Origin of the sequence: Streptomyces sp. YIM 130001 (assembly GCF_003574445.1) — a bacterium.
Lineage (GTDB): Bacteria > Actinomycetota > Actinomycetes > Streptomycetales > Streptomycetaceae > Streptomyces.
The window spans coordinates 1-57,671 of record NZ_KZ984556.1 but is presented as its reverse complement, the minus strand read 5'-3'; the positions used below and the strand labels follow the sequence as shown (position 1 = coordinate 57,671).

Here is a 57,671-nt window from a genome sequence, read left to right as displayed (position 1 = left end):
TGTCAGACCCGGCCAGTAACGTCAGTGGTGTCAGGACGCTGTGGCGCAGGCTGGGGCTGGCTCCGGACTCCCTCGCGGAGTCGGTCGTCGTCACGCCGTCGTGCGGACTCGCGGGAGCCTCTCCCGGGTACGCCCGCGCGGCACTTGCCCAGTGCGTCCGGGCGGCGAGATCGCTCGCGGACAACCCTGAGTAACGGGAGGACGTAAAGACGTGGCCGGCGACAAGGACGCACAGCAATCATCGGTGCCCGCGCAGGTACGGGAGCAGCACGCGGAGCTCGCCGAGCAGATCGAGGAGCACCGCTTCCGGTACTACGTGAAGGACCAACCCGTCGTCAGCGACGGCGAGTTCGACCGGCTGCTGCGTTCCCTCGAGGCGCTCGAGGAGCAGTACGGCGAGCTCAGGACCCCCGATTCGCCCACCCAGAAGGTCGCGGGCGCCTACGCGACGGAGTTCACCTCCGTCGAGCACCGCGAGCGCATGCTCTCCCTGGACAACGCCTTCGACGACGAGGAACTCGCCTCCTGGGCCGACCGCGTGGCCAAGGACGTCGGCACCGGCGACCACCACTTCCTCTGCGAACTGAAGATCGACGGCCTCGCGGTCAATCTGACGTACGAGCACGGCCGGCTGACTCGCGGAGCCACCCGCGGCGACGGCCGCACGGGCGAGGACATCACGCCCAACGTCCGCACCATCGTGGACATCCCGGAGCGCCTCAAGGGCGAGCGCATCCCCGATCTGGTCGAGATCAGGGGCGAGGTCTTCTTCCCGATGGAGGCCTTCGAGGAGCTGAACGCCGGCCTGGTGGAGTCCGGCGACAAGCCCTTCGCCAACCCGCGTAACGCGGCGGCGGGTTCACTGCGCCAGAAGGACCCGCGCGTCACTGCCACCCGGCCGCTGCACATGGTCGTGCACGGCATCGGCGCCCGCGAGGGCTTCGACATCGACTGCCTCTCGCACGCCTACGACCTGCTGCGCGAGTGGGGCCTGCCCACCGCCAAGCACAACCGCGTGGTGGACGACCTCGCGGGCGTCAGGGACTTCATCACGTACTTCGGCGAGAACCGGCACTCGGTGGAGCACGAGATCGACGGCGTCGTCGTCAAGCTCGACGAGATCCCGCTGCAGGGCCGGCTCGGCAGCACCTCGCGGGCCCCGCGCTGGGCGATCGCCTGGAAGTACCCGCCCGAAGAGGTCAACACCAAGCTGGTCGACATCAAGGTCGGCGTCGGCCGCACCGGCCGCGTCACGCCGTACGCCCAGGTCGAGCCGGTGACCGTGGCCGGATCCGAGGTCGAGTTCGCCACCCTGCACAACCAGGACGTGGTCAAGGCCAAGGGCGTGTTCATCGGTGACACGGTGGTGCTCCGCAAGGCGGGCGACGTCATCCCGGAGATCCTCGGACCCGTCGCGGACCTGCGGGACGGCAGCGAGCGGGAGTTCGTGATGCCGGCCGAGTGCCCCGAGTGCGGTACCGCGCTGCGGCCGATGAAGGAGGGGGACATCGACCTGCGCTGCCCCAACTCCCGCTCCTGCCCAGCCCAGTTGCGCGAGCGCCTCTATTACCTGGCCGGCCGCAAGTGCCTCGACATCGAGAACTTCGGCTATGTAGCCGCCACCGCCCTGACCCAGCCGCTCGAGCCCGCCGAGCCGCCGCTGCGCGACGAGGGCGACCTCTTCGACCTCACGGTCGAGCAGCTCCTGCCCATCAAGTCGTACGTACTCGACCAGGACACCGGCCTGCCGAAGCGGGATCCGAAGACCGGCGAGGACAAGGTCGTCACCTTCTTCGCCAACCAGAAGGGCGAGGCCAAGACCAACACCCTCGCCATGCTGGAGAACATCGCGGCGGCCAAGGAAAGGCCCCTCGCACGCGTGCTCACCGGCCTGTCGATCCGCCATGTCGGTCCGGTCGCCGCCGAGGCGCTCGCCCGCGAGTTCCGCTCCCTGGAGCGGATCGAGCAGGCCGAGGAGGCCGAACTCGCGGCCGTCGAGGGTGTCGGGCCGACGATCGCGGCCTCCCTCAAGCAGTGGTTCGAGGAGGACTGGCACCGCGAGATCCTGCGCAAGTGGCGGGCCGCGGGCGTGCGGACGGAGGAGGAAGGCGCGGCCGACGAGGGGCCGCGGCCCCTCGCCGGGCTGACCGTCGTCGTGACAGGGACGCTTGTCGGCCATACCCGGGACGGCGCAAAGGAGGCACTGCAGACCCTCGGCGCCAAGGTCGCCGGATCCGTTTCGAAGAAGACCGGATTCGTCGTCGTCGGTGACAACCCGGGATCGAAGTACGACAAGGCCATGCAGCTCAAGGTGCCCGTACTCAACGAGGAGGGCTTCACCGTCCTGCTCGAACAGGGACCGGACGCGGCCCGTGAAGTGGCCCTGCCGGCCGAGGAGTAGCGGTTCAAGGCCACCCGTTCGGCGCATACCAGATGCATACGGGTGGCCGGGTCGCATTCGGGCAACCGTGGTGGACCGCTGCCCGTGGAGGCCTTCTGCGGCCTACTGTTGAGGGGTGCGCCAGTTGTGCCTCGCGGGCCCGTTGTTCGACGGGTCCGGGTCCCGCTCCACCGGAGCGTGGTGGCGGGGTGGTCGTGGACTGCGCACGGGTGACTTCCGGCTCGGCCCACCAGGCAGGGGCGGCCGGCCGTGAGAGGGACGGGAATGGGACCGACCGAGAGCGCCGACACGGGAGTTCGGCTGCGCCGCGTCGTGCTGCGCGCCCTGCCCGGCGCCGTCGTGGCCGCGGCCAGCGCCCTGCTCGCCGTGGGCGTCGTCCGGGCGTTCATCGGGGAGCACGCGCTGTTCCCCGGTTCGACGGTGGGCTGGTCGCTGGCCGCGCTGACCGGCGTCATCGTCGGTCACCTGGTCGCTCTGGGACGCGGCCGATGGTGGGGCGGCACCGGATCCGGCGCGGCCCTCACCCTCGCGGTCCTGCTGCTCTACGGCTGGGCGACCGCGGCCATGGTCAGTCTCACCGTCGTCGTCCTGGTCGCAGCAGCCCGGCGTAATCGCTGGTGGCAGGGCATCCTGCACGGATCCGTCGACATCGTCGGCATCGGTACGGGCGCGCTCGTACTCGCCGCCTTCGGTCAGACCCCCTCCGTCGAGAACCCGTGGCCGCCGGCCGACTGGACGCTCTGGAGCGCTCCCGAGATCGCCCTGGTCGCCGCCGCCTACCTGGTGACCACCCGGCTCCTGCTCTGGTACGCGCACGCTCCGCACCCGGTCGGCCTGCCCACCGCGGCCCGTACCGCGCTCGTCCGGCAGGCTCTCGTCTGCGCCGCGCTGCTCGGTATCGCTCCGCTGATCTGCGTGGTCGCGGTCGCGCTTCCGGTGCTGCTCCCGCTCTTCGCCGTACCGCTCATCGCACTCGACTCCACGCTCTGGATCGCCCGGGTGCGGGCCGAGGAGCAACTGCGCGACCCGCTCACCGGACTGCCCAACCGTCAGTGGCTCCTGGAGCGCGCCTGGACGGCCCTGGACGACGCCGAGCAGGCCGGGGCGCGTTCCGCACTCGTCCTGATCGACCTCGACCGGTTCCGTTCGGTGAACGACACACTCGGTCATCTCGCCGGTGACCGGCTCCTGTTGCAGATCGCCGACCGGCTGCGCCGGGCGCTGCCGAAGGGCGCGGAGGCAGCGCGGCTCGGCGGCGACGAGTTCGCGGTGCTGCTGCCCGCCTGCGACTCGGCCACCAGTGCCAAGCGCCTGGCCCGCACCCTCGCCGCCGAGCTCAGCTCCCCGCTCGACCTGGACGGCCTGACCCTGGTCCTGGAGGCCAGCGCCGGTCTCGCCGTCTATCCGGACCACGCGCTCGACGTCGAGGGACTGCTGCGCCGGGCCGACGTCGCGATGTACCAGGCCAAGCGGGACCGCACCGGCGTCGAGGTCTACGAGTCGAAGCGCGACTCCAACACCCCCGACCGGCTCGGGCTCCTCGGCGACCTGCGCCGTGCCCTCGACGCCGGAGAGGTCGAACTGCACTACCAGCCCAAGGTCCGCTTCGACGGCCAGGTGGCCGGGCTCGAGGCGCTGGTGCGCTGGGTGCATCCGGAGCGCGGCAAGGTCCCGCCGGACGAGTTCATCGCCATCGCCGAGTCCTCCGGCCTGATGCCGCACCTGACCGAGTACGTCCTGGAGACGGCCCTCGCCCAGGTCGCGATCTGGCAGGCCAAGGGGCTGAACGTGCCGGTCGCGGTGAACGTCTCACCGCGTGACGTCCACAGCCCCGGCTTCGCGGGCGCGGTCGCCGCGCGGCTCGCCCGGCACGGCGTACCGGCGGGCGCGCTCCAGCTGGAGATCACCGAGCACGTCCTGCTCGAGGACCCGCAGCGCGCCGCGGACACCCTCGCCGCGCTCACCGGCCACGGCGTCAAGATGTCTCTCGACGACTTCGGTACGGGGTACTCCTCGCTCGTTCACCTGCGACGGCTGCCGGTCAGCGAGCTCAAGATCGACCGTTCGTTCGTCGCCCGCCTCGCGGTGGACAACGAGGACGCGGAGATCGTCCGTTGCACCGTCGACCTCGCACATTCCCTCGGACTCCTGGTCGTGGCCGAGGGCGTCGAGGACGACGAGACCTGGGAGCGGCTGCGGGATCTCGGCTGCGACGCGGTGCAGGGCTGGCTGGTCGCCGCCGCGATGCCGCCGGACGAGACGACCGCGTGGCTCAGGGCGCGCGGATCGCGCGGCTGGCAGCGCCCGGCAGAACTGCTCGCCGCGGCTGCGGCGGCGGCCGCTGCGGGAGTGGAATCCACCTCCACGGCCCCGGCCGACACGGAGGAGGCCCCCGAGGAGCCCTCCTCCCCACAGCCGGCACCCGCGGACGCGAACGCGAACGCCCCAGAGCCCCACACCACAGACCTCCACGACACAGGGCTCCGCCCCGGTCCCCGCTCCTCAATCGCCGGAGGGGCTTGAACCACCGGGGGCTCGAAGCGTCGGAGCGCTTGAACTGTCGGAGGGCTTGAACTCAGGCTTGAACTCCCCGGTCGCCTGAGCAACTCGATTTTCCCGAGCCTGAGCAACCCGATTTTCCCCGGCAGGGGCAGTTTGTGTTCCTGAGCGGGACCAGCTTGTTGTTCCCGAGTCGGGGCAGTTTGTGTTCCTGAGCGGGACCAGCTTGTTGTTCCCGAGTCGGAGCAACTTGTGTTCCTGAGCCGGACCAACTTGTTGTTCCCCAGGCCGCACACACCGACCCGTCCGGCAAAACAAAGCCCGTCCGGCGATTGAGGACAAGGCCGCCAGGCCGTGGCCTGGACAGATCCAAGACCGGAGCCCGGACATATCACCCCCCGGCCCGAGGGACATGGCACGGGCCCAAGCCCCATAGGATTGGGGCAACCGAAACAAGCCCAGAAGTCACCCCAGTGAGGATCCGCATGCCTGGCATCACGCGTGAGGAGGTCGCCCACCTCGCCCACCTCGCACGTCTGGAGCTGAAGGACGAGGAGCTCGACCACTTCGCGGGACAGCTCGACGACATCATCGGCGCCGTCGCCCGCGTATCCGAGGTCGCCGACCAAGACGTACCGCCCACGTCCCACCCGCTGCCGCTGACGAACGTCATGCGCCCGGACGAGGTGCGGCCGTCGCTCAGCCCCGAGCAGGCGCTCTCCGGCGCTCCCGCCCAGGAGCAGCAGAAGTTCAAGGTCCCGCAGATCCTGGGGGAGGACTGATCACCATGACGGACAGCATCATCAAGCTCACCGCCGCCGAGATCGCCACGAAGATCGCGGCCGGCGAGCTCACCGCCGTCGAGGTCACCGAGGCGCACCTCGCCCGTATCGAGGCCGTCGACGAGAAGGTCCACGCCTTCCTGCACGTCGACCGCGAGGGCGCGCTCGCCCAGGCCCGTGCCGTCGACGCCAAGCGCGAGCGCGGCGAGGAACTCGGCCCGCTGGCCGGCGTCCCGCTCGCCCTGAAGGACATCTTCACCACCGAGGGCATCCCGACCACGGTCGGCTCCAAGATCCTTGAAGGCTGGATCCCGCCGTACGACGCCACCGTCACCCAGCGCCTCAAGGCCGCCGACGTGGTCATCCTCGGCAAGACCAACATGGACGAGTTCGCCATGGGGTCCTCGACCGAGAACAGCGCGTACGGACCGACCGGAAACCCCTGGGACCTCACCCGGATCCCCGGCGGCTCCGGCGGCGGCTCCAGCGCCTCGCTCGCCTCGTACCAGGCACCGCTCGCGATCGGCACCGACACCGGCGGCTCCATCCGGCAGCCCGCCGCCGTCACCGGCACGGTCGGCGTCAAGCCGACCTACGGCGGGGTCTCGCGCTACGGCATGGTCGCCTTCTCCAGCTCCCTCGACCAGGGCGGCCCCTGCGCCAGGACCGTGCTTGACGCGGCCCTCCTGCACGAGGCGATCGCCGGACACGACCCGCTCGACTCGACCTCGATCGACGCCCCGGTCCCGGCGGTCGTCGACGCCGCGCGCAACGGCTCGGTCGCGGGCATGCGCGTCGGCGTCGTCAAGGAGTTCGCCGGCGAGGGCTACCAGGCCGGCGTCGTGCAGCGCTTCAACGAGGCCGTGGCGGTACTCGAGGAGCTGGGCGCGGAGGTCGTCGAGATCTCCTGCCCGTCCTTCGACAAGGCGCTCGCCGCGTACTACCTGATCGCGCCCTCGGAGTGCTCCTCCAACCTGGCCCGGTTCGACGCCATGCGCTACGGCCTCCGGGTCGGCGACGACGGCACCCGCTCGGCCGAGGACGTCACCGCCCTCACCCGCGAGGACGGCTTCGGCGACGAGGTCAAGCGCCGCATCATGCTCGGCACCTACGCGCTGAGCTCCGGCTACTACGACGCGTACTACGGCAGCGCCCAGAAGGTGCGCACCCTGATCACGCAGGACTTCGAGAAGGCCTTCGAGCAGGTGGACGTACTCGTATCGCCCACCACGCCCACGACGGCCTTCCCGATCGGCGAGCGTGCCGACGACCCGATGGCCATGTACCTCGCCGACCTGTGCACCATCCCGACCAACCTGGCCGGCAACGCCGCCATGTCCCTGCCCTGCGGCCTCGCGCCGGAGGACGGACTGCCGGTCGGCCTGCAGATCATCGCCCCCGCCACGAAGGACGACCGTCTGTACAAGGTCGGCGCTGCCGTGGAGGCCGCGTTCGTGGAAAAGTGGGGACACCCGCTGCTCGAGGAGGCTCCGTCGCTGTGAGTGCCATGGCAAAGAAGGCCAAGAACTTCAAGAAGTCCAAGACCGGCGTCTACATCTCACTGGCCAGCACCGCGGCCGGCACCATGAGTGTCGTCAAGCAGGCCAGGATGGCCCGCCAGGACAACGACATGCTGCGGCTGGCCGACGCCGCCGTCTCCGCCGCCGCGATCGTGACCGGCCTGGCCATCCTCTACCGCGAGCTGAAGCGGCTCGGCGACGACGACGTACTGCTGGGCTGAGAGGGAAAGTTTTCACCGTGACTGTCATCGACCTGGTCTCGTACGAGGACGCCCTCGCGACGTACGACCCCGTCATGGGCCTAGAGGTCCATGTCGAGCTCGGCACCAAGACCAAGATGTTCTGCGGCTGTTCGACCGAGCTCGGCGCCGAGTCGAACTCGCAGACCTGCCCGACCTGCCTCGGCCTGCCCGGGGCGCTCCCCGTCGTCAACGCGATCGGCGTGGAGTCCGCCGTCAAGATCGGTCTCGCGCTCCACTGCGAGATCGCCGAGTGGTGCCGCTTCGCCCGGAAGAACTACTTCTATCCGGACATGCCGAAGAACTTCCAGACCTCCCAGTACGACGAGCCGATCGCCTTCAACGGCTATCTGGACGTCCAGCTGGAGGACGGCGAGGTCTTCCGCGTGGAGATCGAGCGCGCCCACATGGAGGAGGACACCGGTAAGTCGACGCACGTCGGCGGCGCCACCGGCCGAATCCACGGCGCATCCCACTCGCTGCTCGACTACAACCGCGCCGGAATCCCGCTCATCGAGATCGTCACCAAGCCGATCGAGGGCGCGGGCGAGCGTGCACCCGAGGTGGCCAAGGCGTACGTCGCCGAACTGCGCGAGCTCATCAAGGCGCTCGCGGTGTCCGAGGCGCGCATGGAGCAGGGCCAGATGCGCTGCGACGTGAACCTCTCGCTGCGGCCGCACGGCCAGGAGAAGTTCGGCACCCGCTCCGAGACGAAGAACGTCAACTCGCTGCGCTCCGTGGAGCGTGCGGCCCGGTTCGAGATCCAGCGGCACGCCGCGGTGCTCTCGTCCGGCGGCACGATCGTCCAGGAGACGCGGCACTTCCACGAGGAAGACGGCTCGACGACCTCGGGCCGTATCAAGGAGGAGGCCGAGGACTACCGGTACTTCCCCGAGCCCGACCTCGTCCCCGTCGCGCCGTCGCGTGCCTGGGTCGAGGAACTGCGGGCCGGCCTGCCGGAGTTGCCGCGGGTGCGCCGTAACCGGCTCCGTGAGGAGTGGGGCGTCTCCGAGCACGACATGCAGTCGATCCTCAACGCCGGCGCGGTCGACCCGATCGCCGCCACCATCGAGGCCGGTGCGGACGCCGCATCGGCGCGCAAGTGGTGGATGGGCGAATTGGCCCGCCGGGCCAACGAGGAGGGCAAGGACCTCGCGGCGCTGCCCATCACGCCGGTGCAGGTGGCCCGGATCACCGCGCTCGTCACGGGCGGTGAGCTGAACGACAAGCTGGCCCGCCAGGTGATCGAGGCCGTCCTGAACGGCGAGGGCGACCCGGACACCGTCGTCGAGAAGCGCGGCCTCAAGGTCGTCTCCGACGACGGCGCGCTGTCGACCGCGGTCGACGAGGCGATCGCCGCCAACCCCGGTGTCGCGGACAAGATCCGCGGGGGCAAGGTGGCGGCTGCGGGCGCGCTGGTCGGTGCGGTCATGAAGGCGACGCGTGGGCAGGCGGACGCCGCGCGGGTCAAGGAACTCATCCTCGACAAGCTCGGGGTCGAGGCTTAGCTCTTGCGGTGGAGGGGCGGAACCGGTGCGCCGGTTCCGCCCCTCCGGTCGTTCCGCCCCTCCGGTCGTTCCGCCCCTCCGGTCGTTCCGCCCCTCCGGTCGTTCCGCCCCTCCGGTCGTTCCGCCCCTCCGGTCGTTCCGCCCCTCCGGTCGTTCCGCCCCTCCGGTCGTTCCGCCCGGTGGCTGGGGATCCCGGAAGGACTGGGTCCCGGGAGCGACTGGGCACGTAAGTACTGGGCCCCGTAAGGGCTACGCCCCCGTAAGGACTGCGCCCCGTAAGGCTCGTTCACCCAAAATGGAGCCTGCCGTCTTCCCCCGTGCACCCGTGATCGTTACCGTCCCGTGCGTCACTCCGGGCCCGTAAGTCCGATCCGCCCGGTGGACGCGGACCCGGGAGGAATACACGTGGCCAAGGACATCTCGAGGCGAAGGCTTCTCGCGCTCGGCGGCGGCGCACTCGGTGCGGCGACCGCGGGATCGCTGCTGCCGCCCTCGCTGCAGGCGGCGCTCGCCGCGGAGCCCCCGCCCGGCGGGCTCGGTGCCATCAAGCACGTGGTGATCCTCATGCAGGAGAACCGGTCCTTCGACCACTACTTCGGGACTCTGCGCGGCGTACGGGGCTTCTCCGACCGCAACGCCGTCGAACTCCCCGGCGGGAAGCCGGTCTTCGAGCAACCGGGCCTGCTGCGCACCGTCCTGCCGTTCCCGGTACGCGGCGCGGCCGATGCCCAGCAGAAGGACCTGCAGTACATCGGCGCGCTCGACCACTCCTGGTCCGGTGGCGCGAAGGCCTGGAACGACGGCTGGATGGACGGCTGGATCACCGCCAAGTCGGCCGCCACGATGGCGTATTACACCCGCGAGGACATACCCCTGCACTACGAGCTCGCCGACACGTTCACCGTCTGCGACGCGTACCACTCGTCGATCCACACCTCCACCAGCCCGAACCGCAACCACCTGTGGAGCGGGCAGACCGGCCACGAGGCGAACGGCGACCGCGCCGTCGGCAACGACGCGTACGAGGAGGGCACCCACCCCGGCTACTCCTGGGGCACCTACGCGGAACGTCTGGAGAAGGCGGGCCGCAGCTGGCGTACGTACACCGAATGGGACAACTTCACCGACAACCAGATCGAGTTCTACACGACCTTCAAGGCCATCGCCCGCAAGGTCCTCGCCGGCACCCCGCACACGTACATGGAGGCCTTCTACGCCACCGTGCGCGACGCCGCCGACGCGGCCGAGCGCGAGAAACTGCTCGCGACGCTCGACGAGGGCGTCAAATCGCTGACGGAGGCGGAACGTTCACTCTTCGAGCGGGCGCTGCGCCGGGTGCCGACCGGCACACTGGCCGACGCGTTCCGCGCGGACGTCGCCTCCGGCGAGCTGCCCGAGGTCTCCTACCTGGTGCCCGCAGCCGTCGACTCCGAGCACCCCGGATCGTCCTCGCCGATTCACAGCGCCACGCTCGTCTACAAGGTTCTGGACGCGCTCGCCTCGCACCCCGAGGTCTGGAAGCACACCGCGGTCTTCCTCAACTACGACGAGAACGACGGCTTCTTCGACCACGTGCCGCCGCCCGTGCCGCCCGCCGGAGAGACCGACGAGTGGTGGCAGGACGTTCCCACCGGGCTCGGCATCCGGGTGCCGATGCTTGTCATCTCGCCCTGGACGGTGGGCGGTCACGTCTCTTCCGAGGTCTTCGACCACACCTCGGTGATCCGCTTCCTGGAGCGCTGGACCGGCATCGAGGAGCCCAACATCGGCGCCTGGCGCCGCACGGTCACCGGCGATCTCACCGGCGCGTTCGACTTCGAGCGAGGGCAGCCGCAGCCGGAGGTGGCGCGGCCCGGTGCTGTACCGCCGCTCTCCGAGCGCTGGCAGCCCCAGCCGCCGGCCGACCAGCGCATGCCGGAGCAGGAGAAGGGCCGGCGGCCCGCGCGTCCGCTGCCGTACCGGCCCGACGTCAGTGGTCGGCTCTCCGGCGAGGGTGACGCGCGCGTGCTCCGGCTGACGGTGAGCAACGACGGGACGTCCAGCGCGCACTTCGCGCTCTACCCGTACGAGGGCGAGTTCGCGGCACCGCAGCACCTCGATGTGAGGGGCGAGGCGCAGTGGGATGTGCCCCTTACCGCCGGCGACTCCGAGGCGTACCGCTGCACGGTCACCGGGCCGAACGGATTCCGTCGAGAGTTCGCCGGGAACAAGGACTCCGCGGCGGCCGAGGTCTCGTCCCGGATCGACGCACGCGCGCGTGGAGGACGTTCGCAGGGAGGACGTTCAAGTGGTCCACGCGCGCGTGGAGTGCGTCTCATGCTGCACAACAGCGGCCCCGAGGACCTCACCTTCAAGGTCGCGGTCCTCGCGTACGGGAAGCCCGGCAGCGTCGACGTGACCGTCCCGGCCGGTGACTCCCGCAGCCATGTCCACGACGCCGCCGACGAGCACGGCTGGTACGACCTGGAGGTGACGGTGTCCGGGGACGACGCATTCCGGCGGCGCCTGATGGGGCACATCGAGGACGGGCACCCGAGCGTCTCGGGGTGATGCGCTTTCCGCCGCCCGGCCCCGGACCTGCTCCCGGCGGCCGGGCGGTGCTGGTCGCCGGGACGCGGAACCCGCACGTACACCTGAGTTCCACCGCTGTGAGTCACGACACGAAACGGGCAAAAGCCCGCTTAGCGATGGAAGAGTACGTTCCGCAGAGGGGAGTGCGGTGACGCACAGCTACGGCCTCGCAACGGCTGCGGTGATGCACCGCCGCGCCGCATGACCGCTGCGACGTACAACCGCAGCGGCGGACAACAGCACCAACGCACCACAACAGGGCGCGAGTTTCTTTGCGGGCCGTATCCCGGTAAAGATCCACGAACCAGACCCCGGGGAGCAGCTCAGTGGCAGCACTCGCACGTTGGTGCGTCAGGCACCGCCTGGTCACCGTCCTGTTGTGGCTGCTCGCCCTCGGCGGCGTGAGCGCGGCCGCCGCGGTCGCCGGTTCCGCCTACTCGAACAACTACGACGTACCCGGCACCGAGGCCGGCCGGGCCGCGGACCTCCTCGCCGAAGGCTTCGAGGACGCGGGCGGCGACAGCGTCACCGTCGTCTGGCACACCGACCAGGGCACGGTCGACGCGGCACCCGTCCAGCAGACCATGACCACCGCCCTGGACAAGATCGCCCGGCTCCCCGGCGTCGCATCCGTCGCCAGCCCCTACCACGCCTCCGGCGCCGGACAGATCGGCGCCGAAGGCCGCACCGCCTACGCCACCGTCGGCTTCGACGAGCCCGCGGGATCGCTCGACCCCGCCCACGTCGACGCCGTGGCCGACACCGCCCAGGACGCCGCGACCGACGGCCTCGACGTGGAACTCGGCGGCACCGCGGTCGCCGCGACCGGCACCGAGGGCGGTCATGTCGCCGAGGTCGTCGGCGTACTGGTCGCGGCCGTCGTGCTCTTCCTCGCCTTCGGATCGCTCGCCGCCAGCCTGCTGCCGATCGCCACCGCCCTGGTCGGTGTCGGAACCGCGTACGCCGGCATCGTGCTGCTCGGACACCTGATGACCGTCGCCGACTTCGCCCCCATGCTGGGCATGCTGATCGGTCTCGGCGTCGGTATCGACTACGTGCTGTTCATCGTGACCCGGCACCGCAGAGGGCTGAAGAGCGGCCTGACAGTGCCCGAGGCCGCGCGGAACTCCGTCGCCACCACCGGCCGCGCCGTGGTCTTCGCCGGCGCCACGGTCTGTATCGCACTCCTCGGGATGCTGATACTCCGCCTGGACTTCCTCAACGGGGTGGCCATCGCGGCCAGTCTGACCGTCGTCCTCACCGTCGCCGCGTCCGTCAGCCTGCTCCCCGCCCTCCTTTCGTACATCGGCACCCGCGCACTGTCCCGGCGCGAGCGCCGCCGCCTGGCCGAGCACGGACCGCAGCCCGAACCGCCCACCGGTTTCGCCGCCCGCTGGTCCGCCTTCGTGGAGCGCCGCCCGAAGCTGCTCGCCGCGATCGCCCTGATCGTCATGGCCACGCTCGCCCTGCCCACCCTCTCCCTCCGCCTCGGCACGTCCGACCAGGGCAACAACCCGCAGTCCTCGACAAGTCGACAGGCTTATGACCTGCTCGCCGAGGGCTTCGGCCCCGGCATCAACGGCCCGCTCACGCTGGTCGGAGAGATCGGCGGTGCCGAGGACCGCGCGGCGCTCGAACGGCTGCCTGCCGTACTCGCCGACACGCGCGGGATCGCCGAGGTCACCCGCGTGACGTACGACGAGACCGGCCGGATCGGCCACGTCACCGTCGTGCCGGAGACCGCGCCGCAGTCGGAACGGACCAGCGACCTGGTCGACCGGCTGCGCGGCGAGGTACTGCCCGCGGCCGAACGGGGCAGTGCACTCGACGTGCACGTCGGCGGCATCACCGCGGGCAACGACGACTTCGCGCGGGTGATCGTCGGGAAACTGCCGCTCTTCGTGGGCATCGTGATCGGGTTCGGCTGTCTGCTGCTTCTCCTCGCGTTCCGCTCCGTCGGGATCCCGCTGAAGGCGGCCGCGATGAACATCGCCGCGGTCGCCGCCTCGTTCGGCGTCGTGGTGGCGGTCTTCCAGTGGGGCTGGGGCAGCGAGCTGCTCGGCCTCGGGGGAGCGGGACCGATCGAGCCGTTCCTGCCGGTGATCATGGTGTCGGTCCTCTTCGGCCTGTCCATGGACTACCAGGTGTTCCTGGTCAGCCGGATGTACGAGGAGTGGCTGGAGACCGGGGACAACCGGCGGGCCGTACGGGTCGGCCTCGCCGAGACCAGCCGCGTGATCAACTCGGCCGCGGTCATCATGATTTCGGTGTTCCTCGCCTTCGTGCTGAGCGGGGACCGGGTGATCGCGATGTTCGGCATCGCGCTCGCGGCCGCGGTCGCACTCGACGCCTTCGTACTGCGGACCCTGCTGGTACCGGCGTTGATGCACATGCTGGGCAGCGCCAACTGGTGGCTGCCCCGGTCCGTCGACCGGCTGCTCCCGCGGATCAGCATCGAGCCGCCGGAGTGCCGTCCTGCGGCGGAGGTGCCGGGGGCTCGGACGGTGGGGGGGGGACGGGCTGCCCGGGGAGGGGGCCCGGGTGCCCGGCGGTCGCGGCGCGGACGGGCGTACGGACACGGGTGCGGGCGGGCCTGAAAGGGCCGCTGCGGAGGTGGCCGGGGAGCCGGATTCGGTGCGTTAAGGAACCTCTCATCCGGGACCCCTAGCGTGCGGCGCATGAGCACCGAGACCAAGACCGACACCGACACCGACAAGGTGGCCGGGAAGGCCGCCGACGACAAGAACGTGGAGGCCGACGAGAAGGCCGCGGACACGACCGAGGCCGGGGCCGAAGGCTCTGCCGCTGACGGTTCCGCGACCGCAGACGCCGACAGCAGCGGGACCGGCTCCGCGGACGCGGAGGCCGGCGCGGACTCCGACGACGACCTCGACGGTGACCTCGACGCCGAGGCCGGCACGGACGCGGACGAGTCCGGTGTACGCGCCTCCAGCGGCGTGCGGACGGGCGCGGCGGCCGTCGTCTCGGCCGCCCTGGGTTTCGTCTCCCTGAGCGGTAGCTGGGTCGGCACCGTGGCCTCCGACCGCGCCGCGCTGGTCGGGCAGATGGAGAGCTCCGTCTCGCAGAGCGCGGACGTGGGCGCGAAGATGCAGGCGGTCTACGGCGACTCCTGGCAGCTCACCGCCCTGTTCGGCGGAGCCTTCGCCCTGGTCGCCCTGGTCGTGGGCGTGATCGCGCTGGCTCGTCCGGCGTTCGGCGCGCCCGGCCGCGTACAGGCACCGTGGATCAAGTCGGTGGCCTGGGCCGGAGTGGCGCTCGGCGTGGTCGGTCTGCTCCTGGCGATCGCCAAGTACACGGACCTGATCTTCGCCCTGCCCTCCGTCCCGTCCTGACTTTCGTCCTCCCCCCTGCGCGCTTTCCCCTGAGCGCGTTTCGTGCACCGCCATCGGGCCGGTCCGGTATCTGCTCCGGGCCGGTCCGGCGGTTTTTCCGCTCCTCTGCGGCCTGCGGCCTGCGGCCTGCAGCCGGTCCGTGGAGCGGTGCGTTCGAGCGGATGCGGACGTCGTGCTCCACGCGCGCGTGGACCCCTCCCGCGGGGAGGCCACCGACGTCCAGGACATGACCACTTCTGGAGCACGCCCCAGCTGGGTGTCCTAGGTGTGCCGCCGTGTGCCGCCCGGGGAGTCCTGCATGGCACTCACGGCACTCACGGCACTCACGGCGCCCGGCACGCACTCTCGCCGCACCGCCCGATAGCCCGAGTACGTGCAGCCCGAGTACGTCCAGTACGAGGACTTCCGGCCGGCGCACCGAGAGCACGCACCGAGAGCACGCACCGGACACCGCCACCGCGAGCACCGCACACGGCTTTCCGGACACGCCCCGGAGCGGTGGTATGGATCAGCGCCGCGCCGCGCCGCCTGGCACGGCACCGGGCGCTCGCCCCCGGCCTTCGGCCGAGGGCCCCCAAGGCACCGCACCAGACCACACGACCTGATTCCAGGCTGATCCGAACGGCAAGCCTTAGTGCTGCCGGCCCGCCGCGGCCTCACCCCCTGAGGCGCCTAAGGCCCCCTGAGTCCCGGCCTAAGGCCCCAGCCCCCGTACAGATGCGGCGAACTCCCGATGTGGCGGCGCCACCTGGGCGCGCAATGTGGAGTCATCGCTCAACGCGATGTCACCACAAGCCAGGGAGTCACCCGATGGACGCGTACACGCAGCACGAGATCCGTCACGCCGAGCTCATCCGTGAGGCCGACAAGGAGCGGCTGGCCGCGCAGGCTCGCAAGGCGCGGCGCGAATCGCTCGACCAAGAGACCGAGGGGCGGGTGACCTTCCGCCCCTGGCGCCTCCGTCACCCCCGCACGGTATGAGCGCGCACCGCGACCCCGGCCCCGCACCCGACGGTGCGGGGCCGGCTGCTGGTCGGCCGGCGCGGGATGCCGAAGGGCGGAGGCGGGCGGGCCGGGAGCCCTGGGACGACGGCTCCGGGGCGGGAGGCGCGGGGCGGCCAGGACTCGACGGCCCCCCGAGTTCCGCCGTCGCCGATGGCCGGACTGTTTCCGACGGTTCGACCGGGGCCGACAGCCGGGCCGTGTCTGACCGTCACACGGTCGCCGACAGCCAGACCGTCACCCACGCCCCGACGCGCTCCCGCAGTGCCCGCACCGAGGCGGCCGAGCCCCCTGCCGGTCTTCCGACGCCCGTCCGTGCCCACGCAGCCGTCTCACCCGCGAGCCCCTCCACCACCGTCGGGCCGCCGGCCACAGCTCTGCGGGGGCCGGCCAGGGCCGTACGGGGACCGGTCAAAACCGTCGGGGCGCCGACCATCGCCCCCTCGGGACCGGCCACCACGTGGAATGGCAGTGTCGCGCTGTCGGACTCCTGTGCGATGCTCAGCGGCGTGGAGACCAGGTCATTGAGCCCCGTGTTCGTCGGGCGTACAGCCGAGCTCGCCCGACTGCGCGACGCGCTCGACCGGGCCGCCGCAGGCGAACCGCAGGCGCTGCTCCTCGGCGGCGAGGCGGGCGTCGGCAAGACCCGGCTCCTGGAGGAGTTCGCCACCGCGGCCGCGCAGAGCGGAGCGGTGACCGCTACCGGCGGGTGCGTCGAGATCGGCGCCGACGGGCTGCCGTTCGCCCCGTTCTCCACGGCTCTGCGTGAACTGCGCCGCGGCCTGCCCGAAGCCTTCGCCGCAGCCGCCGAAGGCCAGGAGGAGGAACTCGCCCGGCTGCTGCCCGAGCTCGGCGAGACCGCCCCGCGCAACTCCGCCGACGGGCGGTACGACGAGGAGGGCATGGCCCGCCTCTTCGAACTCACCGTCCGGCTCCTGGAGCGGCTGACCGCAGACCGCACCGTGGTCGTCGCCCTCGAGGACCTGCACTGGGCCGACGCCTCCACCCGGAACCTGCTCGCCTACCTCTTCCGCACCCTCCGGGGCGGCCGCCTCGTCGTCGTCGCCAGCTATCGCGCCGACGACATCCACCGCCGCCACCCGCTGCGCCCGCTGCTCGCCGAGCTGGACCGGCTCCGCACCGTCCGGCGCATGGAGCTGCCCCGGCTCAACCGGGCCGAGGTCCGCCGCCAGCTCGCCGGCATCCTGGCAGCCGAGCCCGAACAGGCCCTGGTGGACGACGTCTTCGAGCGCTCCGACGGCAACGCCTTCTTCGTGGAGGAACTCGCCTGCGCCCAGGACGGCATCAGCGACGACTGCCCGGCCGTCCTGCCCGACACCCTGCGCGACGTCCTGCTCGTACGGGTGGAGGCCCTCCCCGAGGACGCCCAGCGGGTGGCCCGCGTCGTCGCGGAGGGTGGCTCCACCGTCGAGTACGAACTGCTCCTGGCCGTCGCCGGACTCGGCGAGGACGATCTGCTCGACGCACTCCGCTCGGCCGTGGAAGCCAACCTTCTGCACGCCACACCCGAGGGCGACGGCTACCGATTCCGGCACTCGCTCGTCCGCGAGGCCGTCAGCGACGACCTGCTGCCCGGCGAACGCTCCCGACTCAACCGCCGCTACGCACAGGCCCTCGAATCCGACCCGACCCTGGTCCGGGCCGACGAGCGTGCCGCCCGTCTCGCCAGCTACTGGTTCCACGCGCACGACGCGGCCAAAGCACTGCCCGCCGTCCTCCTGGCCTCGGTCGAGGCGCGGCGCCGTCATGCCTACACGGAGCAACTCCGGCTCCTGGAACGGGCGATGGACGTCTGGGACGACGCACCGGACGACGTCAGGTCCGGCCTCAGGCCCGCGGACCACACCGGCGGCTACCCACCCTGCGGCTGCGACGACGACGCACCACTGCGCTACCTCGACCTGCTCGCCGAGGTGGTGATCGCCGGCCGCCTGGCCGGCGAGCGGGGACGTGCCCTGAAGGTCACCAAGCGGGCGATCCGACTCATCGACGACGACCCCGACCCGCTGCGCGCCGCCTGGTTCTGGACACAGCGTTCCTGGCTCATGTCGGCCCTCGGCCGCGGCGACGGCTGGGCCGAGACGGCCACCGCCCTCGAGCTGACACGAGGCCTCCCGCCGTCGCCCGTGCACGCCGAGGTACTCACCCACCGGGCCAGCTGGGGCAGCCTGCACGACCCCGGCCCCGAAACACTCGCCGCCGCCGAACAGGCGGTGGAGTACGCCCGCATGGTCGGCGCCGACAACATCGAACTGAACGCCCGGCTCACCCGCGGCGGCCTGCTCATCGAGTCCGGTGCGATCGACGAGGGTCTCAGTGAGATGTACCTGGTCCGCGCCCAGATCGTCGGCCGAGGACTCACCGGCTTCGACCGCGTGCACATCAACCTCCCGTCCGCTCTGGAAGGCGTGGGCCGCTCCGCCGAGGCCGTGGAGACCGGTGAGGCCGGCCTCACCGCCTGCCGCAAGCTGGGTCTCGTCGATTCCGAGGCCTGGGTCCTCGGCAACCTGTCGGAGTCCTTCATCGTCCTCGGCCGCTGGGACGAGGCGGCCGAGCTGGCGGACCGTACGCGACGCATTGCGACGAGTGACAAGCCTCGTGGCACCGCGTGCGAGCGGCGGGCACGACTTGCCCTCTTCCGCGGCGACGTCGGCGCCGCGGCCGAGGCCTTGGCGGAGAGCTTCGAGCACTTCGGCCAACGCGACCCGCAGCCGCAGTTCCGCCTGCCGCTGCAGGCGCTCACGGTCGCCGTCGCGGCAGCCGAAGGGCGGATTCTCGACGCCCGTGAGGCATTCGCGCACGCCACGGACCCGGGCCTGCCTCCCGGCACACACCGCTACGGCTGGTTGCTTCTGCTTGCCGCTGCCCAGGCCGAGGCGGACACCCGAGGTCTGCCGGCCGCCGAGTCCGGACGCGCCGCCGCCGTGGCACGGATCCGCGCCACCGCCAGGAGCGTCGCCACTCCGGTGCCGGTCTGGGTGGCCCACGAGCGCTGGGTACGCGCCGAACTCCTGCGGGCCGAGGGCCGGGACACCCCCGCCGACTGGATCGAGGTCACAGCGGCGCTACGCCCCACCGACCGTCCCTTCGACATCGCCCGGGTGTCCGTCCGCCTGGCCGAGTCCCTGCTGTCCCATCCCGCCGACAGCGCAGCATCCACCTCCGCCCACCCGTCCGCCGGACCAGCCTCCGCACGTGCGGGCGATGCCTCGGCACCCGACCCGGGCACCTCGCCACAGGACACCCGAGAGCAGGCCGCCGTCCTGCTGACGGAGGCTCGCGAGATCGCCGCAGCACTGCGCGCCCGCCCGCTGCTCGCGGAGATCGCGCTCCTGGCCCAGCGCGCGCGCCTCGCCCTGGCCGACGACCCGACGGCCGCAGTCACGCCGCCCCTCCCTGAGGTGCAGCCCCCCGTTGATGCCGCCGAGTCCTTCGGGCTCACCAGCCGGGAACGGGACGTACTCGCCCTGGTGGCCGCCGGACGCAGTAACCGGCAGATCGCCGAGGAACTCTTCATCTCGCCGAAGACCGCGAGCGTCCACGTCTCCAACATCCTGGCCAAACTCAACGTCTCCGGCCGCACCGAGGCCGCGGCCCTCGCGCACCGCCTACGCCTGGTGGCCCTGCCCGGCGCGGCGACATCCGCGTCCTGACCCGATCCGGCCACCCCCGCCCCGCATCGGGGCCGGATACCCGACCTCGTCAGGCCTGACGGTCCGGAGAGCCCGGGCCCCGGACGTCCGAGGAACTCTCTGTGGGCCCCGAGGACGAAGGCTCGTCCGACGCCTGAGGGGCGGCTGCCTGGGAGGTTCGTTCGGTCGGTGCCTGGTCCGGTACGCGTACGACCACGCGCCCCGATGTCAGGTCTATCGGGCCCTTGCCGGGGTCGCCGTCGTTCAGGTCGACACGGGTCAGTTCCAGACGCTTGCGCTCTTCGTTCGTGTGCTTGCGCCCCGGCGAGAAGAGCTCCTCGATCAGGTTGAACATCTCCGTCCCCCTCCGATCTTTCGTGCCCCGGTCCTCACTGCCCCCGCACCACCCACGCCCGAGGGACTCGTCAATTCAGCGTAACCCCGGCGTACCGGACACTCGTCGCCCGACGTCTTACGGAGCTGTGACCTCCTACTTCACCTGTACCTCCAGGATCCGGTCGTCTCCCTTCTCCGGCGTACCGCGCGAATCGGTCTCATTGGTCACCACCCAGAGCTTGTCCGTCCCCGCGGCCACCACGGTGCGCAGCCGGCCGTACTTGCCCTCGAGGAAGGCCTCCGGGTCGGCGACGGGCTTCGTGCCGTCCAGCGGGATCCGCCAGAGCCGCTCGCCGCCCAGGCCGGCCATCCACACCGACCCCTTCGACCAGGCGATCCCGCTCGGTGAGGCGTCGGACGTCTTCCACTGGGCGACCGGGTCGACGTAACTCGTGTCGTCCCCCTTGCCCTCGATCTCGGGCCAGCCGTAGTTCTTGCCCGGACCGATCGCGTTCAGCTCGTCCCAGGTGTCCTGGCCGAATTCGGCCGCCCAGAGCCGCTGCTTCTTGTCCCAGGCAAGGCCCTGCACGTTTCGGTGGCCGTACGAATAGACCACCGAGTCCGATTCGGGATTGCCGTCGGCGGGCTCGCCCTCGGGAGTCATCCGCAGGATCTTGCCGCCGAGGGACTTCTTGTCCTGGGCCTGACCGGTGTCGCCCGTTTCTCCCGTGCCCGCGTAGAGCATCTTGTCGGGGCCGAAGGCGATGCGGCCGCCGTTGTGCACATGGCCCTTCGGGATGCCCTTGAAGACCGTGTCGGGGGCGCTGAGCTGCTGACCCTTGGGCTTCTTCTCGTCGTAGAGCATGCGGACGATGCGGTTGTCCGACTCCGTGGTGAAGTACGCGTACACCTGGTGGTCCGCGCCGAAGGTGGGGGAGAGGGCGAGGCCCATCAGGCCGCCCTCGCCCTCGGACGCGACCCCGGGCACGCTGCCGAGCAGGATCTTCTTCCCCGTGTCCTCGTCGATACGGGTGATCGTCGCCTCGTCGCGCGAGGAGACCAGGAGGTCGCCGCCCGGCAGCGGGGCCAGGCCCCACGGTGACTTCAGACCTGTGGTCACGGTGCGGGTGACCTTCGCCGAGCCTTTCTCCGGTGGTGTCTCGGAATCCGGCCTGGCGCTACCGCCGGAACGGCTGGGGCCCGACTCCGAGCCGGTGTCGTCGGACGGCTCCGAGTCGCCGCCGCCCGAGCAGGCGGTGAGCAGGAGTGCGGCAGTGATCAACACGGCCGTCAGAGCTGGACGTCGCACGGCACAATCCCTTCGGCGGCTGCATCTTCCACTCTTCATACACCGCAGGCGCCCGAAGGGTTCCCGATCACGGCATAGCCGATACCGCGTACCCAGTCCGCAGACTCAGCGCCCACAGCGCCCACAGCGCCCACAGCGCCCACAGCGCCCACAGCGATCCGGCCGATGCTCGCGCGCCCGGCTGAACGCCCCGCCGCGCGTTCAGCCGGGAAACCGGAGATGATCCACCGGAACCGACGCGGTCAGCCACACGCCGTTCGCGCTCAACCGGAACTCGTGCCCGGCACGGTGCATCGCCCCCGCGGACACCGTGAGTACGACAGGCCGGCCGCGTCGCGCACCGACTCGGGTCGCGGTCTCGCGGTCCGCGGAGAGATGCACGTCGTGGCGGGCCATCGGACGCAGTCCCTCGGCCCGGATCGCGTCCAGGCTGCGGGCCACGGTGCCGTGGAACAGGGACGCGGGCGGTACGGCGGGGACCAGCCCCAGATCCACCGGCACGGTGTGCCCCTGGCTCGCGCGGATCCGGTCACCGTCCACGGCGAATCGCCGCTTGTCGTTGTGGGCCACCGCGTGCTCCAACTCGGCCCGGGTGAAGGCGAAGCCGTCCGCGGAGGCCGCGGCGATCAGAGTGTCGATCGCCACCCAGCCCTGTGCATCGAGTACCAGGCCGATCCGCTCGGGCCGATGCCGCAGGTGCTGAGAGAGGTATTTGGAGACCTGGACCGTCCGCCCCTCGTGCGCTGAACCGTTCTGCATCACCTCAGGATGCCCGCGCCGCCCTGCGGCGCGCATGCGGATTACGCGCACGCCACCGGCCGGCACCACGAGCCGCGGGGGGCGAGGACACCACCGGCCCCGCACACTCAACGGCGCAGGACGGGCACGTCAGCGATTCAGCGATCGATGCGCAGGTTGCCGACACGGCGCCGCGACGCCAGCAGCGCCCCTCACTCCCAGGACCCCTGCGCCACCGGCAGCCCGGCGATCTCCGCCAGATCCTCGGGAGTCAGGTGCAGTTCGGCCGCCGCCGCGTTCTCCCTCGCCCACCGCTCCCGCTTCGTACCCGGCACCGGCACCACGTGCGGCCCGCGCGACAGCACCCACGCGAGCGCCACCTGCGCCTCGGTCACCTCGGCCCCGTGGCGCTCCGCGATCCGCCGCAACCCCACCAGGATCGGCTGGTTGGCGGCCATCATCTCCGCGGTGAACCGCGGATGCCGGGCCCGCACGTCGTCCGGCTCGAAGCCCTGCCCCGGCTTGAGCGTGCCCGTGAGGAAACCGTTCCCCAGCGGCATGGCCGCCAGGAAGCCCACCCCGCGCGCCTGGCACCACGGCAACAGCGCGTCCAGTGCGTCGGGCGACCACACCGAAAGCTCGGCCTGCACCGTGCTCACCGGGAACACCTGCTGCACCCGCCGCAGTTGGCGGATCGTTCCGTCATGCAGACGGGCACCCGCCCGGCGTCCGGACCGGGCGCCGAGCGCGCTGAGGCCGAGCGCGCGGACCTTGCCGGCGGCGACCAGTTCGGCCATCGCGCCCCAGGTCTCCTCGACCGGGACCTCGGGATCGGCCCGGTGCAGCTGGTAGAGGTCGATGACGTCGGTACCGAGCCGCCGCAGCGAGGCGTCGCAGGCCCGTTTGACGTACCCGGGGCGGCCGTTGGCCACGATGTGCTGCTCGCCGACGAGCAGCCCGCACTTGGTGGACACGAAAGCGTCGGCGCGCCGCTCCTTGAGTACGCGGCCGATCAGCAGCTCGTTGGTGAACGGGCCGTACATGTCCGCGGTGTCGAGCAGGTTCACCCCCGCGTCGAGCGCTGTGTGCACGGCCCGCAGGGACTCCTCGCCGCGCTGCTGGGACCCGGTGTACGCCCAGCTCATCGGCATGCACCCGAGGCCGACCGCACCCACCTCGAGCGCCGCCGCCCCGATCGTCCTGCGCTCCACCGGCCCGTGCCCTCCCTGTAGTGATGCGCCCCCAAACTAACCCTTGCCGCCGACAGCCGTACGCCCGCAGTCGTACGCCCGCCCGAAAGGCCGCAACCCAGGCGCATTAGCCTCCTGACCATGACCGCAGACGTATGGCTCCCCTTTGCCGCCAAGGACATCGACGGACTCCCGCAGGGACTCGGCTACCGCTTCTGGGACGGCGGCCCCGACTACCCCGCCGACCCGGCCGAGTGTGCCTTCTACGTGGTCCCTTATATGAAGGGCTCCGACGTCGCCGTGCGGCCGCTGTCCGCGATGACGTCGGTTCGGGTGGTGCAGACGCTGTCGGCCGGTATCGACCATGTCCAGCCGGGAATCGGCTCGTTGCCGTCCGGCGTGAGGCTCTGCAACGCGCGCGGGGTGCACGAGGCCTCGACCGCGGAGCTCACGATCGCCCTCGTCCTCGCTTCGCTGCGGGGCATCCCGGGTTTCGTCCGCGGCCAGGACTCCGAGGACTGGCGTTCCGGCTTCTACCCCGCACTCGCCGACAAGTCCGTACTGATCGTCGGCTACGGGTCGATCGGCGCGGCGATCGAGGACCGGCTCGCGCCCTTCGAATGCGCGCGGGTGGCACGCGTCGCGCGCTCCGCCCGCACCACGGAGCGCGGCGAAGTGCACCCTCTCTCCGAGCTGCCGGCTCTTCTGCCGGAGGCCGACGTGGTGATCCTCTCGACGCCGCTCACCTCGGCGACGAGGGGCCTGGTGGACGCAGAGTTCCTGGCCGGGATGAAGGACGGCTCACTTCTGGTGAACGTCGCGCGCGGGGGCGTCGTCGACACCTCGGCCCTGCTGACGGAACTGGAGCGCGGACGCCTCAACGCCGCTCTCGACGTCACCAACCCCGAACCCCTGCCTGCCGGGCACCCGTTGTGGCATGCTCCGAACCTCCTCATCAGCCCGCACGTCGGCGGGAGCACCTCGGCCTTCCTGCCCCGTGCCAAGCGGCTGCTCGCCGGTCAGTTGACGCGGTACGCGGCCGGGGAACCGGTGGAGAACGTCGTCCTGACGACGGAGTAGCGACCGCCGCTCGCCGCCCCGTCAGCGGGGCGAGTCGGGGCGCGAAATCCGGCGTTCGGGCACCCTCCGCACCCGCCCGGATGCGTCGAGTATCCGCATCGTCCCTGGTCGTCACGGAGCGTAGAGAGGCTATGTCCCTGAGTGACCAAACTGGTGTATCGTCCCGACTGGGGTTGCGCCGCGCGCAGTTCGGCGCCGTGGGCACACAGGATGGCGAGGGGGGCGACGGGCGATGCACGGCCGATGGACGGACGATCCGACGCGGAAGAGCCGACGAAGGCGCTCCTCCCGTACCCAGGCCCACCGACACAGGCTTCGGGGGTGCCGGAGGAGGACCAGCTCCGTACGGAAACGGGCGGAGCGGTGACTTCCCCCGGGATGATGCTGGCCGGCGGCCGGGTCGTCGGCCGCGGTCGGACCGGCCTCGTCCCCCAGTTGCTCCTGGCACTGGTCTGCGCGGGATACGCGACCGGTGCCGCCCTCGGGTGGGGGTCGCCCCGACTGGCCCTGTTCATGGGCGACTTCGGACTCAGTGCGGCCGCCGCGGTGGCCGCGGTCTCCTGCTATCTCTACAGCCGCACCCGGCGGAGCCGCTTTCGACCCGCCTGGCTTCTGTTCTCCCTCTCCTCGGCCATGGCATCCCTGGGGAACGCGGTCTGGGGTTGGTACGAGGTGGTGCTCGGCCGCCCGGTGCCGAGCCCGAGCTCGGCCGACCTGTTCTTCCTCTGCTTCGCGCCGCCGGCCATCATCGGCCTGCTCGTCCTGGCCAAGCGCCCTGTCACGCGCGCGGGTTGGGTCTGCCTCGGCCTCGACTCCTGGCTGATCGGCGGCTCGCTGCTCACCATCTCCTGGTCCCTCGCGCTCGCGCACACCGCCCAGTTCGACGACCGCAGCGTCCCGCACGCGGCGCTCTCACTGGCCTATCCGATGCTGGACATCGTGCTCGTCAGCATGGTGCTCGCCCTGCACTTCCGGCGTTCGTCGGCGCATCGCTCCGCGATCAACACGGCCATCGCCGCACTGGCGTTGACGGTCCTGTGCGACGCGCTGTTCACCTCGCCGCTGCTGCGCCAGACGTATCACTCGGGGCAGATCCTGGATGCCGGCTGGTTCGCGGGCTCACTGCTCCTCGCGTACGCCCCCTGGGTCGCGTCCAAGCCGGAACACCCGGACACCGACCGTGTGCGCTCCGACCGGGTGAGTGCCCGTCCGAGCCGCCAGATCGGCGGTTCACTCGCCGCTCTCACCCCGTATCTGGCCGCCGCGGTCTGCACGTTGGGCATGCTGTACAACGCTGTCAACGACCGTCGGGTGGACCAGGTGGTCCTCTTCACCGCCTGCACCGTGGTCCTCGCCCTGGTGGTCCGGCAGGCGATCATGCTCCTGGACAACATCACGCTCACCCAGGAACTGGCCCAGAAGGAGAACCACTTCCGCTCCCTGGTCCAGGGATCGAGCGACGTCATCATGATCGCCGCGCCCAACGGCATTCTGCGCTACGTCAGTCCGGCGGCCGCGGGTGTCTGGGGGCGTGAGGCCGACGACCTCGTCGGATCCGAACTGGCCACGCTGATCCACCCCGAGGACCTGGGCCGCTTCGCGCACGAGATCCGCCGGTTCCTCACGGCGAGCCCGGTGATCGAGCCGACCACCCGGATCGAATGCCGCTTCAGGTCGGGCGAGGGCGACTGGCTGAACGTGGAGTCGACGGTCAACCGCCACCACGGCGGCCTCATCCTCAACAGCCGTGACGTGACCGAACGGGTCCGCCTGCAGGCCCAGTTGCAGCACAATGCGGAGCACGACCCGCTCACCGACCTGCCCAACCGGTCCCTGTTCACCGGCCAGGTCACCCAGGCGCTCACCGGCCGCCGCAGCACCGACCGCGGCACCGCGGTGCTCTTCATCGACCTCGACGGATTCAAGGCGGTCAACGACACCATCGGCCACCTCGCAGGTGACGAACTCCTGATCCAGGCCGCCCGCAGACTGGCCGAATCCGTACGCTCCAGCGACACCGCGGCCCGTCTGGGCGGAGACGAGTTCGCCGCCCTCATCGTCGGCGACGGCACACGCGACCGCGCCGCCCGCGAGCGCCACATCCTGGAGCTGGCCGACCGGTTGCGCCAGACCCTCTCACTGCCGTACCGCATCGAGAACGAGGATGTACGCGTAGCCGCCTCGATCGGTGTCGCGTTCGCCGACCCCGGCCTCTCGGCCGGCGAACTTTTGCGGAACGCGGACCTGGCGATGTACCGGGCGAAGGCGGCCGGCAAGGGCCAGGTCGTGCTCTACGCGCCGCAGATGCAGGCCGAGGTGGTCCGCCGGGCCAAGCTCGCCACGCGACTGCGCTCGGCCCTCGACGACGGCGAGTTCGCCCTGCTGCACCAGCCCGTGGTGTCCCTGTCCACCGGCCGGATCACGGCCGTCGCCGCGCAGGCGCGCTGGCGCTCCGCCCAAGGCCTGCTCTTCACCCCGGCAGAGTTCATGCGGGTCGCGGACGACAGCGACCGCACCCGGGAGCTCGGCCGCTGGACGCTCGAGGAGGCGGTGGCGCAGGCCGCCGAGCGGGCGGCGACCGGTCACGCCGTACCGGTATCGGTCCGGATGACAGCCCGGCGGCTGCTCGACCGTTCCGCCCCTCCCGGCTCGATAGAGGCACTCCTGACCCGGTACGGCCTGCCGTCCGGAGCGCTCGTCGTCGAACTGGCCGACCACGACCCCGGCGTACCGCTCGACGACCTGGAGCGCCGCCTGGCGGCGCTGCGCCGGCTCGGCGTCCAGATCGCCCTGGACGGATTCGGGAACGGCAACGCGGCGATCACCGCCCTGCACCGGCTGCCCGTGGACGTGCTCAAGCTGGACCGCTCGCTGGTCGAAGGTGTGGTGGAGTCGGCCAGGCTGCACAAGATCACCAGCGGTCTGCTGCGTATCGCCAAGGATCTCGGCGTGCGCTCGGTCGCCGACGGTGTCGACCGGCCCGAGCAGGTGCTCGTCCTGCGGTCGATGGGGTGTACGCACGGCCAGGGCATGGCGTTCTCCGGCCCGCTCGACGAGCACCGGCTGCGCCGCGCCCTGGCCGTGGGCTCCTGTCCGCTGCCTCTCGACCCCACCGACCAGGTGTTCATCGGCCGGCAGGTGGACCGCTCACATAATGAGACGGCCGTCCCACCCACTTGACAGTCACTGTCGGACGGAGGGAAGGTCTGTGCCATGCGCACCCGAATTCTCGTACTTGGAAAGCGCGTCGGCTGAAGCTGAGCCCACTGAACGCTCAGCGACCGCACCGGCGCGCTCCCCTCGCTTGCCTCAGGGCACGAGGGGTTTTTTGTTGCACTGGCACCTCACATACCCTCGCAAAACCCCCTTAGCTTCGAGAAGAGAATGCCGATGACCGAGCAGGCCACCGGGGCCCACAATCCGCAGCCGCGGCCCCGCAACCAGGGACCGCAGTCCGCCGTCCAGCAGTTGACGGGCGCGCAGGCCCTCATCCGTTCCCTCGAGGAAGTGGGCGCCGACACGGTATTCGGTATCCCCGGCGGCGCGATCATGCCGGCCTACGACCCGCTCATGGACTCCTCGAAGGTCCGGCACGTCCTGGTGCGGCACGAGCAGGGTGCGGGTCACGCGGCCACCGGTTACGCGCAGGCCACCGGCAAGGTCGGGGTGTGCATGGCCACTTCGGGTCCCGGCGCCACCAACCTGGTCACCCCGATCGCCGACGCGCACATGGACTCCGTGCCGCTCGTCGCGATCACCGGTCAGGTCGCCAGCAAGGCCATCGGTACGGACGCCTTCCAGGAGGCGGACATCGTCGGCATCACGATGCCGGTGACCAAGCACAACTTCCTGGTCACCAAGGCCGAGGACATCCCGCGCACCATCGCGGAGGCCTTCCACATCGCCTCCACCGGCCGCCCGGGCCCGGTCCTCGTCGACATCGCGAAGGACGCACTGCAGCTCCGCGCCCCCTTCCAGTGGCCGCCGGTCAACGACCTGCCCGGCTACCGGCCTGTGACGAAGCCGCACGCCAAGCAGATCCGCGAGGCCGCGAAGCTCATCACCCAGGCCAAGCGCCCCGCCCTCTACGTCGGAGGCGGCGTGCTCAAGGCCGGCGCCACCGCCGAGCTGAAGGTCCTCGCCGAGCTCACTCAGGCACCCGTCATCACCACCCTGATGGCACTGGGCGCATTCCCCGACAGCCACCCGCTGCACGTGGGGATGCCGGGCATGCACGGTTCGGTCACCGCCGTCACCGCGCTGCAGAAGGCCGACCTGATCGTCGCCCTCGGAGCCCGCTTCGACGACCGGGTCACCGGCAAGCTGGACAGCTTCGCCCCGTACGCCAAGGTCGTGCACGCCGACATCGACCCCGCCGAGATCGGCAAGAACCGCGCCGCCGACGTGCCGATCGTCGGCGACGCCCGCGAGGTCATCGCCGACCTGGTGCAGGCCGTCCAGGCCGAGCACAGCGAGGGCAACGCCGGTGAGGCCGCCCTCGGCGGGTACGCAGCCTGGTGGTCCGACCTGTCCCGCTGGCGCGACACGTACCCGCTCAGCTACGACCTCCCCGAGGACGGCAGTCTCTCGCCGCAGCAGGTCATCCAGCGCATCGGCCAACTCGCCCCCGAGGACACGGTCTTCGTCGCCGGCGTCGGTCAGCACCAGATGTGGGCCGCGCACTTCATCCAGTACGAGAAGCCCGCCACCTGGCTGAACTCGGGCGGCGCCGGGACCATGGGCTACGCCGTCCCCGCGGCGATGGGAGCCAAGGCCGGCCGGCCGGAGGCACCGGTCTGGGCGATCGACGGCGACGGCTGCTTCCAGATGACCAACCAGGAACTGACCACCTGCGCGCTCAACAACATCCCGATCAAGGTCGCCATCATCAACAACGGCGTCCTCGGCATGGTCCGCCAGTGGCAGAACCTGTTCTTCGACGGCCGCTACTCGAACACCGTGCTGCACGGTGAGGACACCGGCTCGCTCCCGGGCTCCCAGGTCGGCGCCAGTGCGGGCGCCACCAAGGGCACCCGCGTCCCGGACTTCGTGAAGCTGGCCGAGGCGATGGGCTGTGTCGCGCTGCGCTGCGAGGACCCCGCCGAACTCGACGCGGTGATCGCCAAGGCGAACGAGATCAACGACCGGCCCGTGGTCGTCGACTTCATCGTCCACGAGGACGCCCAGGTGTGGCCGATGGTCGCCGCCGGCACCTCCAACGACGAAGTCATGGCAGCCAGGGGCGTCCGCCCCGACTTCGGCGACAGCGCAGACGACTGAGAGCGAAAGAGAGACCGAACGACATGACCAGGCACACGCTCTCCGTTCTCGTCGAGAACACCCCCGGCATCCTCGCCAGGATCGCCGCCCTCTTCTCCCGCCGCGGCTTCAACATCGATTCGCTCGCCGTCGGCGTCACCGAGCACCCCGACATCTCCCGCATCACCATCGTCGTGAATGTCGAGGACCTTCCGCTCGAACAGGTCACCAAGCAGCTCAACAAGCTGGTCAACGTCCTGAAGATCGTGGAACTGGAGGACGGCGGAGCCGTCCAGCGCGAACTCGTTCTGGTGAAGGTGCGTGCCGACAACGAGACACGCTCCCAGATCGTCGAGATCGTCCAGCTCTTCCGCGCCAAGACGGTCGACGTCTCACCCGAGGCCGTCACCATCGAGGCCACCGGATCGAGCGACAAGCTGGAGGCGATGCTCAAGATGCTGGAACCCTTCGGCATCAAGGAGCTCGTCCAGTCCGGCACGATCGCCATAGGCCGCGGCGCCCGGTCCATCACGGACCGTTCGCTGCGCGCCCTCGACCGCAGCGCCTGACCAGGACCGTCAGACCGCGGCCGGGCGCGGGCCCCCGCCCGCATCCCGAGACCGAACACCACCTCATGCCGGCCCCGCCGTACGGTGGGACCCAAGCATCGCTACACCAAGGAGAAGCCCAGTGGCCGAGCTGTTCTACGACGACGACGCCGACCTGTCCATCATCCAGGGCCGCAAGGTCGCGGTCATCGGTTACGGCAGCCAGGGCCACGCCCACGCGCTGTCGCTGCGCGACTCGGGTGTGGACGTCCGCGTCGGTCTGCACGAGGGGTCCAAGTCCCGTGCCAAGGCCGAGGAGCAGGGTCTGCGCGTGGTCACGCCGTCCGAGGCTTCGGCCGAGGCCGACGTCATCATGATCCTCGTGCCGGACCCGATCCAGGCCCAGGTCTACGAGGAGTCCATCAAGGACAACCTGAAGGACGGCGACGCGCTGTTCTTCGGCCACGGCCTCAACATCCGCTACGGCTTCATCAAGCCGGCGGCCAACGTGGACGTCGCCATGGTCGCGCCGAAGGGCCCGGGCCACCTCGTCCGTCGTCAGTACGAGGAGGGCCGCGGCGTTCCGTGTATCGCGGCCGTCGAGCAGGACGCCAGCGGCAACGGCTTCGCGCTCGCCCTGTCGTACGCGAAGGGCATCGGCGGCACTCGTGCCGGCGTCATCAAGACCACCTTCACCGAGGAGGCCGAGACCGACCTGTTCGGTGAGCAGGCGGTGCTCTGCGGCGGTACCGCGGCGCTGGTGAAGGCGGGCTTCGAGACGCTGACCGAGGCCGGTTACCAGCCGGAGATCGCGTACTTCGAGTGCCTCCACGAGCTCAAGCTGATCGTGGACCTCATGTACGAGGGCGGCCTGGAGAAGATGCGCTGGTCGATCTCCGAGACCGCGGAGTGGGGCGACTACGTCTCGGGCCCGCGGATCATCACGGACCAGACCAAGGTCGAGATGAAGAAGATCCTGGGCGAGATCCAGGACGGTACGTTCGCCAAGAACTGGATGGACGAGTACCACGGTGGTCTGAAGAAGTACAACGAGTACAAGACGCAGGACGAGAACCACCTGCTCGAGACCACCGGCAAGGAGCTGCGCAAGCTCATGTCCTGGGTGGACGACGAGGCGTGAGCGCCGGCCGCTCGCGGGGTCGGGTTTCTCGGGCCTTGTCGGCCCGGGCCTGACTCTCCGGCCGGTCGTGGGCGGAGTCCCTTCTCGGGGCTCCGCCCCCGGCCCGGTTTCGGGGCGCCGCCCCGGACTCCGCTCCTCGATCGCCGCAGGAGCTGTTCCACCGGAGGCGCTCTCTACTCGGAAGGGTGATCCTTCCGGAGCGGCGCGGAAGTGCCGCCGGGCACCACTACACTTCTGAACACATACGCGTCAGGCCCACAGCGTCGTGCGTCTTCCACGCGGCTAGCCACCTCCACCGCCTGCGGCCACGGGACGGCCGTCTGCATGGGACTTGTGAGGACTCACGTGAGCACTGCCAACGGCAAACCTGTCGTACTCATCGCTGAAGAGCTGTCGCCCGCGACTGTCGAAGCACTCGGACCGGACTTCGAGATCCGGCAGTGCAACGGCGGGGACCGCGCCGAGCTGCTGCCCGCCATCGCGGACGTGGACGCGATCCTCGTGCGCTCCGCCACCAAGGTGGATGCCGAGGCGATCGCCGCGGCCAAGAAGCTGAAGGTCGTCGCCCGCGCGGGCGTGGGCCTGGACAACGTGGACGTGTCCGCCGCCACCAAGGCCGGCGTCATGGTGGTCAACGCCCCGACGTCCAACATCGTCACCGCGGCCGAGCTCGCCTGCGGCCTCCTGGTCGCCACCGCGCGCAACATCCCGCAGGCCAACACCGCCCTGAAGAACGGCGAGTGGAAGCGCTCCAAGTACACCGGTGTGGAGCTCGCGGAGAAGACGCTCGGAGTTGTCGGACTCGGCCGGATCGGCGTGCTCGTCGCCCAGCGGATGTCCGGCTTCGGCATGAAGGTCGTGGCCTACGACCCGTATGTGCAGCCCGCGCGCGCCGCGCAGATGGGCGTGAAGCTCCTGACGCTCGACGAACTGCTCGAGGTCTCCGACTTCATCACCGTGCACCTGCCCAAGACGCCCGAGACGCTCGGTCTCATCGGTGACGAGGCGCTGCACAAGGTCAAGCCGTCGGTCCGTATCGTCAACGCCGCGCGTGGCGGCATCGTCGACGAGGAGGCGCTCGCCTCCGCCCTCAAGGAGGGCCGTGTCGCCGGCGCCGGCCTCGACGTGTACGCGTCGGAGCCCTGCACCGACTCCCCGCTCTTCCAGTTCGACCAGGTCGTCGCGACCCCGCACCTCGGCGCCTCGACCGGTGAGGCGCAGGAGAAGGCGGGCATCTCGGTCGCCAAGTCCGTGCGTCTCGCGCTCGCGGGCGAGCTGGTCCCGGACGCGGTGAACGTCCAGGGCGGAGTGATCGCCGAAGACGTACGCCCGGGCCTGCCGCTCGCCGAGAAGCTCGGCCGGATCTTCACCTCGCTCGCGGGCGAGGTCGCGGTCCGCCTCGACGTCGAGGTCTGTGGCGAGATCACCCAGCACGATGTGAAGGTGCTCGAACTCAGCGCGCTCAAGGGCGTGTTCGAGGACGTGGTGGACGAGACCGTCAGCTACGTGAACGCTCCGCTGTTCGCCCAGGAGCGCGGTGTCGAGGTCCGCCTCACCACCAGCTCCGAGTCGCCCGACCACCGCAACGTGGTCACGGTCCGCGGCACGCTGTCCGGCGGGGAGAACGTCTCGGTGTCCGGCACGCTCGCCGGCCCCAAGCACCTGCAGAAGATCGTGTCGATCGGCGAGTACGACATCGACCTGTCGCTCGCCGACCACATGGCCGTACTGCGCTACTCGGACCGTCCCGGTGTCGTCGGCACCGTCGGCCGGGTGCTCGGTGAGGCCGGTCTGAACATCGCGGGCATGCAGGTCGCGCGTGCGGAGGTCGGTGGCGAGGCGCTCGCGGTGCTCACCGTCGACGGCACCGTCCCGCAGCCCGTGCTGGTCGAGCTGGCCGAGGAGATCGGCGCGACCTCGGCGCGTTCGGTCAACCTGGCGGACTGAGCCGGGCCCGTCCGGCGGGCGCGCACACGACAGGGAACAGGGACGGGTCCGGCACCACTGGGTGACCGGGCCCGTCCCTTTTCTTCGGCCTTCGGGGAGGCCGCTCGGGTCAGCGGCCGGCATCGGTGGTGGCGTACGTACGGTCCGAAGTGGTCCTGTCCGTAGGGGATTCGGCCTCGATCGTGCTGCTGCATCGGAGGGTCGTGAGCGCCGCTGCCGCTGCTGCGAGGAGCAGGAGCGTGCCGAGGAGTGCCGCCGTATGCATCCCGTCGGTGAACGCCGCGCGGGCCGCGGCCGTCAGCGCTTCGCCGGCGTGCTCGGGCATCGCGCGGGCGGAGGCGAGTGCTCCGCCGAGGGTCTCGCGTGCGGCGTCCGGCGCGCCGTCCGGGATCCGGTGTCGGTAGACCGCGGTGCCCACGGCGCCGAGGACGGCCATACCGAGCGCTCCGCCGAACTCCTGGCCGGTCTCGAGCAGCGAGGAGGCCGAACCGGCCCGCTCCGCGGGGGCCGCGCCGAGCGCCAGGTCGGTGAGCTGCGACATCACGATGACGATCCCGGCGGCCAGTACGCCCGCGCCGGACAGCGCGGTCCACAGCGCATCGGTGTCCGCGGCGGCGAGCAGTCCGAAACCGGCTGCCGCGGTGACGAAGCCGCCCGCCACCACGTGACGCCGCTCGGCGCCGCGCGCGACGAGCACGGTCGCGGCCGGAGCGGCGAAGCCGACCAGGGCGGAGGGCAGCAGTGACCACAGGGCCGCCTCCAACGGCCCCTTGCCGAGCACCGATTGCAGATACTGCGTGGTGAAAAGGGCGGACCCCATCATGCCGAAGGCCGCCACCAGATTGAGTGCCACCGCGGGCCCGAAGCCCCGGCCGCGGAACAGCGCCGGGTCGACCAGCGGTGAGGCGACCGTGCGCTGGCGACGTACGAAGGCGACGGCGAAGAGAACGCCGACCGCGAGCCAGACGCCGTACTCCACACGCATTCCTTCGGACGGGATCTCCTTGAGGCCGTAGACGAGCGGGAGTACGGCGGCCATCGAGAGCGGCACGCTCGGCAGGTCGAAACGACCGCGCCCCGCGGACCTCGACTCGGGAATCAGAACCGGCGCGAGGACCAGCAGCAGTGCCATCGCGGGCAGATTGACCAGGAAGACCGAGCCCCACCAGAAGTGCTCCACCAGGATCCCGCTGAGCACCGAGCCGAGTGCCACGCCTCCCGCCATGACGGCCGACCAGATGCCGATGGCCTTCGCGCGCTGGGTGGCGTCGCGGAACATGGTGCGGACCAGGGCCATGGTCGAGGGCATCAGTGTCGCGCCGCCGATGCCGAGCATCGCGCGTGCCGCGATGAGGAGTTCGGCGCTCTGCGCGTACGCCGCCGCGAGCGAGGCGGCGCCGAAGGCGGCCGCGCCGATGAGCAGCAGTCGGCGCCTGCCGATCCGGTCGCCGATGGCGCCCATGGTCATCAGGAGGCCCGCGAGCACGAACCCGTAGATGTCGAAGATCCACAGTTGCTGGGTGCCGCTGGGGTCCAGGTCCGCACTGATCGAGGGGACCGCGAAGTACAGCACGGACACGTCCATCGAGACCAGGAGCAGCGGCAGCATCAGAACGACCAGAGCTGTCCATTCCCTGCGGCCGGCGCGCTCGCCCTCGGGGGCCGCGGTGGTGGGGTCGTGCATCGGATTCGCCATGCCCTTCAATGTACGTCTGTCTTATACGCACGTATAGAACGCTTGTGTAAAACACTGGTATAGGGCGTTGGTGCGGGCCTCGCCTGCGCATTCATGGGTGGCTTCCGTGTTGCTTCGGGCTGGTACAGGCGTATGGGACGGCTGTGTGGGACGGCCGTATACCGCCGCCTATGCTGTGCGGATGGGACACCGCGAGGATCTGCTCGAAGGCGCGAAGCGCTGTCTGCTGGCGAAGGGGTTCGTACGCACGACGGCCCGCGACATCGTCACGGAGTCCGGGACGAACCTCGCCTCGATCGGCTACCACTACGGTTCGAAGGACAAGCTGCTGGCCCAGGCCTACATCTCACTGGTGGAGGCGGTCGGCGACCAGTGGGGCGCGGACCTGTTCGCCGGACGTGGCGAGGCGCCGGTCCGCAGTCTGGAGCGCTTTCACGAGGTGTGGGGGCGGATCGTGCGTTCGTTCCCCGAGGCGCGGCCGATCTGGCTGCTGAGCTTCGAGTCCGTGCTGTACGGCGACCGGATGCCCGAGGCGCGGGAGATCCTGGTGGACGCGCAGCAGCAGGGGCGGGCGGGACTCGTCCCGATGTTCACCGGAGTGGTCGAGGACGAACTCGACGAGGACATCGTGAACTCCGAGGGCCGGCTCTACCAGACACTGCTCAACGGCCTGATGCTCCAGTGGCTCCTCGACCCGGACGAGGCCACCGACGCGGACCAGCTCACCGCCGGCCTGCGCCGGGTGATCGAGGGCGCGACCGGCTCCGCGGGCTGACCGTCCGACGGGCGGTGGTTCAGGAGGCGGCAGCCGCCCGCTCGCCGTGCCAGGAACGCCACAGCGCGGCATAGGCGCCGTCGGCCGCCACCAGCTCGTGGTGCGTGCCGAGTTCGGTGAGGCGACCGTCCTCGAGCACGGCGACCCGGTCGGCGTCGTAGGCCGTGTGCAGGCGATGCGCGATCGCGATGACCGTACGGCCTTCGAGTACGGCGGCCAGCGCGCGCTCCGCGTGCCGGGCGGTGCGCGGGTCGAGGAGCGCGGTCGCCTCGTCGAGGATCAGCGTGTGCGGGTCGGCGAGGACCACGCGCGCCAGGGCGAGTTGCTGTGCCTGGGCGCCGTCCGGCCGGTGTCCCTCGGGGCCCAGTTCCGTGTCCAGGCCGTCCGGCAGTTCCGCGGTCCACTCGGCGCCGACGGCGGCGAGCGCCGCGTGCAGTTCGCTGTCGGTGGCGTGGGCGGAGGCGATCCGGAGGTTGTCCCGGACGGTGCCGAGGAAGACGTGATGTTCCTGGGTGACGAGGACGACATGCCGGCGCAGCTGATCGGCGTCCAGGGCGGCGACCGGGACCCGGCCGACGGTCACCGAGCCGGTGTGCGGAGTGCCGGTGCCTGCCATCAGCCTGCCGAGCGTGGTCTTGCCCGCACCCGAAGGGCCGACGATGACGAGCCGCTCGCCGGGTGTGACCGTCAGGTCGACGCCGTGCAGCACGTCGCCTCCCTCGTCGTAGGCGTAGTGCACACCGGCCACCTCGATCCGGTCGTCGGCCGGTGCGGCGGCCGTGCCGGGCGGCGTGGGCGTGACCGGGCCGAGGCCCTCGACCCTGGCGAACGAAGCGCGGCCGGCCTGCAGTTGCTCCATCTGCTGCAGGATGACGTCCAGCGGCTGGGAGAGCTGGCGCAGGTAGAGCGCCGAGGCGACCACCGCACCGAGAGTCATCGCTCCGTGCGCGTACAGCGCGCCGCCGGCCAGCAGAACGCCGGCCACCGGAATCACGTACGAGATGTCCACGGCCGGGAAGAGCACACTGCGCAGGAACAGGGTGCGGGTCCGCGTGGTCCTGCACGCCTCGATCCGGTCCCGGCAGGCCGCCATGCGGTGCTGCTGCAGCCCGAAGGCCTCGACGGTACGGGCGCCCGCGGCGGTGGCCGCGAGCTGCTCCGCGAGCGCGGAGTTGGCTGCCCCCTCGTCGAGGTACGCCGTGAGCGCCCGGCGCAGATACCAGCGGGCGGCGAACCAGATGCCGAGCAGGCCCACGACCGCGCACCCGCCGAGCAGCGGATCGAGCGCGAAGACCGCGCCGAGGATGAACACCGCCTGCACGGAGGCGATGAGGACCTGGGGACCGGCATCCCGCAGGGTGGCGCCGACCGAGGCGACATCCGCGGTGCCGCGGGTCATCAGATCGCCGGTTCCCGCACGTTCGACCACCGCGGCGGGCAGGGCGAGTGCCCGGTCGGTGAACTGCTCGCGGATACGGGCCAGGGCGCGCTCGCCGAAACGGTGTCCGACGTAACCGGCGTAACGCGCCAGGACGAGCTGGACCAGTGCGAAGACGAGGATGAGGAGTGCGAGGCGGTCCACGGAGGCCACCGGGGCGCCGTCCCTGACCTCGTCGATGATGCGGCCGAGCAGCCACGGGCCGACGAGCCCGGCGCCAGCGGCCAGCGCGTTGAGGCCGATCACGGCGGCGAAGACACGGCCGTCCTGACGGATGAGACGGAGCGCGGCGCGGCGGACCCGGGACGGGTCCGCGACGGGGAGGGTGCGGCTCGTGGGGGCGTCGGATGCGGCGGGCGCCGGTCCTGGCGTGCCGTCGGTCATCGCAAGGCCTCCCGGCCCATGGGAGCGGGGCCTTCGCCGGCCCGGTCGCGGTCCTCCAGGTCCTCGTCCCGTACGCCGTCCCTGCCGTGTTCGCCGTGGCCGGCCCGTACGCCGTCGCCGTCGGTCGTGCCGCGGGAGACCAGCAGGCGGTAGTCCGGCTGCCGGGCCAGGAGTTCACGGTGGCTGCCCGAGTCCGCCACGCGGCCGTCGACCAGGAACCGCACGGTGTCCGCCCGGTCCAGCAGCAACGGCGACGTGCTGGTGACCACGGTGGTGCGCCCGGACCGTGCCATGTGCAGCCGGGCCGCGACGGCCGCCTCGGTGTGGGCGTCGACCGCCGACGTGGGCTCGACGGCCAGGAGGATCTCGGGATCGGCCAGCAGTGCCCGGGCCAGCCGGATGCGCTGGCGCTGACCGCCGGAGAGGGTGCGGCCCTGTGCGTCGACGGGCGAGTCCAGGCCGTCCGGCAGGGCGCGGACGATGTCCTGCGCCATGGCCGCGTGCAGGCCGCGGGCGATGGCCTCGTCGTCCCGGTCCCGGGGTGCGCTGATCACCTCGTGCAGGGGGCCGGCGAAGAGATCGGCCTCGTTGTCCGCGACCAGGATCCGTCGGCGGACCTGGGTCAGGTCGATCTCGTCGAGGCGTATCTCGCCCCAGGTCGCGGCTGATTCGGCGAATCGGCCGAGCCGGTCGACCACCGTCGCCGACTCCGCGGGCCGTGCGCTGACCAGTGCGGTGAGCCTGCCCGGGGTCACCTCGACACCGGATGCGGGATCGCGCAGCGCGGCCGGACGCGCGGGAGGGTCCGAAGTCCCGTCCCCGCCGAGGGAATCGGGTTCCATGGCCAGGAAACGTACGACTCTGCGCGCGGCGACCAGGCCGCGGCTCAGGTCGTCGCCGCTCTCGATGAGGGACGAGACGGGCACCACGAGGACCGCCGTGTATCCGTAGACCGCGACCAACTCGCCGACGGTGATGGCCCCTTGCGCCGCCATCCGGGCCGCAAGCCAGACCACGGCACCCAGGAACAGGGCGGGCAGGCCGACGCCGAGGGCCTGGATCCAGCTGGTCACCGCGCCGACCCGGTAGCCCTGTGCCCGCAGGGTCCGCGAACCGCGCCGGTAACGCTCGGCGTACACCTCCTTGCCGCCGACGCCGTTGAGGACCCGGAGCCCTCCGACGATGTCCGTGAACCGGGCGGCGAGCCGGCCCTGTTGGTCCCGGTACGTCGACTCGACGCCCTGCAGCCGACCGAGCAGCGGGCCGACCGCCACCGCGAGCAGTGGCACACCGAGCAGCACCACCGCCGCGAGCAGCGGCGAAACGGTCAACAGCAGCGCGGCCACCACGACATAGGCGAGGACCGCGCCGACACCCGGGCCCATGATGGTCAGCGTCTGCGCAATCACCCCGACGTCACGGAACCCCACCGTGACGACCTCCCCGGCCGTGACCCGCCGCTGCAGTGTGCCGCCGAGCCGGGTCGCCTGCCGGACCACCACCTGCACCGAGCGGAAGGCGGCATCCATCCGCACCCTGGTCATGGTGCGGTGGCGCATGATGGACAGCCACGCGTCCAGCACCCCCACCCCGAGCAGCGCCCCGACCCAGCCGACGAGAATCGGCCACTGCCGCTGCTCGAGGCCGTCGTCGATGGCACGCGACAGCAGGTACGGCGGCAGCGCCAGACAGACCATCCAGGCGCTGCCGTACAGCGCACCGGCGGTGATCCTGCGGCGCTGGCTGGTGATCAGCCACCACAGGTACCGGCCCGCGCTGCGGATGTCGGGGGTGCCCGGACCCGAGTTCGATTCCCTCACCCGGCGCACACTAGAGCGTCGGCCGATCCGGAACCGGGCCGCCTCAGTGCCGGGCGGTCCTCACAGCCGGGCCGCCTTCAGCGCCATGTGCAGCAGGAGGCGGTCCTCGCCGTCGTCGAGGTCGAGGCCGGTGAGCTGCTCGACGCGGGAGAGACGGTAGTAGAGCGTCTGGCGGTGCACGCCGAGGGCCGCGGCGGTGCGCCCCGCCTGGCCCGCGTGGTCGAGGAACACCTCGGCGCTGCGGGCCAGTTGGCGGTGCGCGGGCGCCGACAGGGTGGCGAGCACCGGATCGTGCGCGGCCGTCGCGGGCAGCGAGGTCAGCAGTCGGTACGGACCGATCCCCGACCACTGGGCGTCCGGGCCGAAGCGGCTCTCCGCCAGCGCCGCCCGGGCCGCCGAGGTCGCCTCGTGCCAGGCCGTGCCCAGCTCCGCCAGGTCCCCGCGGGGCTCTCCGAATCCCGCAGCGATCCGTGGCGCGATCCCGTCGGTCCCGGCCAGTACCCGGTCGCGCAGTCTGCCGACCGCGCCGATCGCCGGAGTCAGTACGTCCGGGGAGCGCAACCGTACGAGCAGAGCCAGGCACTGACCGGTCGGGCCCCACGGCACCGTGCACAGCGCGGTCACCCCGGGCAGTGCACGGGCACCCGGCGCGTCGTCCGGGTCGGGGGAGGGCCAGGGCGCGACGCAGGCCACCACGTGCAGTCCGTCGGCGCGCGGGCCGAGCGCGGTGCGCAGGGCGGCTACCGCCATATCGCGCTGCCAGCCTCGTTCGGCGGTGAGGACCGCGTGGAACTCGCGGGTCAGGTCGGCGCCGGCCTGCGCCTCGTCGGCGAGCTGCGCGCCGATCCGGGACGCCACCGCCATCGCCGCCTGCAGCTGGACTTCCGTGGGCCCCGGATCGTCGTCCAGCATCCAGACGTATCCGAGGACGACGCCCCGGTTGCGTACCGGCAGACAGATGCGGCCGCGGTAGACGCCGGCCTCGGGGGTGGGCGGGACACGGACCGGGCCGGTGGCGCGGGTGATGCCGAAGCCCTCGAACCAGGTGCGGACCGCCGCGGACGACTTGCGGGTCAGGATCGAGCGGGTGCGCACGGGGTCCATCTCGGAGTCGTCGTCACTGTTGTGCGCGCCGAACGCGATCAGCCCGAAGTCACGGTTCTCGAGCGTCGCCGGTGCGCCGAGCAGTGCGCAGATCTCGTCGACGAGTTCCTGGTAGTCGCCCTTCACACCGGCCATTCTCCGCCATCGCGCGGCGGACCTCATACATCTGTCTGAGATACCGGCCACGGATGCGTGACAGGTGTCGATGGCTGAGGATCGGAGCGGTCCCTAGGTTTCACAGTGGTTCTCCGTACCGTTCCTTTCCTGCGCTTTCGCTGTCGTCCTGTCGTTCCGTTCGGTCGCGGCCGTTTGAGCCCCTGTTCCGTGGAGGTGCCCGTGTTGGGACCCGTGATTCTTGCCGCGTCCCGCAGCGACGCGATGCGCCGCTTCGTCTCCGCCGCTCCCGGCACCAAGCAGGTCGTCAACCGTTTCATCGCCGGTGAGACCGTCGGGCAGGTCGTCGAGGTGGTGCAGAAGGCCGCGGCCCAGGGCCTCGAAGCGACCCTTGACGTGGTCGGCGAGGACATCACGACGCCCGCCGAGGCGGCTGCCGCCCGCGACGCGTACCTCGAACTGGTCGACCACCTCAAGGGTCTCGGCCTCGGTTCCAAGGCCGAGATGTCCATCAAGCTCTCGATGTTCGGCCAGGCACTGGAAGGCGGCCACGAACTCGCCCTCGCCAACGTCCGACCGGTCGTCGAGGCCGCCGCCGAGATCGGCACCACGGTCACGCTCGACGCCGAGGACCACAGCACCCTCGACTCGATGTTCGCCATCCACCAGGAGCTCCGGAAGGACTTCCCGCAGACGGGCTGCGTCATCCAGTCGTACCTCTTCCGCACCGAGGACGACGCCGCCCGGCTGGCCGCCGACGGCAGCCGTGTGCGTCTGGTCAAGGGCGCCTACAACGAGCCCGACACGGTGGCCTTCCAGAGCAAGGCGGAGATCGACAAGTCCTACGTCCGGATCCTGCGCATCCTGATGGAGGGCAGCGGGTACCCGATGGTCGGGTCCCACGACCCGCGGCTCATCGCGATCGGCCAGGAGCTGGCCCGCCGCGCCGGGCGCAAAATGGACGAGTACGAGTTCCAGATGCTGTACGGCATCCGGAGCGAGGAGCACGTGCGCCTCGCCGCCGAAGGCCACCGGATGCGTGTCTACACCGCGTACGGCACGGACTGGTACGGCTATTTCATGCGGCGCCTCGCGGAGAAGCCGGCCAACCTGCTGTTCTTCCTCCGCTCCATGATCACCAAGGGCTGACCGCCCGGACCGATCCCACCCGACCCCGAGTACCCGCCAACCCCGTACAAGGAGTTACAGAGCTCATGGACGCTGTGACCCAGGTCCCCACGCCGGTCAACGAGCCGGTCCACTCCTACGCCCCCGGCTCCGCCGAGCGGGCCCGCCTGGAGGCCAAGCTCAAGGAGCTGGCGCAGAATCCGATCGACCTGCCGATGACGATCGGCGGCGTCAAGCGGATGGGCGCCGGCGAGCGCTTCGACGTCGTCCAGCCGCACAACCACAAGTCCGTCATCGGCACCTACGGCAACGCCACCCAGGCCGACGCACAGGAAGCGGTCGACGCCGCGCTCGCCGCGGCCCCCGCCTGGCGTGCGATGTCCTTCGACGACCGCGCCGCGATCATCCTGCGCGCGGCCGAACTGCTGTCGGGCCCCTGGCGCGAGACTCTCGCGGCCTCCACGATGCTCGGCCAGGGCAAGACGGCCCAGCAGGCGGAGATCGACACCCCCTGCGAACTGATCGACTTCTGGCGCTTCAACGTGAGCTACGCCCGCGACCTGCTCGCCGAGCAGCCCCCGGCGAACTCCCCGGGCGTCTGGAACCGTCTCGACCACCGTCCGCTCGAGGGCTTCGTCTACGCGATCACGCCGTTCAACTTCACGGCCATCGCGGGCAATCTGCCGACCGCGCCCGCCCTCATGGGCAACGTCGTGGTGTGGAAGCCGTCCCCGACGCAGACCCACGCCGCCGTCCTGCTCATGCAGCTCCTGGAGGAGGCAGGTCTCCCGAAGGGCGTCATCAACCTGGTCACCGGCGACGGTCTCGCCGTCTCCGAGGTCGCACTCGAGCACCCGGAGCTCGCGGGCATCCACTTCACGGGCTCGACCAAGACCTTCCAGCACCTGTGGAAGACGGTCGGCAACAACATCGAGAAGTACCGCTCCTACCCGCGGATCGTCGGCGAGACCGGTGGCAAGGACTTCGTCGTCGCGCACCCCTCCGCCGACCCGGCGGTGCTCAAGACCGCGATGACCCGTGGCTCCTTCGAGTTCCAGGGCCAGAAGTGCTCGGCGTCCTCGCGCGCGTACGTGCCGCGTTCGCTCTGGGACGGCGGCCTTCGCGACGAGTTCGCCGCAGAGGTCGACGGCATCGCCATGGGCGACGTCACCGACCTGGACAACTTCATGGGCGCCGTCATCGACGACCGCGCCTTCGCGAAGAACAAGGCCGCCATCGACCGTGCCGCCGCCGATCCGACCTGCACGATCGTCGCGGGCGGTACGTACGACGACTCGGTCGGCTACTTCGTGCGCCCCACGGTCATCGAGTGCTCGGACCCCGAGAACGAGGTCTTCTCGACCGAGTACTTCGGCCCGATCCTCGCCGTCCACGTCTACGAGGACGAGGCGTACGACACGATGCTGGCGCAGATGGAGTCGGTGGCCGCGTACGCGCTGACCGGCTCGATCATCGCCGGCGACCGTGCCGCAGCGGCCGACGCGATGAACAAGCTCCGCTACGCGGCGGGCAACTTCTACATCAACGACAAGTCGACCGGCGCCGTCGTCGGCCAGCAGCCCTTCGGCGGCGGCCGCGCCTCCGGCACCTGCGACAAGGCCGGCGCCCCGCAGAACCTGATGCGCTGGACGCTGACCCGTGCCATCAAGGAAGCGCTGGTCCCGCCGACTGACTACCGCTACCCGCACATGGGCTGACCGCCCGTCCGGCACCGCCGGCACCCCATCCCCGCCCCCGTACGGCCCCCCACGCCGTGCGGGGGCGGCGTCTTGCGCCCGGCCGCGGCGACCTCACGCGCCGCGCGGGAACGGGCCCTCCGGGGTGAAGCACAGCTCGGCGAAGCGTTCGCCGATACGGAGGTGCGTCGCGGCGTCCGGGTGCAGTGCGTCCGGCAGCGGCAGCTCCACGGCGTCACGCTCGCCGTAGAGCTCACGTCCGTCGAGGTAGTGCAGGTTCGGGTCGTCGGCCGACCGCTCGGCGACGATGCGGGAGAGCTCGTTCCGGACGGTGCCGAGCGTGAGGCGCGTGGGGTCGCCGGGGTCGCCCGTCGCCACGAACGTCAACTGCCCGTCCTTCATATTGCTGAGGTTCGGTGCGGCAGGTCCGGGGGTGTGCTCGTGGATCGGGCACAGGATCGACGAGACGACGAGCAGCGGCGTGCTGGGGTGACCTTCCCGGACGGTGTCGAGGAACCCGTGCACCGCAGGACCGAAGGCGCGCAGCCGCATCAGGTCGGCGTTCACCACGTTGATGCCGAGCTTGATGCTGATCAGGTCGGCGGGGGTGTCCCGCAGGGCGCGGGCGGTGAAGGGGTCCAGGAGCGCACTGCCGGCGAGCCCCAGATTGATCAACTCCACCCCGCCGATCGAGGCGGCGACGGCGGGCCAGATGGTGGACGGACTCGCCGCGTCGGAGCCGTGCGAGATCGAACTGCCGTGGTGCAGCCAGACCTTGGCGCCACGCTCCGGCGCCGGCTCCACGGGGGCGTCGGTGCGCAGGGCGAGAAGCTCGGTCGTCTCGTTGTGCGGGAGCCATATCTCGACGTCCTTTTCGGCGTCGCCGAGGCCGGTGAAGCGCACGGTGCCGGGCGGGCCGGGTTTGGTCTCGGTGGTGCCCTGCATCATGTCGATGGTCAGGACGTTGCCGCCGGCCACGGATCCCTGTCCTGCCGGGCGCCCGTCCACGAGCAGGTCGTAGAGACCGTCCGGGCGGGGCGGTGCACCGACGTAGTCCCGCTTGGTCGGCAGCGTGTCCAGCTCGATCGCGGTCGCCCGGGTGCGAAGGACGAGGCGCACGCCGGAGGGCTGGGACTCGGCCATCGACAGCTGCGGGTCGGCGCCCTGCGCGCGGGCCCGCGCGGGCAGCCGGTGGGGGAGTACGCCGCGTTCGGTGCGCTCGAGTTCGAGGGCGCCGCGCAGCAGGTCCTCGGTGATGGGCGTAGTGATCCAGTGGGTCTCGGTGGGCATGGGTTCCGCCTGTCGATCTGAGGGGTGGGGGTCACGCGGGAGCGGGCGTGGTCAAGGAGCGGGCCAGTTCCGCAGGAGCGCGTCGAGGGCGTCGAGGGACCGGTCCCAGGACACCTGCGAGTCGGGCGCGCTGTGGCTGAAACCGCCGTTGCCCTCCAGGCCGACGAATCCGCGGAACACGCTTCCGAGGAGCCGGACCGCGTGGGTGCTGTCCGGTTCCGACAGGTCATAGCCGCGCAGGATCGCCCGCGTCATCTGCGCGTGCCGTACGCCGGCACTGGCGGCCGCCGTCTCGGGGTCGAGCGGCAACAGTGTCGCCGCCCAACGGCCGGGGTGCTCCAAGGCGTAGTCCCGGTAGGCGTTGGCGAACGCGGTCAGGGCGTCCTTGCCGGCCCGTCCCGCCACGGCCGCCGCGACGCGGTCGGCCAGCTCTTCCAGGGCGAGCAGCGCGATCCGGGTCTTGAGGTCCCGCGAGCTCCTGACGTGCGAATACAGGCTCGCGACCTTGACGTCGAAGTGCCGGGCCAGGGCCGAGACGGTCACCTGCTCGAAACCGGCCTCGTCGGCGAGATCGGCCCCCGCCCGGGTCAGCCGATCCGAGTTCAGTCCTGCACGCGCCATGTCTTGCCCTCCTCCGGAGATAAGTCAGTGTGCATTTACCTAATACCTTTAGGCAAATGCGAGGGAGGTTAAGGGGCAGGTGACTGAGGAACAGGAGGTGCGCCTCAGGCGCGGACGATCATCTTCCCCACGTTCTCGCCCCGCAGCATGCCGAGGAAGGACTCCACGATCCCGTCGAACCCTTCGGTCACGGTCTCGTCGAGCTGTATCGCTCCGCTGCGCAGGTGCGGCACCACGAAGTCCTCCAACTCGCCTTGCAGGTCACGGTAGTTGCGCACCAGGAAGCCTTCGATGCGCAGGCTCTTGTCCACCACGTCGGCATGCTTGAAGCGGACGGGTGGAGCATCCGGGGCGTTGTACTGGCCGATGGTGCCGATCCGTACGACCCGGCCGAACTCGCGCAGGGCGCCGATCGAGGCCGCGAGCTGGTCCCCGCCGACGTTGTCCACGTACACGTCGATGCCGTCGGGCGCTGCCGCGGCGAGTAGGTCCGCGGCCGGCCCGGCGTGATAGTCGAAGACGGCGTCGTAGCCGACGTGCTCGATGAGGTAGCCGGCCTTGGCCGCAGAGCCCGCGCTGCCGACCACTCGGCCGGCGCCGAGCAGTCGGGCCAGCCGGCCGGTGGCCGTGCCGACGCCACCGGCCGCCGACGAGACGAAGAGATCCTCGCCCTCCTGAAGCCGGGCGATCCTCCTCAGGCCGACGTACGCGGTCAGACCTGTGCCCCCGAGGATGCTCAAGTGGGCCGAGAGCGGTACGCCCGGGTGGTGCGTCAGGCGCCGCGCCTCGTCGGGCCGCACCACGCAATGGGTCCGCCAGCCGTGCCGGTGGAGCACCAGGGAGCCCTCTTCGAGCGACTCCTCGCGCGAGGCGACGACGCGGCCGATCGTGCGGCCCTCCAGGGGAGCGTCGAGCTCGAAGTCCCCGTCCATCATTTCCCGGTGGTACGGGTCCACCGACCAGTAGAGGTTCTCGACCAGGGCGGTGCCGGGCGCGGGCTCGGGGAGCGCCGACTCCACGAAGCGGAAGTGATCTGCCGTCGGGAAACCCTGCGGCCGGGCCGTCTGGTGCACGGTGCGTGCGATGCCGTTCATGGCCGGAAACGTTAGACCGGAGCAGGTGGCCGGCCCGCCCTCACCCTTGCGTCGTACGTCACGTGTGGGCGCTGTTTCCGGGCCCTGGCGGGCGGCGGGCGAAGGTCGCCGTCTCAGATAGTAGGAAGTCCGAGTAATTGTGGAGACAGACAGGCCGAGCTGTCCTAGCTTTGTAGGAGCCGAACGTTCCGCTCGACAAGCGAATGGCGGTGCTGAGTCGGAGCCCTGACGCAGGCAACCCCTGCGGGCCCGCTCCCCGCCTCTTCCGGCGCCTCGAAATCCCCCTTGCGGACCGCCGTGCTCCGCCCCGGCCCGCGTGATCTCAAGGAGTCGATCCCCGATGCCCGTCGAGACGACCACCCGCCGTCGTGCCCGCCGTCACTCCACCTCCGCCGAGGCCGAGCGCAAGAACGCCGCCGCAGCCCTCCAGCGCGCCCTCGACCGCCGGGACAATGGCGGCGCCACCGGCCACTGAGGCCGACGGCACCACCATCGCTAACGCCCCCGCCGCACCTCGAAGTGGTCGATGCGCTCGCCGTTCTCGGCGAGCGCGGAGACCGTCAGACGCGGGCGCGAGCCCGTCTCGGCCTCCACCGCGAGGAACGAGTAGCCGGCGTAGCGCACCCGTGACCACTCCACCCGGTCCGGGTCGGGCAGTCGAGCCTTCGTCCAGTGGAACGTCACGATGGACTCGCGATCGTTCACCGAGCCCTCGAAGCTGTCCTTCACCCCGGCCGGGAAGCCGTACAGCTCCTTGCCGGCGCCGCCCGCCGTCACGTAGACGATGCCGTCGCGGGTCGGGTCGGTGCTCGCGCCGATCGGCAGCTTCTTGCCGACCTCGCCGTCCTTGATCGCGTCGGTGCGCTCGTAGACGTGGTTGTGGCCGTTGATGACCAGGTCCACCTGGTGCTTGGTGAAGGCCGGCAGCCAGGCGTCCCGCACACCCCCGTCCGAGGCGTGCGTGGAGGTGGAGTACATGCAGTGGTGGAAGAAGACGACGATGAAGTCCACGTCCGGATCGCGCCGCAGCTCGCCGAGCCTGCGGTCCAGCCAGGCGGTCTGCCTCCCGTCGGTGTAGCCCTTGTTGGCGGGAATCTCGTACGAGACGTCGTTGGCGTCGAGCGCGACGACGCCGACATTGCCGTACGTGAAGGAGTAGACGCCGGGGGCGGCCTTCGGGTCGAAGCCGTTCGCGGGCAGGGACCAGCGGGCGGACTGACCGCCGTAGCCGTTCGGCGAGTACCAGGCCTCCATGTCGTGGTTGCCGGTCGTCACCATCCACGGGACCCGGGCCGCGACACTCTCGGTCTGCGCGAGGAACTGGTCCCACACCCGGGCGTCGTACGTGTCCGACTCCTTGCCCTGGCCGCTGGCGTCCGCGTAGCAGATATCGCCGGCATGCAGGTGGAACGACGGATTCTGGCCCAGGATCAACTGGTCGTTGGCCAGCGCGTGATAGCTCACGCCCTGGTCGCCGAAGGCGGTGAAGACGAACCTCGCAGGCCGCGCGGGCGCGGTACGGAACGAGCCGAGCGTCGACAGCCGCTCGGGGGAGGCCGGGTCGAAGCCCTGGTGTCCGACGCCGTAGTAGTACGTGGTCCCGGGCTCGAGCCCGTCGAGCGCCACATGGAAGTACAGCTGGTCCACCTCGGGCAGCTTCCCGGACAGCGACGGAGTGTGCAGATCGCGCACCTCGGCCTCGATCCGCCGGCTCAGGTCCCAGGGCCGCAGCCCGACCCGCAGGTACGGCCGCCGTACCGCGAAGGGCGCCTGCCAGGAGATCCGCATCTGCGTCTTCGGGTCCGCACCGAAGGCGAGGTGGCGTCCGAACGGCGCCACCAGCGACCCGTCGATCTCCGTCCGGGCCGGGGCGGCCGCGGCCCGCGGCGCCGAAGAGCCCGCCGCGTCCGCCTTGTCCGCGCCGCCGACCAGGAGTCCGGCGCCGCCCGCGGCCGCCGCCGTCACCAGACCACCGGCCAGGGCGGACCGGCGGCTGACCTTCGGGCGCGCGTGCTGGGCGCGCAGGTACTCGTGCTGCTCCGGCATGCTCAGACGCTTGGCGAGCTGCTCGGGTATGCCGACATCGGGGGTGTCCATGCCGGGAGAACTTCCCAGTCGCTTCCAACGGGTGCCACACCGCGGCATGAACGGATCGTGTCGATCCGGTGAGCCGATCCCGGGTCCGCATTCTGGACCTCGAATGTCATTCACTGGGACGGCGAGTAGGCTGCGCGTCATGTCTCGCAGCCTCAATCTCGCAGTGATCCCCGGTGACGGCATCGGCCCGGAGGTCGTGGCCCAGGGCCTGAAGGTCCTGAACGCGGCCCTTCCGCAGGATGTGAAGCTGGAGACCAAGGAGTACGACCTCGGCGCCCAGCGCTGGCACCGCACGGGAGAGACCCTCCCGGACGAGGAGCTCGAAGCGCTCAAGAGCCACGACGCGATCCTGCTCGGCGCCATCGGCGACCCCTCGGTCCCCTCCGGCGTCCTCGAGCGGGGCCTGCTCCTGAAGCTCCGCTTCGCCTTCGACCACTTCATCAACCTCCGGCCGAGCAAGCTCTTCCCGAACACCGAGACCCCGCTCGCCGGTCGCCCGGACATCGACTTCGTCGTCGTCCGCGAGGGCACCGAGGGCCCGTACACGGGCAACGGCGGCTCGCTGCGCACCGGCACCCCCGCCGAGGTCGCCACCGAGGTCAGCGTCAACACGGCGTACGGCGTGGAGCGCGTGGTCCGCGACGCCTTCGAGCGGGCGAACAACCGGCCCCGCAAGAAGCTCACCCTGGTCCACAAGAACAACGTCCTCGTGTACGCGGGCCACCTGTGGAAGAACATCTTCGACCGGGTCGCGGCCGAGTACCCCGAGGTCGGCACCGACTATCTGCACGTCGACGCCGCGACGATCTTCTTTGTCACCCAGCCCGAGCGCTTCGACGTGATCGTCACCGACAACCTCTTCGGCGACATCCTCACCGACCTCGCCGCCGCCGTGACCGGCGGTATCGGCCTGGCCGCCTCCGGCAACGTGAACCCGACGGGCGACTTCCCGTCCATGTTCGAGCCCGTGCACGGCTCCGCGCCCGACATCGCGGGCCAGGGCAAGGCCGACCCGACGGCGACGATCCTCTCGGTCGCCCTCCTGCTGCGTCACCTCGGTCACACCGAGCGCGCCGAGCGCATCGAGGACGCCGTCTCCGCCGACCTGGCGGAGCGCGACGGAACTCCCCGTACCACCGACGAGATCGGTGACGCGCTCGCCGTACGAGTAGCCGGCTGACCCGTCGGACACCACAAGCCGCCGGGTCGCTCACGCACCCGGCGGCTTCCCCTTGTGCGGCCCCGGGTGCCACCATCTGACCCTGGGTCGCATTCACGCCGTTTCGCCCACGGCCGCTTCCGCGCGATAATCGAACGCGGGGCCGTGGCATGCGAGGAAGCTCGGACGTCCTACTACAGGCAGGCGTGAGCGCGGTCCATCACACACAAAACGGTGAAGGACAACCACTGATGACGACGCCCACGATCGAGCTCAAGCCCTCCGCGCAGCCGCTGTCCGACTCGGAGCGGGAGGCGATCCTGGCCGAGCCGGGATTCGGCCGCCACTTCACCGATCACATGGTGACGATCCGCTGGACGGAGGGCCGGGGCTGGCACGACGCCGAGCTCGTGCCGTACGCGCCGCTCTCCATCGACCCGGCGAACATGACGCTGCACTACGCGCAGACGATCTTCGAGGGCCTCAAGGCGTACCGGCGTCCCGACGGCTCGGTCGCCACCTTCCGTCCGGACGCCAACGCGAAGCGCTTCCAGGCCTCGGCCCGCCGGCTCGCGATGCCGGAGCTGCCGGAGGAGACCTTCATCGCCGCGTGCGACGCGCTGGTCAAGCAGGACAAAGCATGGGTGCCGGCGCACGGTGGTGAGGAGTCGCTGTACCTGCGGCCGTTCATGTTCGCCAGCGAGGTGGGGCTCGGGGTGCGGCCCGCCGACGAGTACCTGTTCGTGGTCATCGCCTCGCCGGCCGGTGCGTACTTCCCCGGCGGAGTGAAGCCCGTCTCGATCTGGCTCTCCGAGGACCGGGTGCGCGCCGTGCCCGGCGGTATGGGCGACGCCAAGACCGGCGGCAACTACGCCGCTTCCCTGCTCGCCCAGGCCGAGGCCGCCGCGAAGGGCTGTGACCAGGTGGCGTACCTGGACGCGGTCGAGCACAAGTGGGTCGAGGAACTCGGCGGCATGAACCTGTACTTCGTGTACGGGGACAAGATCGTCACCCCGTCCCTGACCGGCTCGCTGCTCGCCGGCATCACCCGCGACTCGCTCCTGAGCGTCGCCCGCGACCTGGGCTACGAGTCCGAGGAGGGCCGGGTCTCCATCGACCAGTGGCAGGCCGACACTTCCGAGGGCACTCTCACCGAGGTCTTCGCCTGCGGCACCGCGGCCGTCATCACCCCGGTCGGCACGGTCAAGTGCAACTCGGGCGAGTGGGAGCAGAGCGACGGGAAGCCCGGCGAGGTGACCGTCCGGCTGCGCGAGGCCCTGCTCGACATCCAGCGCGGCGTCGCCGAGGACCGGCACGGCTGGATGCACGGCCTGGGCTGACCGCCCCGCGTGCGTACGTACGCCGTCGTCGGCGGCTCCTGTCCGGAGCCGCGGGCGGCGGCGTCCGTCGTCTCGCGGACCCTCGAACCGCGTCCGGGGTTGTACGTAACTGTGCGGATTGTCTGCCCTGCCCGGGGTGCGCTTGGATACCCGTACGCCCTCGGCACAGGGCCGGGGGACGACGCACACAGTGCACAGCGCAACGGGGGGGGGGGAACCACCATGCGATTTGCCGTACGCACCGCTCTGGGCGCGGCCGTCGTGGCCACGCTCACCGCGGGCACCTTCACCGCGGCCGCCGCGGACGGGGCCGCGCCCCGCACCGAGGGCCTGAGCGTCACCGCCGACGGGAAGGCGGCGGACGAGCGGACGGGGTCCGCGGTCGTCAGCAGGGACGGCCGGTACGCCGCCTTCGACACGGCCGCCACCGATCTGGTGCCGGGGGACACCAACGGCGTCTCGGACGTCTTCGTACGCGCCCTTGGCGGCGGCGAGTTGGAGCGCATCAGCCAGGACGGCCGGGAGCTGACCGATCCGGCCGTCAGCGGGGACGGCCGCTACGTCGCGATGGTCTCCACGAAGGCGGGGAGCAGCGAGCGCGATATCCAGCTCTACGACCGCGAGAGCGGCGCGTTCGAGCGCCTCGACGTCGAGCTGCCCGGTGACTTCCAGGAGGTGACCCCGCGTTCGCTCGCGCTGAGCGCGGACGGGCGGTACGCCGTGTTCGAGGCGGACGGCGACCACTTCGAGGGCAGTGCCGTCTTCCTGCGCGACCGCACGAAGGGCACCACCGAGCGCGTCAGCCACCGCTACACGGGCGACGACGGCGAGAAGCTCTCGCACTCGCCGACCGTCAGTGACGGCGGCCGCTACGTCGCCTACGAGCAGTCCTTCGGCAACGGCCCGCGGGGCGACGACTGGAGCGACATCTGGGTGCGCGACCGGGAGACCGGGAAGCTCACCCAGGCGGACCGCTCCCACGACGGCTCCGAGACCGAGAAGGAGTCGATCGACGCCTCCATCAGCGCCGACGGCAGCAAGGTCGTCTTCGAGTCGCGTGACACCCACCTCGTACCGGACGACGAGGACGCGAGCTGGAACGTCTTCGTGCACGACGTGGCCACCGGCGAGAACGAGCGCATCCACGGCACCCACGGCGGCTCCGGCGCCGTCTACACGCGCAACGCCGTGATCAGTGCCGACGGCGAGCACCTGGTCTACATGTCGCAGGTGGACCAGGACGGCGGCCGCGCGTGGCCGCTGTATCTGCGGGACCTGGCGACCGGTGACGACCAGCTCCTGACCCCGAACGGGAAGGGCGCGGCCGACGGCACGGCCTCTCCGGGAGCGGTCTCCGAAGACGCGACCGAGGTGGCCTTCCTCTCCGCGGACGCGACGCTGCTGCCCGAGGACACCAACGACGGCTACGACGCCTTCGTCCGGCACCTGGACTGACCTGCGTCGAACGGTCCCGCTCACCGTGGGGCGTGGGGCCGGTGCTCACATCGTGAGACCCGGTCCCACATGCCGTCCGGGGTGTGGAACACTGCCCCCGTGCTTACGTTCGCCGCGATTATGGGCAACAGGCGCGCCGGTCCGCAGTGACCGTCCCGTACACATGACGTACGGGCGGACACCGTCGTCTCAGACCCGCGCGCAAACCTCTCGCACCCGCGAGGGGTTTTCTTGTTTTCCGGCCCACCGCAAGCCGGGAGCGGAGCGCGAGGGATCATCAGGAGACGGTGGAACCGGATATTCCGGTAGGCCGATATCCGACACAGGAGCCAGATCAGCATGACGGACGCAACCGACGGGACCGACGAGACGCCTGCGCAGGGCTCTCTCGACGACTCATTCCACGTCTTCGACACCACGCTGCGCGACGGCGCCCAGCGCGAGGGCATCAACCTCACCGTCGCGGACAAGCTGACGATCGCGCGCCACCTGGACGACTTCGGCGTCGGATTCATCGAGGGCGGCTGGCCGGGAGCCAACCCCCGGGACACCGAGTTCTTCGCCCGCGTCCACCAGGAGATCGACTTCAAGCACGCGTCGCTCGTGGCCTTCGGCTCCACCCGCCGGCCGGGCGTCAAGGCCGCGGACGACCCGCAGGTCAAGGCGCTGCTCGCATCGGGCGCCCCGGTGGTCACCCTGGTGGCGAAGTCCCATGACCGGCACGTCGAACTGGCCCTGCGCACCACGCTCGACGAGAACCTCGCGATGATCGCGGACACCGTCGCCCACCTGCGCGAGGAGGGTCGCCGGGTCTTCGTCGACTGCGAGCACTTCTTCGACGGCTACCGGGCCAATGCGGCCTACGCCAAGGCCGTCGTGCGGACCGCGTCCGAGGCGGGCGCGGACGTCGTCATCCTCTGCGACACCAACGGCGGCATGCTGCCCGCCCAGGTCCAGGCGGTCGTCCAGACGGTGCTCGCCGACACCGGTGCCCGGCTCGGCATCCACGCGCAGGACGACACCGGTTGCGCGGTCGCCAACACCCTCGCCGCGGTCGACGCCGGCGCGACGCACGTCCAGTGCACGGCGAACGGCTACGGCGAACGGGTCGGCAACGCCAACCTCTTCCCGGTCGTCGCCGCCCTGGAGATCAAGTACGGCAAGCAGGTCCTGCCGGAGGGCAACCTCCGCGAGATGACCCGCGTCTCGCACGCCATCGCCGAGGTGGTGAACCTGACTCCGTCGACCCACCAGCCCTACGTCGGCGTCTCGGCGTTCGCGCACAAGGCGGGCCTGCACGCCTCGGCCATCAAGGTGGACCCGGACCTGTACCAGCACATCGACCCCGAGCGGGTCGGCAACACCATGCGGATGCTGGTCTCCGACATGGCCGGCCGTGCCTCGATCGAACTCAAGGGCAAGGAGCTGGGCATCGACCTCGGCGGCGACCGCGAACTGGTCGGCCGCGTGGTCGAGCGCGTCAAGGAGCGCGAGCTGTCCGGTTACTCCTACGAGGCGGCCGACGCCTCCTTCGAACTGCTGCTGCGCGAGGAGGCCGAGGGCCGCCCACGCCGCTACTTCCGCACCGAGTCCTGGCGCGCCATCGTAGAGAACCGCCCCGACGGCTCGCACGCCAACGAGGCCACCGTGAAGCTCTGGGCCAAGGGCGAGCGGATCGTCGCGACCGCCGAGGGCAACGGACCGGTCAACGCCCTCGACCGCGCCCTGCGGGTCGGCCTCGAGCCCTTCTACCCGGAGCTGGCCAAGCTGGGCCTGGTCGACTACAAGGTCCGCATCCTGGAGGGCAAGCACGGCACCTCGTCGACGACCCGGGTGCTGATCTCCACCAGTGACGGGGTCGGCGAGTGGTCCACGGTCGGCGTCGCGGACAACGTGATCGCCGCCTCCTGGCAGGCCCTGGAGGACGCGTACACCTACGGACTGCTGCGGGCCGGCGTCGAGCCCGTGGAATAGGCGACGCGGGCTCGTCCCGTTGTCGTCCTGCGGAGTTACTGTCGAAGCATGACGCCCTTCGCACCGGCCCGGATGCTGCGACTGTTCGCCGCTGTCCTCCTGGCCCTGGGAGCCGGTTTCGCCATGGCGCCCGGGGCCGAGGCGGAGACGACGGTGTCCGAGGTGGCCGAATCACTGAAGAAGAACCCCGTGTACGTCGACCCCGAGGCCTCCGACCAGCTGTCGGACGCCGACGCGGACGCCCTCGCCGCGAAGATCAAGAAGGCGGACAAGCCGGTGTTCCTGGCTGTCCTGCCGGCGGATTTCCCGAAGGAGCAGCTGTTCACGCGGCTGGTCGCGGAGACCGGTCACGACGGTGTGTACGGCGTACGGCTCGGCGACCGGTTCGACGCCGAGGCGGCGCGGGGTGTGCTCGGGAGCCAGACGCTGGCGGCCACGGTCGATCAGGTCCAGGGCATGGGAGCGGGTGCCCAGTTGAACGAGTTCACGACGCTCACCGTGCGGAACAGCACCGGCTCCGCCCCCGCCTCCTGGGGCACCACCGGCGACGACGAGTCCTCCACCGGCGCCCTGGTGACGGCCGGCGCCGTGGTGGTGGCCGGCGGAGCGGGTGCGTACGCCCTGGTCCGTCGTAACCGCAAGCGCCGCGAGGCGGCCGACCGCGCCGCCCTCGACAAGCTCCGGGTGGTCGTCGACGAGGACATCACGGCGTTCGGCGAGGAGTTGGAGCGCCTCGACTTCAAGCCGTCCGAGCCCGGCGCCACGGACGAGATGCGCGACGACTACGAGCACGCACTCGACGCCTACGAGAACGCCAAGTCCGCGATGGGCAACGCGCAGCGCCCGGAGGACGTCCGCCCGGTCACCGAGGCGCTGGAGGACGGCAGGTTCTCGCTCGCCGTGCTCGACGCGCGGCGCGAGGGCCGTGAGCTGCCGGTCCGCCGGCCGCCGTGCTTCTTCGACCCGCGGCACGGACCGTCGGTGGCGGACGTGAACTGGTCGCCGGAGCTCGGCACGGCACGCGAGGTCCCGGTCTGCGCGGCCGACAAGGCCCGTATCGACGACGGCGAGGACCCGGCGGTACGCCAGGTCTCCACGCCCGACGGCGACCGTCCGTACTACGACGCGGGCCCGGCGTACGGCCCGTGGGCCGGCGGATACTTCGGCGGCGCCCTGCTGCCCGGCCTGCTGATGGGCACCATGCTGGGCTCGATGATGGCGAGCCCGGCCTACGGCGCGGACGGCGGCGACTTCGGCGGAGGCGGGGACTTCGACGGCGGTGGCGACTTCGGCGGAGGCGGGGACTTCGGTGGGGGCGGCGACTTCGGTGGCGGTGGATTCGGCGGGGGAGGGGACTTCGGCGGCGGCTTCTGACGCCGCAGGGCCGGACGCCCTTCGCTTCTCAGGGGCGTCCGGCCCTCTCCCGGCCGCGCACCTTCGCCTCAGGCGTTCTTGATCGCCGAGATGTCGAAGGTCAGCTTGATCTTGTCGGACACCAGGACGCCGCCGGTCTCGAGCGCGGCGTTCCAGCTGATGCCCCAGTCCGAGCGCAGGATCTCCGACTTGCCCTCGAAGCCGACGCGCTCGTTGCCGAACGGGTCCGTGGCGGAGCCGTTGAACTCCAGGTCGATGGAGATCTCCTTGGTGATGTCCCGGATCGTCAGGTCGCCGGTGATGCGGTAGTCGTCACCGCCGCGGGCCTCGGCCCTGGTGGAGCGGAACGTCATCGCCGGGTACTTCTCCGTCTCGAAGAAGTCGCCGCTCTTCAGGTGCCCGTCACGGTCGGCGGAGCCCGTGTCGATGCTGTCCAGGTTCACGTCGAGGGACGCGGTCGAGCTGCTGGGGTCGCTGCCGTCGAGGTGCAGGGTGCCCTCGAACTCGTTGAACGAGCCCTTCACGTTCGTCACCATCGCGTGCCGCGCGGTGAAGCCGATGACCGAGTGTGCCGGGTCGATCGTGTAGTCGCCGGTCAGAGCGGCGAGGTCGGGGCTGACCTGACCGCTCGTGGCCGGGGCGTCGCTGTCGTTCTTGCGGTCGAAGAGACCCATGGTGGTGCTCCTTGAGGACGGGCCGGCGGGGAAGCCGGAGCCGGGCGGAAGAGTCTGTTGAATGTTCAACGAATCCAACCGTAGCGCCATTCGGTTCAACATTCAACATCTAGGTTCGAGGAAGGGGAAGGGGGCGTGCACGGGTCGGCGCGTAGGGTGTCGGGGCTCGGACCCTTCACCGGTTCCGGTCGTTCCCGCTCCGATCAGGATCAGGCCTGGTGCACCGAGCCGCGATTCATGCGGGCGGCGGAGGCCGGCGCTTCCGCGTCCGTTGTGTGACTCCTACAACGTCGGGCCCTCTGTGGCCGTCACTTGAGCTGCATCTACGAGGCCTTCTGTCCAGGGGTACCAGGAAAACGGGCCGGAGACTGTACGGAGTCGACGGCCCGTTTTCGGGGGCGGCTTCGTAAGGTCGCTACATGACCGTTTTGGACGATGCCGCTGATTCTCCGGGGGACGAGCCCACCGACGCCCGCGGCCGGGTGGCCGAACTGCACGCGATCCGTGCGGAGGCGGTGCAGGGCCCGAGCGAGAAGGCGACCGAGGCGCAGCACGCCAAGGGCAAGCTGACGGCGCGTGAGCGCATCGAGCTGCTCCTCGACCCCGGCACGTTCCGTGAGGTGGAGCAGCTGCGCCGGCACCGGGCCACCGGATTCGGTCTGGAGGCGAAGCGTCCGTACACGGACGGTGTGATCACCGGCTGGGGCACGGTCGAGGGGCGGACGGTCTTCGTCTACGCGCACGACTTCCGGATCTTCGGAGGTGCGCTGGGTGAGGCGCATGCCACGAAGATCCATAAGATCATGGACATGGCCATCGCGGCCGGTGCTCCGCTGGTCTCGCTCAACGACGGTGCCGGTGCCCGTATCCAGGAGGGCGTCTCCGCGCTCGCCGGTTACGGCGGTATCTTCCAGCGCAACACCCGGGCCTCCGGGGTCATCCCGCAGATCAGCGTGATGCTGGGGCCGTGTGCCGGCGGCGCGGCTTACAGTCCGGCGCTGACGGATTTCGTGTTCATGGTGCGGGACACCTCGCAGATGTTCATCACCGGTCCTGACGTGGTCAAGGCCGTGACCGGTGAGGAGATCACGCAGAACGGCCTCGGCGGCGCGGACGTGCACGCCGAGACCTCGGGCGTGGCCCACTTCGCCTACGACGACGAGGAGACCTGCCTCGCCGAGGTGCGCTACCTCCTCGCGATGCTGCCGTCCAACAACCGGGAGAACCCGCCGGTCGTGGCCGGCGAGGACCCGGCGGACCGCCGCGGCGACGCCCTGCTCGACCTGGTGCCCGCGGACGGCAACCGCCCCTACGACATGCACAAGGTGATCGAGGAGATCGTCGACGACGGCGACTTCCTC

At 70.7% G+C, this 57,671-nt stretch carries 41 protein-coding genes (1 of these 41 running past the window's edge); 28 read left to right on the top strand and 13 right to left on the bottom strand.

All coding sequences use genetic code 11. From position 1 onward, the window contains the following. The 12 genes from DSC45_RS17500 to DSC45_RS17445 form a co-directional block, all read left to right on the top strand. On the top strand, nt 1–194 hold the end of the coding sequence (locus DSC45_RS17500) for a methionine synthase (protein ID WP_276145464.1). 793 nt of this gene lie to the left of the window's left edge; 194 of the gene's 987 nt are visible here — the last part of the coding sequence; its start codon lies beyond the left edge, outside the window; the stop codon is at nt 192–194. 17 nt (nt 195–211) lie between these two features. Beyond that, the gene (ligA, locus tag DSC45_RS17495; protein WP_119291971.1) at nt 212–2,401 is read left to right on the top strand and encodes an NAD-dependent DNA ligase LigA; all 2,190 of its coding nucleotides are present in this window, start codon (nt 212–214) and stop codon (nt 2,399–2,401) included. Between the two features lie 264 nt (nt 2,402–2,665). After that, nucleotides 2,666–4,924, top strand: coding sequence for a putative bifunctional diguanylate cyclase/phosphodiesterase (locus tag DSC45_RS17490; protein ID WP_205571362.1), 2,259 nt, complete (start codon nt 2,666–2,668; stop codon nt 4,922–4,924). 461 nt (nt 4,925–5,385) lie between these two features. Continuing rightward, nucleotides 5,386–5,682 carry an Asp-tRNA(Asn)/Glu-tRNA(Gln) amidotransferase subunit GatC gene (gene gatC, locus DSC45_RS17485; protein WP_119291969.1) on the top strand — a complete coding sequence of 99 codons (297 nt, stop codon included), beginning with the start codon at nt 5,386–5,388 and terminating at the stop codon, nt 5,680–5,682. Nucleotides 5,683–5,687: 5 nt separating this feature from the next. Next, a complete protein-coding gene (gatA, locus tag DSC45_RS17480; protein WP_119291968.1) occupies nt 5,688–7,184 on the top strand; it encodes an Asp-tRNA(Asn)/Glu-tRNA(Gln) amidotransferase subunit GatA in 1,497 nt (498 codons plus the stop codon). Between the two features lie 5 nt (nt 7,185–7,189). Then, entirely contained in the window at nt 7,190–7,423 is a 234-nt protein-coding gene (locus DSC45_RS17475) for a hypothetical protein (RefSeq protein WP_119291966.1), read from the top strand. 17 nt (nt 7,424–7,440) lie between these two features. Next, a complete protein-coding gene (gene gatB / locus DSC45_RS17470; protein WP_119291965.1) occupies nt 7,441–8,949 on the top strand; it encodes an Asp-tRNA(Asn)/Glu-tRNA(Gln) amidotransferase subunit GatB in 1,509 nt (502 codons plus the stop codon). A 405-nt stretch (nt 8,950–9,354) separates the two neighbouring features. Then, complete coding sequence (locus DSC45_RS17465; RefSeq protein WP_119291963.1) at nt 9,355–11,499, top strand: phosphocholine-specific phospholipase C; 2,145 nt, start codon at nt 9,355–9,357, stop codon at nt 11,497–11,499. A 347-nt stretch (nt 11,500–11,846) separates the two neighbouring features. Further along, entirely contained in the window at nt 11,847–14,117 is a 2,271-nt protein-coding gene (locus tag DSC45_RS17460) for an MMPL family transporter (protein WP_119291961.1), read from the top strand. 81 nt (nt 14,118–14,198) lie between these two features. Next, nucleotides 14,199–14,873, top strand: coding sequence for a hypothetical protein (locus DSC45_RS17455; RefSeq protein WP_240434691.1), 675 nt, complete (start codon nt 14,199–14,201; stop codon nt 14,871–14,873). Nucleotides 14,874–15,683: 810 nt separating this feature from the next. Then, nucleotides 15,684–15,854, top strand: a complete 171-nt coding sequence (locus DSC45_RS35765; RefSeq protein ID WP_162929255.1) for a hypothetical protein — start codon at nt 15,684–15,686, stop codon at nt 15,852–15,854. A gap of 518 nt (nt 15,855–16,372) precedes the next feature. After that, nucleotides 16,373–19,549 carry a helix-turn-helix transcriptional regulator gene (locus tag DSC45_RS17445; RefSeq protein WP_119291956.1) on the top strand — a complete coding sequence of 1,059 codons (3,177 nt, stop codon included), beginning with the start codon at nt 16,373–16,375 and terminating at the stop codon, nt 19,547–19,549. Nucleotides 19,550–19,598: 49 nt separating this feature from the next. Here DSC45_RS17445 and DSC45_RS17440 read toward each other — a convergent pair whose 3' ends face one another. From DSC45_RS17440 to DSC45_RS17425, 4 genes are all read right to left on the bottom strand, one after another. Further along, entirely contained in the window at nt 19,599–19,883 is a 285-nt protein-coding gene (locus DSC45_RS17440; RefSeq protein WP_119291953.1) for a DUF6191 domain-containing protein, read from the bottom strand. Between the two features lie 135 nt (nt 19,884–20,018). Further along, on the bottom strand, nt 20,019–21,212 hold the full coding sequence (locus tag DSC45_RS17435) for a PQQ-dependent sugar dehydrogenase (protein ID WP_119291952.1): 1,194 nt from the start codon (nt 21,210–21,212) through the stop codon (nt 20,019–20,021). A 162-nt stretch (nt 21,213–21,374) separates the two neighbouring features. Next, nucleotides 21,375–21,932, bottom strand: a complete 558-nt coding sequence (locus DSC45_RS17430; protein ID WP_119291950.1) for an RNA 2'-phosphotransferase — start codon at nt 21,930–21,932, stop codon at nt 21,375–21,377. A 191-nt stretch (nt 21,933–22,123) separates the two neighbouring features. Continuing rightward, nucleotides 22,124–23,122 (bottom strand): aldo/keto reductase, encoded by a 999-nt coding sequence (locus DSC45_RS17425; protein ID WP_119291948.1) that lies wholly within the window; start codon nt 23,120–23,122, stop codon nt 22,124–22,126. Between the two features lie 120 nt (nt 23,123–23,242). Between DSC45_RS17425 and DSC45_RS17420 the strand changes: the two genes are divergently transcribed. The 6 genes from DSC45_RS17420 (at nt 23,243) to serA (ending at nt 33,076) form a co-directional block, all read left to right on the top strand. Next, nucleotides 23,243–24,181 (top strand): 2-hydroxyacid dehydrogenase, encoded by a 939-nt coding sequence (locus tag DSC45_RS17420; protein WP_119291946.1) that lies wholly within the window; start codon nt 23,243–23,245, stop codon nt 24,179–24,181. A gap of 378 nt (nt 24,182–24,559) precedes the next feature. Then, on the top strand, nt 24,560–27,361 hold the full coding sequence (locus tag DSC45_RS17415) for a putative bifunctional diguanylate cyclase/phosphodiesterase (RefSeq protein ID WP_205571366.1): 2,802 nt from the start codon (nt 24,560–24,562) through the stop codon (nt 27,359–27,361). 204 nt (nt 27,362–27,565) lie between these two features. Further along, complete coding sequence (locus DSC45_RS17410) at nt 27,566–29,461, top strand: acetolactate synthase large subunit (protein ID WP_119291942.1); 1,896 nt, start codon at nt 27,566–27,568, stop codon at nt 29,459–29,461. Nucleotides 29,462–29,484: 23 nt separating this feature from the next. Continuing rightward, nucleotides 29,485–30,009 (top strand): acetolactate synthase small subunit, encoded by a 525-nt coding sequence (gene ilvN, locus DSC45_RS17405; RefSeq protein ID WP_119291940.1) that lies wholly within the window; start codon nt 29,485–29,487, stop codon nt 30,007–30,009. Between the two features lie 121 nt (nt 30,010–30,130). Continuing rightward, on the top strand, nt 30,131–31,129 hold the full coding sequence (ilvC, locus tag DSC45_RS17400; protein WP_119291938.1) for a ketol-acid reductoisomerase: 999 nt from the start codon (nt 30,131–30,133) through the stop codon (nt 31,127–31,129). 324 nt (nt 31,130–31,453) lie between these two features. Further along, nucleotides 31,454–33,076, top strand: coding sequence for a phosphoglycerate dehydrogenase (serA, locus tag DSC45_RS17395; RefSeq protein WP_119291936.1), 1,623 nt, complete (start codon nt 31,454–31,456; stop codon nt 33,074–33,076). A gap of 109 nt (nt 33,077–33,185) precedes the next feature. On the opposite strand, the gene DSC45_RS17390 is transcribed toward serA, so the two are convergent. Beyond that, nucleotides 33,186–34,772 carry an MFS transporter gene (locus DSC45_RS17390; protein ID WP_240434690.1) on the bottom strand — a complete coding sequence of 529 codons (1,587 nt, stop codon included), beginning with the start codon at nt 34,770–34,772 and terminating at the stop codon, nt 33,186–33,188. A 181-nt stretch (nt 34,773–34,953) separates the two neighbouring features. Here DSC45_RS17390 and DSC45_RS17385 point away from each other — a divergent pair, with 181 nt between their 5' ends. Continuing rightward, a complete protein-coding gene (locus DSC45_RS17385) occupies nt 34,954–35,547 on the top strand; it encodes a TetR/AcrR family transcriptional regulator (RefSeq protein ID WP_119291934.1) in 594 nt (197 codons plus the stop codon). Nucleotides 35,548–35,566: 19 nt separating this feature from the next. On the opposite strand, the gene DSC45_RS17380 is transcribed toward DSC45_RS17385, so the two are convergent. Genes DSC45_RS17380 through DSC45_RS17370 form a run of 3 tightly spaced genes read right to left on the bottom strand, consistent with a single transcriptional unit; the run spans nt 35,567 to nt 40,428 of the window. Then, nucleotides 35,567–37,369 carry an ABC transporter ATP-binding protein gene (locus DSC45_RS17380; RefSeq protein WP_119291932.1) on the bottom strand — a complete coding sequence of 601 codons (1,803 nt, stop codon included), beginning with the start codon at nt 37,367–37,369 and terminating at the stop codon, nt 35,567–35,569. Then, on the bottom strand, nt 37,366–39,189 hold the full coding sequence (locus DSC45_RS17375) for an ABC transporter ATP-binding protein (RefSeq protein WP_119291931.1): 1,824 nt from the start codon (nt 39,187–39,189) through the stop codon (nt 37,366–37,368). Before DSC45_RS17375 ends, DSC45_RS17380 begins: the two co-directional genes overlap by 4 nt. 60 nt (nt 39,190–39,249) lie before the next feature. Continuing rightward, nucleotides 39,250–40,428 (bottom strand): PucR family transcriptional regulator, encoded by a 1,179-nt coding sequence (locus tag DSC45_RS17370; protein WP_240434689.1) that lies wholly within the window; start codon nt 40,426–40,428, stop codon nt 39,250–39,252. Between the two features lie 201 nt (nt 40,429–40,629). Between DSC45_RS17370 and DSC45_RS17365 the strand changes: the two genes are divergently transcribed. Continuing rightward, nucleotides 40,630–41,556 (top strand): proline dehydrogenase family protein, encoded by a 927-nt coding sequence (locus tag DSC45_RS17365; protein WP_119291927.1) that lies wholly within the window; start codon nt 40,630–40,632, stop codon nt 41,554–41,556. A gap of 65 nt (nt 41,557–41,621) precedes the next feature. Continuing rightward, entirely contained in the window at nt 41,622–43,253 is a 1,632-nt protein-coding gene (gene pruA / locus DSC45_RS17360) for an L-glutamate gamma-semialdehyde dehydrogenase (RefSeq protein WP_119291925.1), read from the top strand. Nucleotides 43,254–43,346: 93 nt separating this feature from the next. Here pruA and DSC45_RS17355 read toward each other — a convergent pair whose 3' ends face one another. The 3 genes from DSC45_RS17355 to DSC45_RS17345 all read right to left on the bottom strand — a co-directional run bounded on the left by DSC45_RS17355 (nt 43,347) and on the right by DSC45_RS17345 (nt 46,237). Next, nucleotides 43,347–44,522: a GDSL-type esterase/lipase family protein gene (locus tag DSC45_RS17355; protein ID WP_119291923.1), complete on the bottom strand. Its 1,176-nt coding sequence runs from the start codon at nt 44,520–44,522 to the stop codon at nt 43,347–43,349. 51 nt (nt 44,523–44,573) lie between these two features. Beyond that, nucleotides 44,574–45,143 carry a TetR/AcrR family transcriptional regulator gene (locus DSC45_RS17350; protein ID WP_119291921.1) on the bottom strand — a complete coding sequence of 190 codons (570 nt, stop codon included), beginning with the start codon at nt 45,141–45,143 and terminating at the stop codon, nt 44,574–44,576. Nucleotides 45,144–45,247: 104 nt separating this feature from the next. Next, nucleotides 45,248–46,237, bottom strand: coding sequence for an MDR family NADP-dependent oxidoreductase (locus tag DSC45_RS17345; RefSeq protein ID WP_119291919.1), 990 nt, complete (start codon nt 46,235–46,237; stop codon nt 45,248–45,250). Nucleotides 46,238–46,577: 340 nt separating this feature from the next. Between DSC45_RS17345 and DSC45_RS36825 the strand changes: the two genes are divergently transcribed. Continuing rightward, nucleotides 46,578–46,712 carry a hypothetical protein gene (locus tag DSC45_RS36825; protein WP_276145463.1) on the top strand — a complete coding sequence of 45 codons (135 nt, stop codon included), beginning with the start codon at nt 46,578–46,580 and terminating at the stop codon, nt 46,710–46,712. A 20-nt stretch (nt 46,713–46,732) separates the two neighbouring features. On the opposite strand, the gene DSC45_RS17340 is transcribed toward DSC45_RS36825, so the two are convergent. Further along, nucleotides 46,733–48,334: a purple acid phosphatase family protein gene (locus DSC45_RS17340; protein ID WP_119291917.1), complete on the bottom strand. Its 1,602-nt coding sequence runs from the start codon at nt 48,332–48,334 to the stop codon at nt 46,733–46,735. A 139-nt stretch (nt 48,335–48,473) separates the two neighbouring features. On the opposite strand from DSC45_RS17340, the gene DSC45_RS17335 reads away from it, so the two are divergent. The 5 genes from DSC45_RS17335 to DSC45_RS35760 all read left to right on the top strand — a co-directional run bounded on the left by DSC45_RS17335 (nt 48,474) and on the right by DSC45_RS35760 (nt 55,636). Then, nucleotides 48,474–49,514, top strand: coding sequence for a 3-isopropylmalate dehydrogenase (locus DSC45_RS17335; RefSeq protein WP_119291915.1), 1,041 nt, complete (start codon nt 48,474–48,476; stop codon nt 49,512–49,514). A 230-nt stretch (nt 49,515–49,744) separates the two neighbouring features. Then, the gene (locus DSC45_RS17330) at nt 49,745–50,833 is read left to right on the top strand and encodes a branched-chain amino acid aminotransferase (RefSeq protein ID WP_119291913.1); all 1,089 of its coding nucleotides are present in this window, start codon (nt 49,745–49,747) and stop codon (nt 50,831–50,833) included. Nucleotides 50,834–51,055: 222 nt separating this feature from the next. Continuing rightward, a complete protein-coding gene (locus DSC45_RS17325) occupies nt 51,056–52,288 on the top strand; it encodes a TolB family protein (protein ID WP_119291911.1) in 1,233 nt (410 codons plus the stop codon). 339 nt (nt 52,289–52,627) lie between these two features. Then, on the top strand, nt 52,628–54,262 hold the full coding sequence (gene cimA / locus DSC45_RS17320) for a citramalate synthase (RefSeq protein ID WP_119291909.1): 1,635 nt from the start codon (nt 52,628–52,630) through the stop codon (nt 54,260–54,262). A gap of 48 nt (nt 54,263–54,310) precedes the next feature. Beyond that, on the top strand, nt 54,311–55,636 hold the full coding sequence (locus DSC45_RS35760; RefSeq protein ID WP_162929254.1) for a hypothetical protein: 1,326 nt from the start codon (nt 54,311–54,313) through the stop codon (nt 55,634–55,636). Between the two features lie 68 nt (nt 55,637–55,704). On the opposite strand, the gene DSC45_RS17310 is transcribed toward DSC45_RS35760, so the two are convergent. After that, on the bottom strand, nt 55,705–56,310 hold the full coding sequence (locus DSC45_RS17310) for a YceI family protein (protein WP_119291907.1): 606 nt from the start codon (nt 56,308–56,310) through the stop codon (nt 55,705–55,707). Between the two features lie 419 nt (nt 56,311–56,729). Here DSC45_RS17310 and DSC45_RS17305 point away from each other — a divergent pair. Next, the coding region (locus DSC45_RS17305; protein ID WP_276145462.1) for an acyl-CoA carboxylase subunit beta at nt 56,730–57,671 on the top strand (942 nt) is incomplete at its 3' end.

Excerpts from the sequence above, each read along its gene's own strand:
- DSC45_RS17345 (WP_119291919.1), bottom strand. The coding sequence starts at position 46,237 with ATGAACGGCATCGCACGCACCGTGCACCAGACGGCCCGGCCGCAGGGT.
- DSC45_RS17390 (WP_240434690.1), bottom strand. The coding sequence starts at position 34,772 with ATGGCGAATCCGATGCACGACCCCACCACCGCGGCCCCCGAGGGCGAG.
- DSC45_RS17355 (WP_119291923.1), bottom strand. The coding sequence starts at position 44,522 with ATGCCCACCGAGACCCACTGGATCACTACGCCCATCACCGAGGACCTG.
- DSC45_RS17325 (WP_119291911.1), top strand. The coding sequence starts at position 51,056 with ATGCGATTTGCCGTACGCACCGCTCTGGGCGCGGCCGTCGTGGCCACG.
- DSC45_RS35765 (WP_162929255.1), top strand. The coding sequence starts at position 15,684 with ATGGACGCGTACACGCAGCACGAGATCCGTCACGCCGAGCTCATCCGT.
- gatA (WP_119291968.1), top strand. The coding sequence starts at position 5,688 with ATGACGGACAGCATCATCAAGCTCACCGCCGCCGAGATCGCCACGAAG.
- DSC45_RS17335 (WP_119291915.1), top strand. The coding sequence starts at position 48,474 with ATGTCTCGCAGCCTCAATCTCGCAGTGATCCCCGGTGACGGCATCGGC.
- pruA (WP_119291925.1), top strand. The coding sequence starts at position 41,622 with ATGGACGCTGTGACCCAGGTCCCCACGCCGGTCAACGAGCCGGTCCAC.
- DSC45_RS17380 (WP_119291932.1), bottom strand. The coding sequence starts at position 37,369 with ATGACCGACGGCACGCCAGGACCGGCGCCCGCCGCATCCGACGCCCCC.
- DSC45_RS35760 (WP_162929254.1), top strand. The coding sequence starts at position 54,311 with ATGACGCCCTTCGCACCGGCCCGGATGCTGCGACTGTTCGCCGCTGTC.
- DSC45_RS17330 (WP_119291913.1), top strand. The coding sequence starts at position 49,745 with ATGACGACGCCCACGATCGAGCTCAAGCCCTCCGCGCAGCCGCTGTCC.
- DSC45_RS17370 (WP_240434689.1), bottom strand. The coding sequence starts at position 40,428 with ATGGCCGGTGTGAAGGGCGACTACCAGGAACTCGTCGACGAGATCTGC.
- DSC45_RS17340 (WP_119291917.1), bottom strand. The coding sequence starts at position 48,334 with ATGGACACCCCCGATGTCGGCATACCCGAGCAGCTCGCCAAGCGTCTG.
- ilvN (WP_119291940.1), top strand. The coding sequence starts at position 29,485 with ATGACCAGGCACACGCTCTCCGTTCTCGTCGAGAACACCCCCGGCATC.
- DSC45_RS17490 (WP_205571362.1), top strand. The coding sequence starts at position 2,666 with ATGGGACCGACCGAGAGCGCCGACACGGGAGTTCGGCTGCGCCGCGTC.
- DSC45_RS17455 (WP_240434691.1), top strand. The coding sequence starts at position 14,199 with ATGAGCACCGAGACCAAGACCGACACCGACACCGACAAGGTGGCCGGG.
- DSC45_RS17350 (WP_119291921.1), bottom strand. The coding sequence starts at position 45,143 with ATGGCGCGTGCAGGACTGAACTCGGATCGGCTGACCCGGGCGGGGGCC.
- cimA (WP_119291909.1), top strand. The coding sequence starts at position 52,628 with ATGACGGACGCAACCGACGGGACCGACGAGACGCCTGCGCAGGGCTCT.
- DSC45_RS17420 (WP_119291946.1), top strand. The coding sequence starts at position 23,243 with ATGACCGCAGACGTATGGCTCCCCTTTGCCGCCAAGGACATCGACGGA.
- gatC (WP_119291969.1), top strand. The coding sequence starts at position 5,386 with ATGCCTGGCATCACGCGTGAGGAGGTCGCCCACCTCGCCCACCTCGCA.
- DSC45_RS17475 (WP_119291966.1), top strand. The coding sequence starts at position 7,190 with ATGGCAAAGAAGGCCAAGAACTTCAAGAAGTCCAAGACCGGCGTCTAC.
- serA (WP_119291936.1), top strand. The coding sequence starts at position 31,454 with ATGGGACTTGTGAGGACTCACGTGAGCACTGCCAACGGCAAACCTGTC.
- DSC45_RS17430 (WP_119291950.1), bottom strand. The coding sequence starts at position 21,932 with ATGCAGAACGGTTCAGCGCACGAGGGGCGGACGGTCCAGGTCTCCAAA.
- DSC45_RS36825 (WP_276145463.1), top strand. The coding sequence starts at position 46,578 with ATGCCCGTCGAGACGACCACCCGCCGTCGTGCCCGCCGTCACTCCACC.
- DSC45_RS17385 (WP_119291934.1), top strand. The coding sequence starts at position 34,954 with ATGGGACACCGCGAGGATCTGCTCGAAGGCGCGAAGCGCTGTCTGCTG.
- DSC45_RS17435 (WP_119291952.1), bottom strand. The coding sequence starts at position 21,212 with ATGAAGAGTGGAAGATGCAGCCGCCGAAGGGATTGTGCCGTGCGACGT.
- DSC45_RS17310 (WP_119291907.1), bottom strand. The coding sequence starts at position 56,310 with ATGGGTCTCTTCGACCGCAAGAACGACAGCGACGCCCCGGCCACGAGC.
- DSC45_RS17410 (WP_119291942.1), top strand. The coding sequence starts at position 27,566 with ATGCCGATGACCGAGCAGGCCACCGGGGCCCACAATCCGCAGCCGCGG.
- DSC45_RS17445 (WP_119291956.1), top strand. The coding sequence starts at position 16,373 with ATGCTCAGCGGCGTGGAGACCAGGTCATTGAGCCCCGTGTTCGTCGGG.
- DSC45_RS17415 (WP_205571366.1), top strand. The coding sequence starts at position 24,560 with ATGATGCTGGCCGGCGGCCGGGTCGTCGGCCGCGGTCGGACCGGCCTC.
- DSC45_RS17440 (WP_119291953.1), bottom strand. The coding sequence starts at position 19,883 with ATGTTCAACCTGATCGAGGAGCTCTTCTCGCCGGGGCGCAAGCACACG.